This window comes from uncultured Microbacterium sp. (assembly GCF_913776565.1).
Lineage (GTDB): Bacteria > Actinomycetota > Actinomycetes > Actinomycetales > Microbacteriaceae > Microbacterium.
Map to the genome: position 1 here is coordinate 1 of NZ_CAJYPF010000060.1, position 41,548 is coordinate 41,548.

A 41,548-nucleotide genomic window follows, 5' to 3' on the forward strand; every position below is an offset into this window, starting at 1 on the left:
TCACCTGCATCATCATCAGCCACAAGCTCAAAGAGGTGCTGCGCATCTCGGACCGCATCACGATCATCCGCGACGGTCGCACGATCGAGACGATGCACCGCTCCGATCCCGAGACCGACGAGGGGCGAATCATCCGCGCCATGGTCGGTCGAGACCTGAACAGCCTCTTCCCGCCGCGCGAACCCGACATCGGCGACGAGCTGTTCCGCGTCGAGAACTGGACCGTCCACCACCCCGTCGACACGGAGCGCGTCGTCATCCAGGACGCGTCCTTCATGGTGCGCGCGGGTGAGATCGTCGGTTTCGCGGGCCTCATGGGCGCCGGGCGCACCGAGCTCGCGATGAGCATCTTCGGGCGCATGTACGGTACGGGCATCTCGGGCGAGGTCTACAAGAACGGTCGGCAGATCGATGTGCGCACCGTCGATTCCGCGATCAAGCACGGTATCGCCTACGCCACCGAGGACCGCAAGAAGTACGGCCTCAACCTCATCGGCGACATCCAGGTCAACGTCTCGGCCTCGGCTCTCGCGCGCCTGGCCCGCCTCGGCGTGGTCGACCGCTACCGCGAGTACAAGGTCGCGGACTCGTACCGCTACAAGATGAACATCAAGGCACCCAGCGTCGCCGCCGTCACCGGTCGCCTCTCGGGCGGGAACCAGCAGAAGGTGGTCCTGTCGAAGTGGATGTTCACCGGACCCGACGTGCTGATCCTCGACGAGCCGACGCGCGGCATCGACGTCGGGGCGAAGTACGAGATCTACGGCATCATCAACGAACTCGCGGCGCAGGGCAAAGCCGTGATCGTCATCTCGTCGGAGCTGCCCGAGGTCATCGGCCTCTCCGACCGCATCTACACCATCTCCGAGGGACGCATCACGGCCGAGGTCAGCCGGGACGACGCGACGCAGGAGACCCTCATGCGGCACATGACCGCCGGAAGGAACTGACAGAAATGGCCACCGCATCCACTCAGACGGTCGACGCGCCGACGCAACCCGGACCGCGACGCCGCGGCATCCTGTCGCGCATCAACTTCCGTCAGTTCGGCATCCTCGCCGCCCTCGTCATCATCATCGCCCTGTTCCAGGTGCTCACCGGCGGTCGCCTGCTGCTGCCGGGCAACGTCAACAACCTCATCCAGCAGAACGCCTACGTGCTGATCCTCGCGATCGGCATGGTCATGGTGATCATCGCCGGTCACATTGACCTGTCGGTCGGGTCGGTGGTGGCGATGGTCGGCGCGATCGCCGCGATCGCGATGAACCAATGGGGCCTGCCCTGGTACGTCGCGGTGGTGCTCTCGCTGATCGTCGGCGCCGTCGTCGGGGCCTGGCAGGGCTTCTGGGTGGCGTTCGTCGGCATCCCGGCCTTCATCGTGACCCTCGCGGGCATGCTGCTCTTCCGCGGTCTGACCCTCGTCCTGCTCACCGGGGGCACGATCAGCGGTCTCCCGGACGGCTTCACCGCGATCGGCGCCGGCTGGCTGCCGCCCGTGCTCGGCTATGTCGGCAACTGGGACAGCCTGACGCTGCTGCTCGGCGCGATCGCGTGCGTGCTGCTGGTCGTGCAGCAGCTGCGCACCCGCGCGACGCTGCGCCGCCTGGAGCTTCCGCGTGAGCTGGCATGGTCGTTCTGGCTCAAGAACGCCATCGCGGTCGTGGTCATCATGGCCGCCGCGTTCACGCTCGCCACCTACAACGGCACCCCGATCGTGCTGATCATCCTCGCGGTGCTCGTGCTGGCGTACACCTTCGTGCTCAACCGCACGACCTTCGGCCGGCACATCTACGCGATGGGCGGCAACCTGTTCGCCGCGGTCATGAGCGGCGTCAAGACGAAGTGGGTGAACTTCTTCATCTTCGTCAACATGGGCGTGCTCGCGGGCCTGGCCGCCGTGGTCAGCACCGCGCGCGCCGGAGGCGCCGTGGCCGCGGCGGGTCAGAACTACGAACTGGATGCCATCGCGGCGGTGTTCATCGGCGGTGCCGCCGTGCAGGGCGGCATCGGAACGGTCGTGGGCGCGGTCGTCGGCGGCCTGGTCATGGGCGTGCTCAACATGGGTCTGTCGATCCTCAGCGTCGACGCCGCGTGGCAGATGGCGATCAAGGGCATCGTGCTGCTGCTGGCCGTCGCGTTCGACATCTTCAACAAGCGACGCAACGGCGGTGTCTGACCGGATGGGGAGCGCGGCCCCGGGGCCCGCTCCCCATCCGCTCCCGCGGAGGTCCGCCCCCGCGCGCCGTGATGCGAAGATAGGGGAGGTGCCTCCCTCATGACCCCTGCCGTGTTCGAGCCCGCAACCCCGCTCGCGCCGCCGGCTGGCCGTACGACGAACGACCTGATCCGTCAGCAGAACCTCGCGTCCGTCCTGTCGCTCCTCCACTCCCGGGGAGCGCTCTCACGCGCGCAACTCGGCGCGACGACGGGGCTGAACCGTTCGACGGTCACCGGCCTGATCATGGAGCTCACCGAGCTCGGTCTCGTGCGCGAGGCCCCGGGCGGGGAGCGCACCGGCAAGGTCGGACGCCCCACCCTCGACCTCGAGCCCGAAGACCACGTCGCCGCCCTGAGTGTCCGCGCCGAGCCGCACGCGGTCACCGTCGCCCTCGTCGGCCTCGGCGGGGTCGTGCACGCGCGGCTGCGGCACGACACCGCTTCGGCGCCGTCGCCCCGACGCTTCGTGCAGATCGTGGCGTCGTCGGTCGAGGCGATGCGCGCCGACATCGATCGGCATTACCGCGTGGTCGGGGCGGGTCTGGCGGTTCCGGGGCTCGTCAACGCAAACGGCTCGGTGCTCGTGTCGCCGACCCTCGGCTGGAAGCGCGACCCGGTCTCCGCGCGCCTGAGCGACGAACTGGGGATGCCGGTGACCGCCGGCAACGACGCCAGCATCGGCGCCCTCGCCGAGTCCCGTTTCGGCGTCGGGGTGGGCGTGGGCAACCTGCTGTACCTCGGTGGCGCGATGCACAGCATCGGCGGCGGCCTGATCATCGACGGGACGCTGCTGCGCGGGACCTCGGGCTACGCCGGCGAGCTCGGTCACACCGTGGTGGACCCTCGGGGGCGCGCGTGCGTGTGCGGCCGCCGCGGCTGCCTCGAGGCCGAGGTGAGCCTCGACATCCTCGAGCCGCTGCTGGGGCGTCGCAAGCTCGACGAGGACGAGCTCGACGTCGAACTGGGGGTGGCCCGCAATCCGCGCGTCATGACCGAGGTCACCCGCCAGGTCGAGATGCTGTCCCTCGCGCTGACCAACTTCGTCAACGCGTTCGCGCCCGAGACGGTCGTGCTCTCGGGGTACCTCGGGGCGCTGCTGTCGGTGAGCCGCGAGCGCCTGGCCGACGCCGTGCGGGTGCACCCGCTCGGCGCCGAAGGGCGGACCATCCGCCTCGAACGCGCGCACCTGCGTTCGCGTCTCATGCTCATCGGGCCCGCGGAGCTGGCCTTCGCCGACCTGCTGTCGAACCCGGCGGGCTTCCGCGGCTGAGCGGCGCCCCTCGGCTCGGCGCGCGCGATCGTTTCCGGCCGGTTCCGGGGCGCGGGTCGCGGGGAGCGGGACGGATGCCGTATCCCGGCCGTTCACGCGGGTGTCGCCGCCGCCGTCTAGCGTGCCCGGGTGCGCTCGACCCGACGGGCGCGACGGGAGGGGACCGTGGACCTCGTCGACACGGCGCGCCGGCCGTTCTGGCCGTGGGTGATCGCCCTGATGGTCGTGCTCGCCTCCGTGGGCGGGCTGTTCGCGGTCGCGCAGACGGCGGCGCGCGAGGCCGAACGCACCGCGGCCGATCGGTCCGCCGCGCGCGCGGAAGCGTGGGAGGTGCCGTCCGTCGCCGCGGCGGCCGGTGACGCCGTCGCGGCGTCCGTTCAGACCCCCGTGCCGGATGCCGTTCCCGCCGCGGTACCGGGTGCCGCTGCGCCGGTGGACGTCGTCGCCGCCGACCCGACGTGGACCTCGACGGTCGCGGGGCGCACCGGCATCCCGGATCGTGCCCTGCGCGCGTACGCCACGGCCGCGCTCACCGTCCAGCGCGAGCAACCGGGGTGCGGGATCGGCTGGAACACGCTCGCCGGACTCGGCGCGATCGAGTCCGCCCACGGCACGCACTCCGGTGGGTCCCTGAGGGCCGACGGGTACCCCGACCCGCCGATCCGGGGCATCGCCCTCGACGGGTCCGCCAGTGCGGCCATCGCCGACACCGACGCGGGAGTCTTCGACGGGGATGCCGTGTGGGACCGCGCCGTTGGTCCGCTGCAGTTCATCCCGGCGACGTGGCAGCGGTGGGGTGCCGACGCGAACGGCGACGGCGTCGCCGACCCGAACCAGATCGACGACGCCGCCCTCGGCGCGGCGCGCTATCTGTGCGCGGCGGGCGAGATGACGAGTCCCGCGGGCTGGCGTCGCGCGGTGTTCTCGTACAACCACCTCGACAGCTACGTCGACGACGTTGCGGCGACGGCGAACGTGTACGCCGCACGCGCCGCAGGCTGAAGCCCCCCGCGCGGCTCAGCCGCCGATCACGACGTTGAGCGGTTCCTCGCCGGCGGCGAGACGCTCGATCTGCCGCCGCACCAGCCGCGCGATGCGCGGACGCATGGCATCCGTCGCCCCTCCGACGTGCGGGGCGATGAGCACGCCGTCGAGTGCCCACAGCGGGTGGTCGGCGGGCAGCGGCTCGGGGTCGGTCACATCCAGCGCCGCGCGGATCCGGCCGCGCCGCACGTGGTCGACCAGGGCGTCGGTGTCGACCAGCGGGCCGCGTCCCACGTTCACCACGAGGGCGCCGTCGGGAAGCGTCGACAGCGCGTGATCGTCGATGACGTGTCGCGTCGCGTCGCCGCCGGGGAGAGAGGCGATGAGCACGTCGGTGTCGGCCAGCACCTCGTCGAGCTTTCCGAGGGGGAACACCTCGACGTCGTCCTGCAGGCGGCCGTGCGAGGCGACCGCGCGCAGCGACACCTCGAAGGGCTTCAGGCGCGCCGCGATCGCCCGGCCCACACCGCCGAACCCCAGCAGGGTCACGCGCTGATCGGCCAGTCCCGTGGCCGTGCCGCCGAGCCACTCTCCGCGGTCCTGCGCGCGCACGAAGTCCGGCAGGCGACGCTGAGCGGCCAGCGCCAGGGCGACGGCCAGTTCGGCGGTGGCGGTCTCGTGGACGCTCGACGCGTTCGCGAACACCAGTCCCTCGGGCAGTCGTCCCTCGACGTTGTCGTAGCCGATCGACTGGCTCTGCACGAGGCCGACCTCGATCTCGGACAGGCGCTCGATCACGCCGTCCATGGACATGTACGGCGGCACCACCATGTCGAAGCGGTCGCGGGGAGCGGCATCCGTCATGTCCCACACCACCACCTCGACGCCGTCGGGAAGGGTTCCGAGGTCGTCGCGCAGTTCGGTCGAGGGGACGGAGACGGTGATCGAGGGGGACGTCATGACGCCGACGCTACCCCCGCGACATCGGAGGGCTGCGGTGCTTGCGGTCGGCGGCCGATGTGCACTCCCACCGGCACGTCGTAGGCCCGGTACTCGGCGAGCAGGCGGTCGGAGTCGGCGACGAAGAGCCGTCGCGAGAGCGCGGCGGCCAGCTTGGTCGCCCCGCCGACCAGGCCGGGGATCTGGTGGCTCAGCATGCCTTGGCTGATCCGCGCACCGTGGTTGAACAGGTGGATGCGCGACAGCGCCGAGCGTTCGGGGTCGTGGCGGCTGACGAGTCCGAAGTCGTCGTCGAGATACGGGAAACGGGCGAGTCCGGGGTTCTGCGCGGCCGCGGCCGGCGCCAGGCGGTCGCTCCACAGGGTGGCCTCGTCCGCGACGGCGGCGAGCTCGGGGCGTCGCGAGAGGTCGGCGACGATGCCCGTGGCGGCCAGCACCACGTCGTAGTGATGGATGCCGTGCGGCGTCGTCACGGCGATGTCGTGGCCCGTCCACTCTGCGCTCTGCCACGGCGACGAGGTCATGAAGCGGAACCCGTCGAAGGCGTGGGCGCGCCAGAGCGCGTTCTGCGTGGCGGGCTGATCGACCGCCGACAGGTGGACGTTGAAGGCCCACTTCTGCGCGTCGGTGAAGGAGCCGTAGTTCTCGATGAGTCCCGCGAACTCCATCCACCGATAGGGGCTCACCTGCGGCATGGCGGGGCGACGCATGTGCACGTCGACCGATGCCGCCCCGTGCTCGAGGGCGGTCGCGGCGTTGTCGAAGGCGCCGGTGCCCGCGCCCAGGATCCCGACGCGCAGCCCCGACAGGGCGTCGAAGTCGATGTCGTCGTGGGTGTGGTGCACGCGCTCCGCCGGAAGACCGGACAACAGCGCCGGCACGTGGCGTCCGCCCGCGCCCTCGATCCCCGTGGCGAGCACGACGTGCCGGGCGGGCAGCATCCACTCGCCGTCCGGTCCCTCGAGGTGCAACATGATCGGCTCATCGGCGCCCGCAGTCTCAAGGGCGCGCACGCGCGTCGACGACGCCACGACGATGCCCGACACGCTGCGGTACCACTGCAGAAAACCCTGCCAGGCGACGGTGGGGAAGAAGTGGATGCCGTCCCACGCCGCCGCGCCGTACACGGCCTCGAACCACGCACGCGGGCTGACCGCCGGGGTGCCCCAGGTCGGCCAGGCGATGTCCTTGGGGGTGCGCAACGTGTGCATGCGGGCGTACGTCGTCCACGGGCCCGCCGCGTGCGCGGGGGACGCGTCGACCACCACGACGTCGTCGATGCCGCGTCGGCGAAGGCCGCGCGCCAGGACGAGTCCCGCCTGCCCGGCCCCCACGATCACGACCGGTCGTACACCGTCGCGTGCGGCTACCCACGGTCGCTCCTCGCCCGCGCTGAGCGCGGCCTGGTGGGCGGCCTCGCGCTCGAGCGCGGCCAGGCGCGAGGCGGCGTCGGGGAGCGCCTCGAGCACGCTCATCCGCCCACGATGACGACGCGCACGCCGTGCGTGTCGTCGAGCCGGTGGTTGTGGTGGTCGGTGACGTTGGTGTCGTCGAGCTCGAGGTTGACGAAGTCCATGCCCGGCTCGGCGAAGAACGGTCCCGCGTGCCACGTGCCCTTGCGCATCGTGATCGCGGTGCGGGGCGGGATGACGAACGCGCGCAGGTCGTCCGGCGTGGGGGCGTCGATACCGGGAGGGGCCACGGCGATCGACCACGACCCGTCGCCGACCGCCATGAGCGTCTGGGTCGTCTCGAGGTGCCGGGTGACGCGGGTGAATTCCGGGGTCTTGTCGTCGAGGTGCATCAGATAGAACCGGGGGATGCCGCCCGACACGTCGAGCACGGCCTCTTCGGCCGTGAAGGGGGTGCCGTCCTCCATCGGGGTGAGCACGACGCCGAAGGGGGCGAAGTCCTCGGGTGTGACCGTCTGCGCGGACAGGCGGTGGAGGTCGAGGGTGTCGGTCATGGGGGCTCGCTCTCGTCGGGTGCGTGAGCGTGAGCCTACGCTTGTCCGACAAGTGAGGGGGCTACTTGTCTGACATGTTCACGCGCAGGTTACGCGACCGAAACGACAGCGGTCGGGGCCCGGCGGCCCCGGGCATCGCTCACCCCCGGTGCACGCGGCGGATGAGCGCGTTGCGCAAGCCCGCCGGCGCGGCCAGCTGGACCTCGCGCGACCAGTAGCCGACGCGGTCGTCGGCGCCGTAACCGCAATAGGTCATCTCGATGACGGGGATCGCCGTCGGGGCCCCCAGCGCCTCCGCCCGCTCCTCGTCGAGTGCGACGGCATCCACCCAGAGGGTCTCCCAGGCCACCTGGACGCCGTTGGCAGCCTCGGCCAGGTCGAAAACGGGGGAGCGGGGGTCCAGTGGGTCGTCGGACGTCACCGGAACGAGGTCTTCGGCGAGGGCATAGGCAGAGCCGTCGACGCTCCACACCTTGACGGTGCGCAGCACCGTCGTGCCGTCGGCCAGATCATCGAAGCGCGCGGCGGACGGGGACAGCACGACCCTCTCCGACGACACGAGCGCGAGGTGCGGGGTGTAGCCGGCGCCCCTGATCGACAGCGAGTGGTCGAACTGCTCGTCGATGCGGCGCCCCACCGCGGGAAGCCGGCGGTTCGGAGTGGTGCGGGCCCCCTGCGTGCGGTGCACGTACCCGCGCTCCTCGAGGCGGATCAGGGCCTCGCGCACGGACGCGCGACTCGCTCCGGTCAGCTCCGCCAGTCGCGGCTCCGACGGCAGCGTCCGGTCGCTCTCGCTCCACAGGGCGAGGAGACGATCGATGACGGGGTCCTGCTCGGGAACGCGCACACGCCCATCATCGTCGATCAGACGCGCCGACGCTCAGCCCGGGGATCTCTGCAGCAGGGCCACCGCGCCCTGGCGCGTCGAGACCCCCAACTTGGCGTAGATCGACCGCACCTGCGATTTGACGGTGCTCAACGTCACCGATCGCACGCGCGCGATCTGCGCCAGCGACAGGCCCGCGGTGAGCAGCTCCGTCAGCGCGAGCTCGGCGGGGGTGAGCGCCGCGATGCCGGCTCTCCCACCGGTCGCCGGGGTCGCCGGCGGAAGGACGGCGATGAGGGCGTCGATCTGCGGTCGCAGGTCGCACCGGCGCGTCGCGACCGACTGCAGCAACCGCACGGACTCGTCGCGCGGCACCGCGAGGAAGGGGACCACCGACCCACCGGTGCGTTCGATGAGCATCAGGGTCGCCTCCATGCTCGCGAGAGCGCGCTGGGGGGCGTCGAGGCGCGCGAAGGCGATCGCCCGGCGGACGAGGATCGCCGGGAGCGGGGCGAGGCAGTGGCCGTCGCCGAGGGCCACGCACACGTTCGTCTCGTCGATGAGCTCGCGATCGCGTCCCAGGTCGAGGAGGATCGACGCGCGGTACGCCGTGAAGCACACGGCGTGTCCCGGCTGGGTGGTGCACCCCTCGATGACCGCGAGCGCCTCGTCGAGATCCCCCTGCAGGGCCAGGATGCCGCTCTGCAGCCCCAGCACGCGCTCGCGCACCAGACGGTGGCTCCGGCGCGACCCGAGGAGCAGCGTCCGGCACCGCGCCAGACCGGCCGCGTGGTCGCGAGAGATGAAGCAGGCGGTGGCGCGCAGCATCTCGGCGGTGAAGAGCCACGACGGGTCGTCGGGTCGTGCGCGTTCGAGCTCGTCGGCGATCTCGTGCACGCGGGCGATGCGGGCATGACCGGCGGCGATCATCCCCTCGCCGAAGAGGAGCCAATGGTCGGTCTCGGCGGCATCCCACCCCTCTTCGCCGAACACCTCGCGGGCCTGATCGATCGCGACGGTCGCCGCCGCGTATTCGCCGTTCATCGCCAGGTTCTGGGCGAGGACGGACAGGGCCCGGAAGCGCCGCCCGGGCGTGTCGGCGAACAGCAGCGCGCCGGTGGCGAAGCCCACGCCGACCTGCGGCCAGCCGGCGGCGCCGCAGTACTCCGCGGCGCTGGAGAGCAGAACGCTGCGCGCGCCGTCGCCCAGTACGGCGGGTCGGATGAGTTGGCGGCCGACGAAGAACCGTTGGATCAGCTCGAGGCTCTCGTCGAGGGCGTCGGTGCGCGCGCGGGCCGAGAGGACGGCGGCGAGGGTCAACGCCTGTCGATCGGCCCATGCCGAGGGGGGTGGTCCCGCGTCGCTCTCGGCGAGGAGGATCAGATCGCGGCCGGCCGGCAGGCCGTTGCCCGGGTCGAGCCGGGCGGCGACGCGCAGGGCCGCGTTCGCGAACGCCGAGGACCCGTCGACGCGTGCGACGCTCACGACGCCGGACGGGAGCGAATCGGCGTGACGGGCGCGATCACGTGCTGCTCGGCGGTCAGACCGGTCAGCAGGGGCAGGGCGTCACTGCGACGCGAGACCCCGAGTTTGGCGTAGATCGACCGCACCTGGGTCTTCACGGTGTTGACCGACACCTGACGGCGCCGAGCGATCTCGGGCAGATCCAGGTCGGTGGCGAGCAGCCGGGCGAGCTCGCGTTCGGTGGGGGTGAAGGTCGTGACCGCGGTCGCCGGTGTCGCCGTCGAGGCCAGCAGAGGCAGGAACCGCCGCATCTCCTCGATCGCGCCGACGAACGCCGGGCGGGTACGCGAAACCAGATCGAGCAGACGTTCCGCCTCGGCGCGGGGGATCATCAGCAGCGGCATCACCGACCCCCCGGTGCGGTCGATCAGCAGCAGGGCCGATTCCATGCTGGTGACGGCGCGGTGCTCCTCGCCGATGCGCAGGAAGGCCACCGCCCGGCGGGTCAGGACGGGGGTGAGCGAGCCCAGGCAGTGCTCCTCGGGCAGGGCGACGCACGCGTCCGTCGAGGCGATCAGCTCTCGATCGCGTCCCTCCTGCAACAGCAGCGCCGCCCGGTACATCGCGAAGCACACGGTGTGACCCGGCTGGGTGACAGCCGCGTCGAGAACGCGATGCGCCTCGTCGGTCTCGTCCAGCAGGGTGAGCAGGCCGCTGTAGACGCCGGTCAGCAGGTCGCGGACAAGGCGACGGCTGCGCCCGCGCGCCGAGCCGGACAGCAGCTCCTGGCAGAGGGCCCGTCCGCGCGGGAGATCGCGCGAGATGAACGCCGCCGTCGCGCGGAGCATGCCGGCCGTGTACGAGGCCGAGGGATCGTGCTCTCCGAGCGCGTCGAGCTGTCCGGCGATGCGCTCCAGTGCGGCGCTGTCGGCCCCGGTCACCACCAAGAGCGCCTCGCCGAGCAGCAGGTCGTGCGAGAGCTCGGCGGGGTTCTTGTGCAGGTCCGCGACGATCCGGCGGGCTTCGGCGTGCGCGGCACGTGCCGCGGTGAATTCCGCGTTGAGAGCGAGCGACAGGGTCAGCGGTCCGAGGACCCGCAGCCGCTCCGCCGGCGTCTCGGCGAACAACAACGCCTCGGAGGCGTACTGCGCGCCGATACGGGGCCAGCCGACGGCGGTCGCGTACTCGGCGACGGATGCGAACAATCCCGCGCGTGCACCGGCGGAGAGCGTCGAACGACTCCGGAGGCGTCCGTCCACGAAGAACCGGCCCAGAGGAGCCATGCCCTCGTCGAGGGCGTCCTGTCGGGCACGGGCGGCGAGCACCGCGGACACCCGTGCGGCGTCGGCATCCGTCCAGATGGTGGGTGCCGGGCCGGTCTCGACTTCGGACAGCAGGGAGAGGTGGCGCGGCAGAGGATGGCCGTGACCGGGAGTCAGACGCGTCGCCACCTGGGCGATGACGGCGCGCAACGCGGAGTCCGCTGGTCCGTTCACGTCCATCCACGCTCCCTCGTCCGTCATCGGATCTCACGCGGGGCGCTTCGGGCGCGTCCTCGCGGAACCTCCCGAGAATACGACACCCGGTGAAGCGGCGGGTGAGGTCAGGCGGAGGCTCCGACGACCGCCGCGACGGCGGAGGTGAAGAACGCGAGGCCGTCGACACCCGAGCGCATCGCGGCAGGAGTGCCCGGGCCGAAGCCCGGCTCGACGGCGTGCTCGGGGTGGGGCATGAGTCCCACGACGTTGCCGCGAGGGTTGGTCAGACCCGCGATATCACCCAGTGAACCGTTCGGGTTCACCCCGATGTATCGGAAGGTCACCAGGCCTTCACCCTCGACGCGGGCCAGGGTCTCGGCATCCGCGATGTATCCGCCGTCGGCGTTCTTGAGGGGGATGATGATTTCATCGCCCTCGGAGAAGTCGGCGGTCCACGCGGTCGAGGCGTTCTCGACCCGCAGGCGCTGGTCGCGGCGGATGAACTGCTGGTGGGCGTTGCGGATCAGGCCACCGGGCAGGAGGTGCGCCTCGACGAGCATCTGGAAGCCGTTGCAGATGCCGAGGACCGGCATGCCCTTCGCGGCGGCGTCCTTGACCTCGGACATGATCGGCGCGAAGGCCGCGATCGCGCCCGCGCGCAGGTAATCGCCATAGCTGAAGCCGCCCGGGAGCACGAGCGCGTCGACACCGCGCAGATCGTGATCGCCGTGCCACAGGGCGACGGGCTCGCCGCCGGCGAGGCGGATGGCGCGCTGCGCGTCGCGGTCGTCGAGCGACCCGGGGAAGGTGATGACCCCGATGCGTGCGGTCACGCCACGACCTCGACGTTGACGACGTCCTCGATCACGGAGTTCGACAGCATCTCGTCCGCCAGCTCGCGAGCGCGGGCCAGGGTGGCCTCGTCGACCTCGCCCTCGACGGTGAGCTCGAAGCGCTTGCCGATCCGCACGTCCGAGAACCGGTGCTCACCGAGCCGGGACAGGGCACCGGCCACGGCCTTTCCCTGGGGGTCGAGAAGCTCGGCCTTGGGCATGACGTCGACGACGATGGTGGGCACTTCAGCTCCAGATGTCGGGTGGCGTAGTGCGCCCAGTCTACGCGAGCGGGCCGCGCGCCCCTCGTCGCCGCGGTGCGGTTGTCGGACCCTCCGGTCGGGCCCGCCGCCTCCCGCTCGCCGGGCTCGCCGCCTCCCGCCCGCCGCGCCGGCCGCCTCGCGCGCGTTGGGCCCGCCGCCTCCCGCCCGCCGCGCCCGTTGGGCCCGCCGCGCGCCGAGCCTCGCCCCCCGCGATAAACGCGATCCCTGTCGAGACACGCGGTACCGACGCGTTTATCGGCACAGGCGGCGTTTATCGCGCTGGTCGCAGCGTCGCCGAGATCGTGGGAGCGCTCCCTTGACGCCGTGGGAGCGATCCCATACAGTCGGTTCCGTTCGACTGAGAGCGCTCCCACGCAACGGATGCCGGGAAGCAGCGCCGTGCCGAACCGCACCCACCACAAAGGAGTGATCTGTGAAGAACCGTGCCCTGCGCCGGACCGCGCTCGTCGCCGCCGTCGCGTCCACCTCTGCCCTCGTGCTCGCCGGGTGCTCCGGCGCCGGGGGCTCCGCCTCGGGTGACGGCGAAGTCACCCTCACCATCGCCACCTTCAACGACTTCGGCTACACCGACGCGCTCCTGCAGGAGTACATGGACGCGCACCCGAACGTGAAGATCGTCCACAACAAGGCCGCGACCAGCAACGAGGCCCGCGAGAACTACTTCCAGAAGCTCGGCAAGACCGGCCTCGCCGACATCGAGGCCATCGAGGTCGACTGGCTGCCCGAGGTCATGGAGTACGCCGACCTGCTGGCCCCCGTGCCCGACGACCTCAAGAGCCGCTGGCTCGACTACAAGGTCGAGGCCGCGACCAGCCCCGAGGGGCAGCTCGTCGGCTACGGCACCGACATCGGCCCCGAGGGGGTCTGCTACCGCTCCGACCTGTTCGCCGCGGCCGGCCTTCCCACCGATCGCGAAGAGGTCGCGAAGCTCCTGCAGGGCGACTGGTCGACCTACTTCGGCGTCGGCGACCAGTACGTCGCCGCGACCGGCAAGGCGTTCTTCGACTCCGCCGGCGGCACCTACCAGGGCGCGATCAACCAGGTCGAGGCCGCGTACGAGAACCCCGATGACGGCTCGATCACCGCCACGAGCAACCCCGAGGTCAAGGACATCTACGACGAGGTGCTCAAGGCCAGCGCAACGCAGTCCGCGCACCTCGGCCAGTGGTCCGACGACTGGTTCGCCGGGCTGTCCAACGGCGCCTTCGCCACCATGCTCTGCCCCGGCTGGATGCTCGGCGTCATCGAGGGCAACGCCCCCGAGGTGAAGGGCTGGGACATCGCCAACGTCTTCCCCGGCGGGGCGGGCAACTGGGGCGGGTCGTACCTGACCGTCCCCGCGAACGGCAAGAACGTCGAAGCCGCGCAGGAACTGGCCGACTGGCTCACCGACCCCGAGACGCAGGTCAAGGCGTTCGAGAACGCCGGCACGTTCCCGAGCCAGACCGACGCCCTGAGCGCGGAGGCCCTGACCGGCAGCACGAACGCGTACTTCAACGACGCCCCCGTCGGCGAGATGCTCTCCGAGCGCGCGCAGGCCGTGAAGGTGTCGCCCTACAAGGGCCAGTTCTACTTCCAGATCAACGACGCCATGCAGAAGGCCCTCACCCGTGTCGAGGACGGCACGCAGAGCGCTGCCGACTCGTGGAAGCAGTGGGCGACCGAGGTCGACGCCCTGTCCTGAAGCAGCGAACGGATGCCAGGGGTCGCGGCCGCGCGCCCCTGGCATCCATCGCCCGTCCCCTTCGCGCGCGAGGGGTCGAGAACTGTCGCCTCTGCCCGGCACAGGCGACAGATTCTGACCCCTCACGCGTCAGAAACGGAGCACAGACCGTGACCAGCACACTCGAAAGACCCACGGGGGGAGCGGCGCCGGCGGCCCGCGCCCGTGAACCGCGCCGTCTCGGCGTCGGTCGGAGCCGCCGCAGCGCGTGGGATCTGAAGCTCTCGCCCTACCTCTACATCTCGCCGTTCTTCATCCTGTTCGCGATCACGGGGCTGTTCCCCATCGCGTACACGGCCGTCATCTCGTTCATGGACTGGGATCTCGTCCGCAATTCCGGCGAGTTCATCGGCTTCGACCAGTACGCGTGGGTGCTCTCGCAGCCCAAGTTCTGGATCGCCCTGCGCAACACCTTCAGCATCTTCCTGCTCTCCAGCGTCCCGCAGCTGATCATCGCGATCTTCATCGCCGCGATGCTCGACCAGAACATCCGAGCCAAGACGTTCTGGCGCATGAGCGTGCTGATCCCCTACGTCATGGCCCCCGTGGCCGTGGCCTTGATCTTCAGCAACATGTTCGGCGATCAGTACGGCGTCGTGAACACCACGCTGCAGAACCTGGGCCTGCCCGCCGTTCCGTGGCACTCCGACGCGTTCGCGAGCCACATCGCCATCGCCACGATGGTCAACTTCCGCTGGACCGGCTACAACACCCTCATCCTGCTCGCCGCCATGCAGGCCATCCCGCGCGAGTACTACGAGGCGGCCACCGTCGACGGCGCGGGCAAGATCCGCCAGTTCTTCTCGATCACCCTGCCGAGCCTGAAGCCGACGCTGATCTTCGTCATCATCACCGCCACCATCGGCGGCTTGCAGATCTTCGACGAGCCGCGCATGTACGACCAGTACGGCACCGGTGGCGCCGACAACCAGTGGCTGACGGTGACGCTCTGGCTCTACAACGTCGGCTGGGGCGAGTGGAACTTCGGCCGCGCCGCCGCCCTCGCGTGGATCCTCTTCCTGATCATCCTCGCCATCGGCGCGATCAACATGGTCGTCACGCGCTCGCTCGTGCGCGACGACGGCACCCGCGACCCCCGCACCCGCCGCGAGCGTCGTGCGCAGGCGCGCGCCGCGAAGGAACGAATGATGGCGGATGCCGCGCCTGCCGGCGTCCGCGGAGAGGAGACGGGTCGATGACCGCCGTCAACGCCGCCCCCGTCCCGATCGTGGAGCGCGCCGCCCCCTCGCCCGCGCGCCGCCGCCCCCGCCCCGTGCGCGGATCGCGCCCCGGCTGGATCGTGTACGCCAGCCTCGGCGCCGTGCTGCTGGCCAGCGTGTTCCCCTTCTACTGGTCGCTGCTGATCGGCTCGGGCGACTCCTCCACGATCCGCGACGCCAACCGCTCGTGGATCCCCGGCGGCAACTTCTTCGCCAACGCCGCCGCCGTGATCGGCGACCCGGCGGTCAACTTCTGGCCCGCGCTGCTCAACTCGATCATCAGCTCCGGCCTGATCGCGGCATCCGTCGTCTTCTTCTCCACCCTCGCGGGCTGGGCGTTCGCGAAGCTGCGGTTCCGCGGCGGTCCGTGGCTGCTGGTCTTCGTCGTGGGCACGATGGCCGTGCCGATGCAGCTGGGCGTCGTGCCGCTGTACATCCTGTTCAGCGAGCTGGGGTGGACCGGTCAACTCGGCGCGATCATCATCCCCGCGCTCACCAGCGCGTTCGGGGTGTTCTGGATGACGCAGTACCTGCGCCAGTCGGTTCCCGACGAACTGATCGAGGCGGCGCGCGTCGACGGTGCCAGCTCGTTCCGCACCTTCCTCACGGTGGCGGTGCCCGCCGCGCGACCCGCCGCGGCGATGCTGGGCCTGTTCACCTTCGTCAGCGCGTGGAACAACTTCTTCTGGCCGTTCATCGTGCTCGACCGTCAGAATCCGACGCTGCCGGTGGCACTATCGCTGCTGCAGTCCAACTACTTCGTCGACTACTCGATCGTCCTCGCGGGCGTGCTGCTGTCGACGATCCCGCTGCTGCTGCTGTTCGTCTTCGCGGGCAAGCAGTTGGTCAGTGGCATCATGCAAGGGGCGGTCAAGGGATGACCCTCGCGCCCACGGAAGGAACCCGATCCATGTCCACCACCCGTTCGTTCCCCGACGGCTTCCTCTTCGGTGCCGCGACCGCGGCTTATCAGATCGAGGGCGCCGCCTTCGAGGACGGTCGCACCGCCTCGATCTGGGACGCGTTCAGCCGCGTGCCCGACGCCGTCATCAACGCCGACAACGGCGACGTGGCCTGCGACCACTACCACCGCTACGCGGGCGACGTGCAGCTGATGAAGCAGCTCGGCTTGCAGACGTACCGCTTCTCGACGTCGTGGTCGCGCGTGCGCCCCGACGGCGGCGCGCTCAACGCGAAGGGCGTGGACTTCTACAAGCGTCTCGTCGACGAGCTGCTGGATGCCGGCATCCTGCCGTGGCTGACGCTGTACCACTGGGACCTGCCGCAGGCGCTGCAGGATCGCGGCGGGTGGACCGTGCGCGAGACGAGCGACCTCTTCACCGAGTACGCGCTCGACATGCACGACGCCCTCGGCGACCGCGTGAACGTCTGGACGACGCTCAACGAGCCGTGGTGCTCGTCGTTCCTCAGCTACACGGCGGGCGCCCACGCCCCGGGGCACTACTCGCAGGCCGAGGGCATGCTCGCGGCGCACCACCTGCTGCTCGGCCACGGTCAGGCCGTGCGCGAGCTGCGCGCACGCGACAGCTCGCTCACCCTGGGGCTGACGCTGAACCTGACGGTGGCGGATGCCGTCGACCCGGCCGAACCCGCCGACCTCGACGCCGCGCGCCGCATCGACGGCCAGTTCAACCGGTGGTTCCTCGACCCGGTGTTCCGCGGGTCGTACCCGGCCGACATCGTCGAGGACTTCCGCGCCGTCGACGCCGAGGCCGTGGACCGCTGGCACGAGGCCGTCCGCCCCGGCGACCTCGAGGTCATCTCGACGCCGATCGACTCGCTGGGCGTGAACTACTACCACGGCGAGCTCGTCGGCGGGACGGCTCCCGAGGTCGAACCGCCGGCCGGCGACGCGCCCACGACGCGTCCGATCGGCAAGCCGTTCCCCGCGCACGACAACCTCTACTGGCACGACCGCGGGCTCTCGCGCACCAACATGGGCTGGGAGGTGCAGCCCGAGGGGCTCACGCGCCTGCTCCGTCGGGTCAGCGAGGAGTACTCGGCCGAGGCGGGAGTGGCGCTGTACGTCACCGAGAACGGTGCCTCGTACGACGACGAGGTCGTCGTCGAGGACGGCGAGACCCGCGTCCACGACACGGACCGCGTGGAGTTCGTCGAAGCGCACCTGGGCGCGGTGCTGGATGCCGTCGACCACGGCGTCGACGTGCGCGGCTACTTCTACTGGTCGCTCATGGACAACTTCGAGTGGGCCTGGGGGTACGCCAAGCGCTTCGGCATCGTCTACGTCGACTACGCCACGCAGGAGCGGACCCTCAAGGACTCGGGCCGGCAGTACGCTCGCATCATCGCCGATCGCGCACTGGCCGTCGCACCCGCGGTCTGAGCCCCGGCGTCGGGCCGGAGGAGGCAGTGATGGAACTCGCACCCGCGCGCGGTACCGCCACCATCGAAGAGGTGGCGGCTCGCGCCGGTGTCTCGCGCTCGACGGTGTCGCGCGTGGTGAACGGGTCCACCGCCGTCTCCCCGTCCGCCCTCGAGGCCGTGCGCCGCGCGATCGACGAACTGCAGTACGTCCCCAACCGCGCGGCGCGCTCCCTCGCGAGTCGGCAGACGCGGGCGATCGCCCTGGTGATCCCCGAGCAGACCGACCGCTTCTTCGGCGACCCGTTCTTCGCCTCGATCGTGGCGGGCATCAGCGAGGTGGTCGGCGAGAGCGACTACATCATGAACATGCTGATCGCCAGCGACGACGCGAGCGCGAAGGCCCTCGGCTACCTGCGCGGCGGCAGCGTCGACGGGGCGATCGTGGCGTCGCACCACACCAGTGACACCTTCCTCGACCGCGTCGCCGACGTGGTGCCCGTCGTCTACGGCGGGCGCCCCAACCGCGTGCGCGCCGACGACTACTACGTCGACGTCGACAACGTCGAGGGCGGTCGTACCGCCACCGCCTACCTGCTCGCGCGCGGCCATCGCCGCATCGGCACGATCTCGGGCCCCTCGGACATGCCCGCCGGCATCGACCGCCTGCAGGGGTTCCGCAACGCGATGGCCGACGCGGGACTCGAGCCCGCGGTGGTCGAGAACGGCGACTTCACCGAGATGGGCGGGGCGCTGGCGATGAACCGCATCCTCTCGGCCGAGGTCGACCTCGACGCCGTGTTCGTCGCGAGCGACCTCATGGCGCGCGGGGCGTACGCGGCTCTGCGTGAGAAGGGCGTCGAGCCCGGCCGCGACATCGCCGTGATGGGCTTCGACGACTCCGCGGTCTCGACGGCATTGACCCCGGCGCTCACCACCGTGCGCCAGCCCTCGCTCATGCAGGGCCGGCACATGGCATCCGTTCTGCTCGACATCCTCGCCGGGCGGCCCGCGGCGCACGCGACGATCCTGCCCACCGAGGTCATCGAGCGCGGCTCGGCCTGAGCGTCACGCCCATGCGGCGGCGTCGGGATCGGTCATGGGAACAGGGGATGACACCGGAACAGGCTGTTTCGCGGGGAATCGTCCTGTTCTGAGCGCCGCGGCCTGTTCCGGTGACGCTCAGCGGGCGTCGGGAAGCGGACGCTGATACACGTCCGGAACGTCGTCGCCGTCGGCATCCACCTCTTCGTCGAGGGCGAGCTGCTTGTAGCGGCGGTTGCGCACCAGCAGCACGCACGCGGCGAGGACGGATGCCATCAGCGAGGCCGCCATGATCGCGATCTTGGCGTCGTCGGTGTGGGGTGAGCCCGCGGGGAAGCTCAGCTCGGCGATCAACAGCGAGACGGTGAAGCCGATGCCCGCGAGCAGGCCGACTCCGGCGAGGTCGATCCACTTCAGCGCCGGGTCGAGCCGCACCTTCGTAACGAGGGTGAGCACTCGGACTCCGAGCAGGATGCCGATGGGCTTTCCGAGCACGAGTCCGGCGACGACGCCGATGGTCACCGGGTCCATGAGCGCGCGCACGATGCCCTCGCCGCCGCCGACCGCGACTCCCGCCGCGAAGAACGCGAAGATCGGCACGGCGATCCCGCTCGAGAGCGGGCGGAAGCGGTGCTCGAACTGCTCGGCGAGGTCCATGCCGTGGTGCTCGGGCTGGCGCTTCGAGGCTGCGACGGGGATCGTGAAGGCGAGAGCGACACCGGCGATCGTGGCGTGCACGCCCGAGGCGTGCAGGAACGCCCACGCGGCGAAACCGATCGGCAGCAGCACGACCCACGCGCCCCACGCGTGGCGCGTGAACCAGGCGCGGGCGCGGTGGGCGATGACGCCGTAGACGACGACCAGCAGCGCGAAGACGGCGAGGGGGACGAGCGAGATGTCGCTGGTGTAGAAGATCGCGATGATCGCGATCGCGATGAGGTCGTCGACCACGGCGAGGGTCAGCAGGAAGATGCGCAGAGGCCCCGGCAGGTGCGAGCCGACGAGAGCGAGCACGGCGACGGCGAACGCGATGTCGGTCGCGGTCGGGATCGCCCATCCGGCGAGCAGGCTCGGCTGCGTGTGCACGATCGCGACGTAGATGAGGGCGGGGACGGCCACGCCGGCGAAGGCCGCGGTGACGGGCACGATCGCCGTCTCGAAACGTCGGAGGCTGCCGACGACGATCTCGCGCTTGAGCTCCAGGCCGACCATGAAGAAGAAGACGGCGAGCAGGCCGTCGGCCGCCCACGACCCGACGCTCAGCTCGAGATGCCACGGCTCGTACCCGAAGCGGAAGTCGCGCAGCGCGAAATAGGCGTCGGACGCGGGGGAGTTCGCCCAGATGATCGCGATGATCGCGGCGACCACGAGCAGCATGCCGCCGACGGATTCGCGACGCAGCAACGTCGTGACGCGGTGGACTTCGCGATAGCCGGGCCAGCTCGGCGCGCGGGTGGTGTCGTGGCTCATGAGGCCTCCTCAGGGGTCGATCGACAGAATGTCGACCAGACTTCCCGACGCACCAACCGCAATTCTATCGCGCCACGCTCTCGTGAACGCCGAACGCGCACGCCCCCCAACGAGCGTGCGCGTTCGATGGTCGGACGGATCAGGCCGACACAGTCGCGGGCTGCTTCACCACCAGACGGTCGCCGTCCCAGCCGACCGGCATCGGGTCGGTGATGCCGCCCACGAACGTGCCCTCGGGACCGACGTTGCGGAAGGCGAGCAGCTGCCACGCACCGGCGCGATCCTGGATCAGACGGCCGACGTACAGATCGTCGTCCGTGATCGGCGCGGCGGCGTCGATGTCGAACGGGCCGAGCACGTCGTCGGCGGGGACCGCCCACACCGCGCCGCGCGGGTGGCGCTCGCGCACGGCATCCGTCGCCTGAGCGGGCATGCACGAGAACAGCAGCACCGCGCGGCCCTCGACCTGCTCGACCTGGGTCACCTCGAGCTGTCCGAAGCCCTGCTCGCTGGGGGCGCTGACGGGAGCCTGCAGCTCCCACGTCTCGAGATCGGGCGAGGTCGCGTGCGCCACGACGCCGCGGCCGTTGAGCGGGCCGTGCGTGGCGCGGGCGGTGACGTACATGTGCCAGCCGTCGCCGGCGGGGTCGCGGAACACCCACGGGTCGCGGAAGGCCTCGTCGTGCCACTCGGTCGTCGCGAGACGTTCGTACGTCTCGCCGTCGGCCTCGAGCACGGGGTTCTTCGTGTTCTTGTGCCACGTGTACAGGTCGGAGCTGGTCGCGTAGCCGATGCGCTGCACGTTGCGCCCGTCGTCGGCGAGACGCGACCCCGTGTAGAAGAGGAACCACGTGCCGTCGGCGCGTCGCACGGTCGAACCCGTCCAGGTGGCGAGGGCGTCGAAGTCGTCGACGCCGCCGCGCACGAGGGCATCGGCGACACGTTCCCACGACACCAGATCGGTCGAGACGGCGTGGCCGACGGACGCCCGGTAGTGGCGGTCCTCGGGATCGTGCAGCGCGCGCGAGGCGTAGAGGAAGAACAGGTGGTAGCGGTCGCCGTCGTCGGCGAACCAGAAATCCCACACGTAGGAATCGGCGAGGTCGAACACGTCAGGCACTCTCTTTCACGGCAGCGTCGCGCTGCAGGTCGTCTCGGGTCGGGGGGTCCATCCCCTCGCGCCCGACCGTGACGGCGGCGGCCGCCGCGGCGCGGTCGAGCAGGGGGCGGAGGGTCTCGGCATCCGCCGAACGCACGCTCTCGCGCAGCGCGGCGGTGTCGCCGGAAAGATTCAGGATGCCGTCCAGCAGCGCACCCATGAAGGTGTCGCCCGCGCCGACGGTGTCGACCACGCGAGTGGGAACGGCCGGAATCTCGACGCTCGCGCGCGCGGTGACGGCGAGGGAGCCGGCATCCCCGTCGGTGATGACGGCGAGTCCGGCGCCCAGGGCGATCCATCCGCGGGCGACGTCGACCGGGGCGACACCGGGAGCGATCCATGCGACGTCCTCGGCGCTCGCCTTGACGACGTCGCTCACGGCGACGAGGGCCTCGACCCGGGCCCGGGCGTCCGCGACCCCGCCCGTCAGGGCCGGGCGGATGTTCGGGTCGTAGCTGATGAGGGTCGTCGGACGCGCTCGCTCAGCGGCGGCGCGCACCTCGTCGGCACCGGGGGCGAGGGTCGACGCGACCGACCCGGTGTGGAAGATGCGCGCGGACGGCACCTCGACGGGGGTCGGCAGGGTCCAGTCGATGTCGAAGACGTATGTGGCGTCGCCGCGCGCGTCGATGCTCGCCCGGGCCGTCGCGGTGCGATCGGGCCGCCCCGCGGAGTGCAGCACGACCCCGGATGCCGATAGCCAGTCCGCAAGGACGCGCCCGCGCTCGTCGTCGCCGACGCGCGCCACCAGGGCGGCCGTGCGTCCGAGTCGCCCCAGGGCGACGGCGACGTTGGCGGGGCTTCCGCCGGGGCGCTCGGCCGCCCCGGCGGAAGTGGTGACGATGTCGATCAGTGCTTCTCCGAGCACGACGACATCGAGCGGTGCGCTCACCCCTTGACTCCCGAGGCGGCGATGCTGCTGACGAACGCGCGCTGGAAGACCAGGAACACGATCAGCACGGGGAGGGTGATGAGCGAGGTGTAGGCCATGACCTCACCCCAGGCGGTGTTGAGCTGGAAGAAGTACTGCATGCCGACCATGACGGGACGCAGGTTCTCTTTCTGCACGACCATGAGGGGCCAGAGGTACTGGTTCCACGCCGGCAGGAAGGTGAGGATCGCCACGGTGGCGAACGCCGGCCCCGACAGGGGCACGATGATGCGCCGGTAGATGGTGAACCAGCTCGCCCCGTCGATGCGCGCGGCCTCGTCGAGGGACTGCGGGATCGTGGAGAAGTACTGCGCGAACAGGAAGATCGAGAACGCGTTCGCGATGAACGGGACGATCTGCACCTGGTAGGTGTTCAGCCAGCCGAAGTCGTACTTGAGCACCCCGCCCTCCATCACGAGGGTCGGCAGCTGATTGACCCAGTAGACCATCGGCACCGCGATCGTCTCGAACGGGACGATGAGCGTCGCGATGATCAGCGCGAGCACGACGACGCGGCCCTTCCACCGCAGGCGCGACAGGGCGAACCCGGCGAGCGAGTTGACGATCAACCCGAGCCCCACGGTGAGCACCGTCACCAGGATCGAGTTGAACAGGAACTGCCCGACGGGAACCCGATCGAATACGCCGAAGTAGTTGTCGAGGCTGATGTCGCCGGTGGGCAGGAACGCCGCGGGCGAGTTGATGTCGCGCAGGATCTGGGCGTCGGGCTTGAGGCTCGACACGAACATGAACACCAGCGGGAAGAGGAAGAACACCGCCAGGATCGACATCGCCACATAGGTGAGGATGCGGCCCCGTCGTCCCTCGGACGAGCGGGTGCGCTGCCGAGCGGGCGGGGTCTGACGCGCGGGGCGCGCGGCGCGCCGGGGGCGCTCGAGGATGCCGGTCATGTCAGTTCTTCTCTCGGGTCAACCAGCGCTGGATGAGCGCGATGATCAGTACGGCCACGAAGAACAGGAGCGAGATCGCAGCGGCGTAGCCGATCTCCTGCTGCTCGTAGCCCTTGCGCACCGCGTGGAACACGACGGTCGACGTCGAGTTGAGGGGACCGCCCTGCGTCATCACGTCGACCTGGACGAAGAGGCCGAGAGCGGCGATCGTGATCGTGACGAGGACGAACACCATGGTCGGACGCAGGCCCGGCCAGGTGACGTTGGTGAACTGACGCCAGCGGCTCGCGCCGTCCATCCGCGCCGCCTCGTAGAGCTCCTCGGGAATGGTCTGCAGCCCCGCGAGCCAGATGATCATGTGGAAGCCGACGGCCTGCCAGATCGACAGAACGATAATGGCCCCGAGCGCCGTGCTCGGGTCGTTCAGCCAGTCGGCGCCCTTGAGCGCCCCGAAGGTGACGGCGTCGATCATCGAGTTGATCAGCCCGTCGCTCTGGTACATGAAGCGCCAGAGGATCGACACCACGACGATCGAGGTGACCACGGGGATGAAGAAGACCACCCTGAAGAAGGTCGTGCCGCGCAGGCGCTGGTTGACCAGCACCGCGAGGAACAGGCCCAGGCCGGCCTGGACCGGCACGACGACCAGGGCGAAGAGGAAGGTGTTCACCGCCGACTGCAGGAAGACCGGGTCGGCCGTGAACGCGCGGAAGAAGTTGTCGAGACCGACGAAGCGCGGCGGGTTCGGCGAGATCAGGCGGGCGTTCGTGAACGACAGTGTGAACGCCAGCAGGACGGGGACGATGAGGAAGAGCAGGAGCAGGAGGGCGGCGGGAGCCATCATCGCCAGGCCCGCCCACGTCTCGCGTCCGCGCGAGGAGCGGAAGCGGCTGAGGGATCGGCGCGGCTGCTTCGCCGCGGCGACCGGAGGAGACACGGTCATCAGGTTCTTCTTTCGCGGGTCGCGGTGGGGGTCCGGGACGGACCCCCACCGCTGGGCGCGGCGTTACTTCGCGCCGTAGCCGTCGTTGGACTCGATGTTGGTGTCGATCTCGGTGACCGCGGCATCCAGGGCCGACTGCACGTCGGCGCCGTTCATGATGTCCTTGGCCGCCGTCTCGAACGTGGTCGAGATCACCGCGTAGGCGGGGGTCTCGGGGCGCAGCACGGCGTACTCCTTCGAGAACTCCGCGAACGGGCGCAGGGCGCCGTCGGTGGAGTTGAAGTACTTCGACGCCTCGGTGGCCGCCTCGGTGGCGGGGATCACGAGCTGCTCATCGGCGAACTGGGTGATGTACTTGTCGTCGAAGCTGAACTCGAGGTACTGGCGGGCGCCGTCGGCATCCGCGCAGGACGACGAGATGCCCCACTGCCACGAACCGCCACCGATCTTGGGGCCGTTGCCGAGGTTCGGCGGGGGCAGGATCAGCAGGTCGTCACCGACCGCATCCACCGCGGCCAGGCCGTTCCAGACGCCGGTGTAGCTCAGGGCCACCTTGCCGTCGACGAACTCCTGGTTGCCCACGGTGCCGCCGCTGTTGGCGTACCCCTTCTTGAACAGGTCCTGGAACCAGGTGCCCCACTTCACGGCATCCGGTCCGTTCAGGGTGCCGTCGGCCGACAGCATCGTCGAGCGGTCGATCAGGTCGCCGCCGAAGCTCTGCAGGAACGGCGAGTAGGCGTACGGCCACCACTCGCCCTTGTCCTCGGCGCCGATGTCGATGGGGGTGTCGTAGCCCGCGGCCTTGAGGGTCGCCAGCGCCTGGTCGAACTCCGACTCGCTCCACGGCTGGTCGATGCTCGGGATGCGGATGCCGTTGGCATCCAGCACCGACTTGCGCGCGAAGATGCCGAGGGCCGCGTCCCAGTACCCGGCGGAGTAGATCTCGCCGTTGTACTTCCCGACCGCGGTCGGGAGCAGCTTGTCGGTGATGTCGCTGGAGATGTTCAGCGGCTGCAGGTAGTTGGCCCACGCCCAGTTGGGCATGATGGGCCCGTCCAGGTCTAGCAGGCAGGGCAGGTCTCCGGATGCCGCTGCGGCGACGATCGCGTCGTTGTACGCGCCCTGCGGGAACGACTCGGTCTTGACCTCGTAGGTGTCCTGCGAGGCGTTGAAGTCGCTGATGATCTTCTCGTAGACGGCGAGCTCGGCGGGGTTTCCGGCCGAGTGGGTCCACATGGTCAGGACGGTGCGACCGTCTTCGGTCGTCGTGCTGCCCTGGCCGGCCTGACCGCAGCCGGTCATGACCAGCGCGGCAGCGACGCCCATCGCGGCGAGCGGGATGAAGGACTTCTTCATCGTGTTCCTTTCGGTGTACGACGACATCGCTGTCGCCATCGTGAGGGGACGCCGAGGTGGCGTCAGTCCGCGGCCCGGGGTTCCCGCGCGCTGCCGAGGTGCGCGGGAGGGCCGACGGAAGCCCGACGAACGATCGGGCAGTCCATGAGGTGGGGGGAGATCGTGTCCGCCTCGCGGAGGCCGAGGGCGACCTCCATGGCCCAGCGGCCCATGGCCGCGTGGGGGAGCGAGACGGTGGTCAGCGGGGGATCGAGCTCGGCCGCGACCAGCTGCTGGTCGTCGTAGCCGACGATCGACAGGTCTTCGGGAATGCGGATGCCGTGACGGTGCGCCCACATGACGACGCCGGCCGCGATGCGGTCGTTGAAGGCGAAGATGCCCGTGGGGCGCTGCTCGCCCGGCAGGGCGAACAGCTCGGTGACGGCGCGCTGGCCGCCGGCTGCCGACGTCGGGGCGTAGACGTGCAGAGCGGGATCGGGGGTGATGCCCGCCTCGCTCAGGACGTCGATGTACCCCTGCAGGCGCAGCTGGGCGGCGATGGGGCGGTCGTCGTCGCCGTCGTCGATGTAGGCGATGCGCCGGTGGCCGGCGTCGAGGAGTTCCTGCGCGGCGGCGCGGCCCCCGGCGTAGTCATCGGGCACGACAGCGGGGTAGCCGCCGCCGTCCGGGCGGCAGTCGAGGAAGACCGTTCCGGCCGGGAGCCCCGCGGGGGCGGGCAGCACCCGGTGGTACATCGAGGCGTAGACCATGCCGTCGACGCGGTGGTTGACGAGGGTCGAGATCGCGTCGGACTCGATCTCGGGGTGGCCGTCGGTGTCGACGAGGATGACGAGACGCTCGTGCTCGCGCGCCACCTCTTGAGCCCCGGCGAGCATCCGGCCGGCGAAGGGGGTCGTGGCGATGCGATCCGATACGAGGCCGATCGTGCCGGTCACACGGGTGCGCAGGCTCCGGGCGATCGGGTTGGGCGAGTAGCCGACCTCGTCGGCAACCCGGCGCACGCGCTCTTTGGTCTCGTCCGAGATGCGGGACTCGGCGCCGTTGAGGACGAGCGAGACGGTCGCGGGAGAGACGCCCGCCGCTTTCGCGACGTCGGCGAGACGCACTCGAGTCATCGCTCCACCCTCCGTTGGATAATCGATTTATCTTGCTGATAAACCGATTTATCAGCGACCGAGATCAGTGTGAGGTCTGGGATGCCGCGGTGTCAAGTAACGGTCGGATCACGACGCTCGCCGTCGAGGCGCGGCTGTCGCGCCGTGCGTGTCGACGCCATGCGCGTCCGCGTGGGGGCGGGTCGTTCGGGTGGGTCGCGGCAACCTGCGTCCGGACTCCCCCCGCCACGACATCGCGTGAGGTGGACGAACGCACGCGGCTTCGTGGCTGCTACTGCGTGGCGGTCAGGAAGCCCGCCACCAGGCGCGCTGCATCGGGGCGGTTGCGAAGGTCCGAGGCCTTTCGCACATCGAGTTCGTCGTCGAACTCGACGAGGGGCTGAGCCGCGTCGGGTCCGTCGTGGCTGACACGCTCGTGCACCCACGAGAAGAAGACGCGAAGCCGGAGTTGCCCGGCCAGGTACCCTTTGCAGGCAACGCGAAGCGCGAGGATCGACACCTCCTCGCCGTCGCGGTCCAGCGGCCGCCCGCCCGCCTCGACGAGCGCCCGAGAACTGAGGGAGAAAACGTCCGGAGCGGTGGCGTCCGGGTACAGCGAGGCAAGAGCCGCGAGCGACTCGGTGACCGTGCCGGCGGCTATGAGATCAGCCGCCAGCGCGATGACGTCGCGGGGAGCGACGACCCCCCACTGCATGGCCGCCGTCGCCTCGCGGAGGGTGGACGGTGCGGGGACACCCAGGCTCGCGACGGTGACGTGCACTCCACCATCGTCTTTCCTGCTCCTCGGCGGCATGGCAGCGGCCGCGTTCGCCCCGCGCAGCACATCGGCCGGGATGGGTCGGCGGCACGGTGGCTCTGTGCTGAACCCGTGATCGATCTCGTACATGCATTCCGAACAGGTGCGATCACTGGTGTCGTGATCCGCATCTGCACCGTGCTCGAGGAAGGGATGTCCGCAGTCACCGCACGTCGTCATGGGCAGGAACCGGAATCGCGCGCGTCTGGAACGCCGCGCATCCCGTCGTGAACGCCAGCGCGACAAGAGGGACACGACGCGAGCGTATCGGCCGAGTGAGGTCGCTCGGAGCCGAAACCGCATGTGCGCGACGAGACCGCACGCGTTCGTCGTCAACGACGTGCGGTCTCGGCGAACGGATGCGGGTTCGGCGCGCGGCACCGCGCGGCGCCGCGCGGCGCCGCCCGACGGCCGCCCGGCCGTCAGGCGGGATCGCCGCCGAGCGGACCCACCGCCGGGATGGGGCCGCCGTCGTCCGCACCGGTCCTGCGGGCGCGGGCGATCGCGTTGCCCAGGTGGTAGATCACCAGGGCGGCGACCGATCCGAGCACGATCGCGCCGAGCTGGAAGTCTCCCCACTGCATCGTGAACCCGGCGATCGCGAGGACCAGGGCCACGGCTCCCGTGTACTGGTTGACCGGGCGCGAGAAGTCGACGCGGTTGTCGACCCAGATCTTGATGCCGATGATGCCGATCAGACCGTACAGCGCGGTGGTGACACCGCCGAGCACCCCCGGCGGGATCGTGTTGAACACCGCGCCGACCTTGGGCGACAGGCTCAGCACGATCGCGGTCAGACCGGCGACCCAGTACACCGCCGTGGAGTACACGCGGGTCGCGGACATGACGCCGATGTTCTCGCCGTAGGTGGTCGTGCCCGAGCCGCCGAACGCTCCGGCGAGCGTCGTGGCGGCGCCGTCGGCGATGAGGGCGCGGCCGGTGGAGCGGTTGGCCGTGGCATCCGTCATCGCCGCCACACCGCGCACGTGCCCGACGTTCTCGGCCACGAGCACCAGGACGACGGGAAGGAACATCGCGATGACCGACCACGTGCCGGCCGACGCGAAGTCCGGGAAGCGGAACTCGGGCAGGCCGACCCACGGTGCCGCCTCGACGGCGGCGAAGTCGATCAGCGTCTCGCCCGTGGCGACCTGGATCAGCACCGTCGCGACGTACCCGACGATGACGCCGAGGAAGATCGAGATGCGCCCCAGGAAGCCGCGGAACAGGACGCTGAACAGGATGACGGCGACGAGCGTGATCGTTCCCGGCAGCGGCTGCACCTGGAAGTTCGACCACGCGACCGGTGCGAGGTTGAAGCCGATCAGTGCGACGATCGCGCCCGCGACCACGGGAGGCATGACTCGGTCGACCCAGCCGAGTCCGGCGAACTGCACGACGAAGCCGATCGCCATGAGCAGCACGCCCACGGCGACGATGCCCGCGAGGGCCGAGCCGCCGGTGGCGTCCATGGTCGTCGCAGCGGTGATCGGGGCGATGAACGCGAACGACGACCCGAGGTAGCTGGGCAGGCGGTTGCGCGTCACGAGCAGGAAGAGCAGCGTGCCCACGCCCGAGAACAGCAGCGTCGTCGACACCGGGAACCCGGTGAGCACCGGCACCAGGAACGTCGCGCCGAACATCGCGATCACGTGCTGCAGGCCGATCGCGATGGTGGCGCCCCAGTTGAGTCGTTCGCCCGGGGCGACGACCGCCCCCGGTGCGACGGTGCGCCCATCGCCGTGCAGCTTCCAGCGGAACATATGTCTCCTCGGGGTGATGGATGCCGAGACCGCACGCGTCTGCCGAGAGCGCAGGCCCTCGGCGTCAGAAACGTGCGTCTTCGGCGAGCGGGTGCGGTTTCGCGGCCTGACGGTCGAGCGACGGCGGGGTCAGGACGCCGTCAGCAGGCGCAGCAGGGTCGCGTAGCGCTCGCGCGTGCGCTCGACGATCTCGTCGGGCAGGGTGGGGGGCTCGCCCTGCTTGTCCCAGTTCGCCGCGAGCCAATCGCGGACGATCTGCTTGTCGAAGCTCGCCATGCGCTCGGCCGGGGTCGTGCCGGTGCGCCAGGACTCGGCATCCCAGTATCGGGACGAGTCCGAGGTGAGCACCTCGTCGGCCAGGGTCAGCACGCCCTCGGCGTCGAAGCCGAACTCGAACTTGGTGTCGGCGAGGATCAGGCCGTGCGCCTCGGCGGTGGCGGCGGCGCGGCGGTAGATCTCGAGCGAGAGGTCGCGCAGCGCGGTCGCCGTCCCGGCCCCGACCAACTCGACCGACCGTTCGAAGGTGATGTTCTCGTCGTGCTCGCCCATCGGCGCCTTGAACGCCGGGGTGTAGAGGGGTTCGGGGAGGCGGTCGCCGTCCGAGAGCCCCTCGGGGAGCGGGATGCCGCACACCGTGCCCGACGCGCGGTACTCGGCCCAGCCCGAACCGGTCAGGTAGCCGCGTACGACGCACTCGATCGGCTGCATGTCGAGCGAGCGCACGAGCATCGCCCGCCCCTGCACGGCATCCGGGATCACCGAGATCGCGTCGTCGGAGGCCAGCACGTGGTCGGGTGCGAGGTGGTGGGGGATGCCCGGACCGCCGTCGGCCCCCGCGAGCTGATCGAACCACCACAGGCTCAGCGTGGTCAGCAGTTCGCCTTTGTCCGGGATGCCGGGGCTCAGCACCTGATCGAAGGCGCTGACGCGGTCGCTGGCCACCACGAGCAGTCGCGCGGGGGCCGCGTCGTCGGCGGTGTCGGCGGGCACGTAGAGGTCGCGAACCTTGCCGGAATAGACGTGTCGCCAACCGGGGAGCTCGAGCGGGGGAGCGGAGGTCACCCGCTCATTATCGCGGGTCCCCGCGGGCGGTGCGGGCGCGGATTGTTCCATAGCCGCCTTCGCGGCGCCTGCCCCCGGGGCGTGCGCAGACCCCTGGCTAGCCTGAAAGGTATGACCGAGGCAGCCCCCGACACCGCGGCATCCATCGATCCCCACGCGGGGAGCCGCCATCAGACCATCCGCGGCTGGGTCTTCTGGCCCGCCGCCGCCATCGCGCTGGCGTTCATCGCGTTCGCGCTGTTCTTCCCCGCGGCGGCCGAGGCCGCGTTCGACGCGGTGCAGACGACGATCGTGTCGACCTTCAACTGGTACTACGTGCTGATCGCGGCGTTCTTCGTCGTGTTCGCCCTGGCGATGGGCTTCAGCCGTTTCGGCAATATCAAGCTCGGTCAGGACGACGACGAGCCGGAGTTCTCGACCATCTCGTGGTTCTCGCTGCTGTTCGCCGCGGGAATGGGTATCGGCCTGGTCTTCTACGGGGTGAGCGAACCGCTCAGCCACTTCGTCTCCCCGCGGCCCGGGGTGACCGGCACTCCCGCCGAGCTCGCGCAGCAGGCGATGTCGCAGACGTTCCTGCACTGGGGCGTGCACGCGTGGTCCATCTACGTCGTGCTGGGTCTCGCCCTCGCCTACGCCTTCCACCGTCGCAAGCGCCCGCGCACGATCCGCTGGGCGCTCGAGCCGATCCTCGGCGCCCGTCTCGTCCAGGGCGGCTGGGGCAACGCCGTCGACGTGGCGGCTCTCGTGGGCACGCTCTTCGGCGTGGCGACCTCGCTCGGGCTGGGTGTCATCCAGATCAGCGCCGGACTCGATTTCCTCGGCGTCGTGCCGCCGTCGATCATCAGCCAGGCGATCATCATCGGCATCATCACGGGCTTCGTCCTGTTCTCGCTGCTCTCGGGCGTGGGCAAGGGCATGAAGTGGCTGTCGAACATCAACCTGGTACTCGCGGCACTGCTCATGCTGTTCCTGCTCTTCGTCGGGCCCACCGAGTTCCTGCTGCGCGACGTCGTCCAATCGATCGGCAACTACATCCAGAGCTTCGTCGGACTGTCGTTCACGGTCAGCGCCTACGCGGGCGACGACGGTGTGGCCTGGCAGGGTGCCTGGACGGCGTTCTACTGGGGCTGGTGGATCTCGTGGGCGCCCTTCGTCGGCATCTTCATCGCCCGCATCTCGCGCGGTCGGACGGTGCGGGAGTTCGTCGTCGGCGTGATCCTGGTCCCCACGCTCGTCGGCATCCTGTGGTTCACCGTCCTCGGCGGCACCGCGATCTACGGGGAGTTGACCGGGACGGCATCGCTGGCCGGTCCCGATGGTTCGGTCGACGTGTCGACGGCGCTGTTCCAGATGCTCGAGGGGGTGCCCGGCTCAGCCGTGATGATCGTGGGCTTCCTCATCCTGATCGCGGTGTTCTTCATCACCTCCGCGGATTCCGGGGCTCTCGTGATGAGCATGATCGCGACCGGCGGCGAAGAGGAGCCGAAGAACTGGGTGCGTGTCTTCTTCGCCCTGGCCACCGCCATCATCGCTTTCGCTCTGCTCATCGCGGGTGGGCTCACGGCCCTGCAGACCGCGGCGATCAGCATCGCCCTGCCCTTCAGCGTGGTGCTGCTGGCGATCTGCTGGGCGACCGTCACCGCGTTCCGCCGCGAGATGAAGGCGTACGACAAGGCTGAGCGCGCGCAGCTGCGGGACTCGATCGGCGAGCACTACGGGCTCGAGGTCGAGGAGGCGAACCAGCGCGGCATCTTCGGCCTGCCGGCGCGGTGGCGCCAGCGGCGGTCGGTGCCGGCGGCACCGGAGGAGTCGACGGTCGCCTCCGCGCCCGAGAAGGGCTGAGGGGCGGGGTCAGACGGGGGCGGTCGCGCGCTTGAGGATCTCGTCGAGCGAGGCCGGTCGCAGGATCGCGTCGCTCGAGATGAGCGCCAGTCCGATGACCCCGGCCAGGGCGCCCAGGTCGGAACGCGCGATCACCAGGTCGCGCGTGACGAGCGGCGTCGCGCGCTGATAGACGCGTTCCCGGATGCCGGACATCAGCACCTCGTCGCACTCGGCGAGCTGGCCCGACAGGGCGATGGCGCGCGGGTTGAGGATGCTGACGAGGTCGGCGATCGCATCGCCGATCACGCGTCCGGCGCCGCGGACCCGGCGCACGGCGTCGATGTCGCCCCTCTGCACCAGCTCGACGATGTCGCGGACGCCGTGGACCGACAGCCCCGCCTGGTCGAGTTCGCGTTCGATCGCCCATCCGCCGGCGTAGGCCTCCACGCAGTCGAAGCTGCCGCAGCGGCACTCGCGCGCGGGTGACTCCACGATCACCGCGCGGGTGTGGCCGATGTCGCCGGCCGCGCCCTTGTCGCCGCGGATGATCTGGCCGTTGAAGACCAGCCCGGCGCCAATGCCTGTTCCGAGCTTGAGGGCGATGACGTTGTCGAGGCGATGATGCCGGGACTCGGCGACCGCGCGGGCGTTGGCGTCGTTCTCGACGATCACGGGCGCGGCGTAGGCCGGGGCGAACCACCCCGCAATGTCGAAGCGGTCCCACCCGGTCATGATCGGGGGGTTCACGACGCGGTGCGCGGCGAACTCGACCGGCCCGGGGACGCCGATGGCGATGGCCCAGACGTCGGCGTCGGGGCGGAGTGATCGGAAGGCCTCGAGGATGGCGCCGAGGACGGGCTCCGGGCCCTCCCAGACGTCGATGGCGACCTCGGTCTGCGCGAGGGGGGTTCCGCTCAGGTCGCAGGCCGCGGCGGTGAAGCCGGTCGCGCCGATGTCGGCGCACAGGATCACGGCGCGGTCGGCGCGGAAGGCGAACCGACTCGAGGGGCGTCCGCCGGTGGACTCTCCCCCCTCGAGGGGTTGCAGCAGCCCCGCGACCGTGAGCGCGGCGAGGCGGTGGTTGATGGTCGATCGCGACAGCCCGGACAGCGTGATGACGTCGGTGCGGCTGAGCGACCCGTGCTCGCGGAAGAGTCCGAGTACGTCGCTCTCGTGCGATCCCAGCTCCGTCATCGCGTCACCTCCTCGTCAGCGTGATCACATCGTAACCGAAACCTCAAAGATCACCATCTTTTGTGTTGTCAGTAACCGAAAGGGGCGCTACATTGACGTTACCGGCACGCAGTGGTGCCCCCAACTCGAAGGACAGAGATGTTCCGCACCAACGCTCAGAAGCGCCGCCTCATCTTGCTGGCCGCGCCCGCTGCGGCCCTCGCGATCTCGCTCGCGGGATGTTCGTCCCCCGCCGCCTCCACGGCCGGCGGCTCCGGCTCGTCGTCGATCGCCGCCGTGATCAAGGGACTCGACAACCCGTTCTTCCAGGCGATGCAGGACGGCATCACCGACACCGCCTCCACCGACGGCGTGGACGTCTCGGTGCAGGCGGCCGCCGACACCGCGGACACCACCGGCCAGGCCGACAAGCTGACGACCCTCGCCGGCCAGGACATGGGCTGCTTCATCATCAACCCCATCAGCGGCACGAACCTCGTCCAGGCGCTCGCGCCGATCGCCGCGAAGGGCACCCCGGTCGTCAACATCGACCAGCCCCTCGACGCCGACGCCGCCTCCGCCGCCGGCGTCACCCCCGCCACCTACATCGGCACCGACAACGAGGCGGCCGGCGGCAAGGCCGGCGAATTCGTCGCGGGCAAGGTCGCCGCGGGCGCCAAGGTCGCCATCATCGGCGGCGTCGCGGGCAACATCACGAGCGCGGCGCGCATCGACGGCTTCAAGGCCGCGGCGAGCGGCCTCCAGGTCGTCCAGGAGGAAGCCGCCGACTGGAAGCGCGAGCTCGCCCTGACCAAGGCCACCGACATCATCGCCGCCAACCCCGACATCGCGGCATTCTTCGCGGCCAACGACGACATGGGCCTCGGCATCGTCAAGGCCGTCGAGAACGCGGGCAAGACGGGCCAGATCGTCGTCGTCAGCGTCGACGGCAACAAGGATGCCCTCGAGTCGGTCGCCGCGGGCGGCCTGTCCGCGACCGTCGCGCAGTACCCCTTCGCAATCGGTCAGCTGGGCGTGCAGGCGTGCGAGGTCGCCGTCAAGGGCGGCACGCTCCCCTCCAACGTCGAGTCCCCGACCGCCCTCGTCACCGAGAAGAACGCCTCCGACGCCATCGCGAAGTTCCCGCAGCCGTTCGAGGAGTTCACCAACCCCCTCGCCGACCTGCTCGGCTGACACCGGCCGGCACGCCGGGGCGGAGTGCGCTCCGCCCCGGCTCCCCCTCCCCTTCTTCGAGAAAGTCCGCTCCGTCATGACAACTCCGTTGAGAACGACGACGCTCGACGTTCCCCCCTCCCGCTTCGCGGCACTGGGACGGGACGCGCGCAGTCTCAGCTTCTGGGCAGAGAACGCCGCCCCCGTCGGGCTCGTCCTCCTCATGATCGTCTTCGCGATCCTCAGCCCCTCCTTCCTCACCCTCGGCAACATCCAGGCGATGCTCATCGCCTCGGCGATCCTGGTGATCCTGGCGGTCGCGCAGGCCTTCGTCATCACCACGGGCGGAATCGACCTGTCGATCTCGGCCACCATGACGCTCGGCGCGGTCGGCTTCGGCCTCGCGTGGCAGGCCGGTCTGGGCTTCTGGCTCTCGGCCGTCCTCGCGATCGTCGTGTCGGGCCTGGTCGGCGTCGCCAACGGTCTGCTCATCGCGACCGGCAAAGTCACCGACTTCATCGCCACCCTCGGAACGCTCTCGGTCGCGACGGGCCTGGCGCTCATCCTCACCCAGGGCAAGCCGATCTCGTTCACCAGCCCCGAGCTGCTGCGCCTGACCGCCGGCTCGATCGGCATCTTCGGCTTCCCCTTCCTCATCGCGGTCGTGGTCGCCGTCGTCTTCGGCGTGGTGATGTTCCGCACCCGGTTCGGGCTGCACGTGCAGGCCATCGGCGGCAGCGAAGAGGCGGCCGTCGCCAACGGCATCAACGCGGCGCGCGTGCGCATCGCGGTGTACGTGCTCGCGGCGATGCTCGCGGGCCTGGCATCCATCCTCCTCGTCGCCCGCATCGGTGCCGCCGAACCCGCCATCAACACCCAGTACCTGCTCAACTCGATCGCCGCCGTCGTCCTGGGCGGCGTCGCCCTCACCGGCGGCCGCGGAAAGATCGTCGGCCCCGTGCTGGGTGCGCTGCTGCTCACCGCCCTCAGCAACGGACTGACGCTCGTCGGCGTCTCGCAGTTCTATCAGCCGCTCGCCGTCGGTCTCGTCGTCGTACTCGCCGCCCTTCTCACGAGGTTCCAGAAGAAATGACCACTGACATCCCGGGCGGAAACGACATCGTCCTCTCCGCCGAGAACATCACCAAGTCCTTCGGCGGCGTCCACGCCCTGCGCGGCGCCTCGATGACCATGCGCCGCGGCGAGGTCACGGCCCTCATCGGCGACAACGGCGCCGGCAAGTCCACGCTCGTGCGGTGCCTCTCCGGCATCCATCGTCCCGACTCGGGCACCATCACGCTCGACGGCCGCGACGTCCACCTCGACACCCCGCTCGCCGCCCGCGAGCACGGAATCGAGACCGTGCAGCAGAACCTGGCCCTGGTCGAGGACCTGACCGTCTGGCAGAACTTCTTCCTCGGGCGTGAGAAGACGACGGGTTTCGGCCCGTTCCGCTTCCTCGACCGCAAGGCGATGAGAGCCACCGCGCAGGAACTCGTCTCCGACCTGGCGGTCAACGTGCCCCCGGTCACCAGTCGGGTGCGACGCCTGTCGGGCGGACAGCGTCAGGCGGTGTCGATCGCCCGTGCGGCCGGCTGGGGAGGATCCATCGTCATCATGGACGAACCCACCGCCGCCCTGGGCGTGCAGGAGACCGCGCGCGTGGAGGGCATCATCCGCAAGCTCAAGGAACAGGGCGTCGCGGTGCTGCTCATCAGCCACAATTTCGACCAGGTACTGCGCCTGTCGGATCACGTGTGGGTCATGCGCGGCGGTCTCGCCGTCGCCGAACGCCGCGCCGCCCAGACCGACGGAGACGAGCTCGTCGCGCTCATCACCGGCGCGAAGGCCGCCTGAGACGATGGCGCAGCGCTTCGGCATCCATGCGGGTGTGTGGGGGTTCGACTGGAGCCCCGTCGCGGCCGACCGCGCCGTCGGGGCGGCGGCAGCCGCGGGGTACGACCTCATCGAGATCCCCGCGATCGACCGAGACGAGCTCGACGCGGGCGACACCGTGCGGGCCCTCTCGCGACACGGCATCGACGCCTCGGTCTCGCTCGCGCTGTCGTTCTCGGATGACATCTCGGATGCCGACCCCGCCCGGCGCGCCCGCGGAGAGCACCGTCTCACCGAGGCGATGCACTTCGCCGCCGACATCGGCGCGACGTTCGTCGGCGGGGTGGTGTTCTCGGCGATGGGCCGCTACGACCGTCTGCCCACCGCCGAGGCGCGCGAGCGCTCGCTCGACGTGCTGCGGCGGGTCGCCGCGGTCGGCGCGCGGGCCGGCGTGACCCTCGGGGTGGAGTACGTCAACCGCTACGAGTCGAACCTGCTCAACACCGCCGCCCAGACAGCGCGGTTCGTCGACGACCTGGGCGCGCCCAACACGGTGGTCCACCTCGACACGTTCCACGCGGCGATGGAGGAGCAGAGCCTGTCGGCGGCCGTCGAGGCGGCCGGACGGCGCCTCGGCTACCTGCACGCCAGCGAGAGCCACCGCGGCCGGCTCGGCACCGGAACCATCGACTGGACCGCGCTCCTCGCCGCCCTGGCGGCGGCGGAGTTCACCGGCCCGATCACGGTCGAGACCTTCTCGCCCGTCGTCATCGGCGAGTCCTCCGCCATCGACATCGGACTGTGGCATCCGCTGTGGTCCGACCCCGACGAACTCGCCGCCACGTCGCTCGCCTTCCTGAAGGCGCGACTGGCCGAGACCGTCGCCTCCTGATCCTCCCCGTTCGACCTTTCACGAAAGAACTCACCATGGTCACCAACTCCCTCGGCGTCCACGCCCTCGTCTTCGCGGGCGGTACGACGCCCGACGACATGAGCGTCATCATCGACCAGACCCACGCCGCCGGGTACGACATCCTCGAGCTCTCGCTGCACGACGCGACCAGCCTCGACGTCGCCGATGCGCGCACCAAGCTCGAGGCCGCGGGGCTGGGCATCGTGTGCTCGCGCGGCCTCGCGTTCGCCGCCGACGTCTCGAGCGACGACCCGCAGGTGGTCGAGCGCGGGGCGAAGCTGCTGCACGACTCGCTGCAGATCACCCACGACCTCGGTGGCACGCACTTCACGGGTGCCCTGTACAGCGCGCTCGGCAAGTACGGGCACCAGCTCAGCGCCGCAGGCCGGGCCAATGTCGTGGCGACCCTGAAGGACCTCGCCGTCGAGGCGCAGGGCAAGGGCATGACGCTCGGGCTCGAGATCTGCAACCGCTACGAGACGAACGTCATCAACACCGCCGCCGAGGCCCTGCGCCTGGCCGACGACATCGGTCACGACAACGTCTTGATCCACCTGGACACGTACCACATGAACATCGAGGAGGACGACCTGGTCCGCCCCGTCCACCTGGTGGGCGACCGTCTGGGGTACGTGCACATCGGCGAGAACCACCGCGGCTACCTCGGCTCGGGACACCTCGACTTCACCGCGTTCTTCCACGCCCTCGCCGACATCGACTACACGGGCCCGATCACCTTCGAGTCGTTCTCGTCGGCCGTCGTCTCGCCGACCCTGTCGAACGATCTCGCGATCTGGCGCAACCTGTGGAACGACGGCCCGGCCCTCGCGCGGCACGCCCTGTCGTTCATGTCGATGCAGATCGAAGCGGGTCATGGCGCCTGAGGGTCCGCCCTCCTCCGCCGTCGCCGACCTGGTCGACCGCATCGAACGGGCGGCCAGCGCCACGGACGGCCGCTATCTGCTGGGCATCGCGGGCAGTCCGGGCGGCGGTAAGACGACCCTCGCCGCCGCGATCGTGGCGGAACTGAACGAGCGCCGCGGCGGTGGGGCCGCGGCGCTTCCGATGGACGGGTTCCATCTCGCGAACGCGTCGCTCGACAGGCTCGGCCGGCGTGATCGCAAGGGGGCGCTCGACACCTTCGACGGGTGGGGCTTCCTCGCGCTGCTCGAGAGGGTGCGTCGCGAGACGGGGCACACGGTGTACGCGCCGAGCTTCCGGCGCGAGGTCGATGAGGGAGTCGCGGGCGAGATCGCGATCGAGCCGTCGGCACGCATCGTCGTCGTCGAGGGCAACTATCTGCTCGTCGGCGACGAGCCGTGGGCGGGCGTGCGCGAGGCGTTGGACGAGGTGTGGTTCTGCGACACCCCCGCCGACGAGCGAGAGACGCGACTCGTCGAGCGTCACGTGCGGGGAGGGCGATCCCCGCAGGCGGCACTCGCGTGGGCGCGCGAGGTCGACGGCGTCAACGCGGTCATGATCGAGGCCACCCGCGGGCGTGCCGATCTGATCGTGTCCGGCGCGAGCGGTCGGGTGCTCATCGCCGACTGATCGCCCACCACGAATGCCCCGTGCCGCTCGGCACGGGGCATTCGTCGTTCGCGCAGCGGGAATGCGCACGCACGCAAGTCCCCCCTGGTGGGCGCGGACTGGTCGTTGACTACTGCCGGGCGCTCGACCCGGTCGACGGGTTCGCGTAACGTCGAAAAGGCGCGTATAGTCCATGTGGACTATTCGACATGGACCATAAGGAGGGGTGGATGCCGGAGCCCAGCCGTCTCACCCCGGTCGCCGTCATGATCCTCGCGACGCTGCGCGAGGGCGACATGCACACCTACGAGCTCGTCCGCCTGCTGCGCGAGCGCAAGGACGACCGTCTCGTGCCCCTGCAGAAGGGGACGATGTACCACACGGTGGCGCGCCTCGAACGCGACGGGCTGCTCGCCGAGGTCGGCGTGGACCGCCACGGCAACCGCCCCGAACGCACCACCTACACCCTGCTCGACGCCGGCCGACAAGCGGTCGACGAGTGGGTGCGCACCGAACTGCCGCAGATCGAGCGGGCGGCGGACTTCCGCGTCGCACTCGCCGAGGCGCACAACCTCGAGCGCGACGAAGTGGTCGCCCTGCTCGATCGACGCCGTGCCCTGCTCGTCGCCTCGGCGCACGAGCACCGCACCGGTCTGGACGGGGCCGCCCACCGCGGCGTCCCCGATCAGTTCATGGTCGAGGTGCAGCGCCAAGCCGCACTCCTCGACGCCGAACTCGCGTGGCAGGACGCCCTGCGTGCGCGCCTCGTCGACGGCTCCCTCGCCTGGGGCCCCGACGAGATCCCCGAACACTTCACGAAGAAACGCGTCTCGAAGGAGACCACACCATGACCGATTCCCGCGCCGCGTCCGCGGCATCCCCCTCGACGGGGTCCTTCAAGACCCCCGCCAAGAGTCCCTGGCCGGCCCTGTGGGCCCTGGTCATCGGCTTCTTCATGATCCTGGTCGACACCACGATCGTCTCGGTCGCCAACCCCGCGATCAAGGCGGCCCTCGACCCGAACACGAACAACCTCGACAACGTCGTGTGGGTCACCAGCGCCTACCTGCTCACCTACGCGGTGCCGCTGCTGATCACCGGCCGCCTCGGCGACCGCTTCGGCCCGAAGAACATCTACCTCACGGGTCTCGCGATCTTCACGCTCGCCTCCCTCGCGTGCGGTCTCGCGCCCTCTCTCGAGGTGCTGATCGCCGCTCGTGCCGTGCAGGGCCTCGGCGCCGCGCTGATGACGCCGCAGACGATGGCCGTCATCACCCGCACCTTCCCGCCGCAGAACCGCGGCGCGGCCATGGGCCTGTGGGGAGCGACCGCCGGTGTCGCGACCCTCGTCGGCCCGCTCGCGGGCGGCCTGCTCGTCGACGGCCTCGGCTGGGAGTGGATCTTCTTCATCAACATCCCCGTCGGCATCATCGGCTTCGTCGCCGCGGTGATCCTCGTGCCCCAGCTGCCCCGGACGGCGCACAAGTTCGACATCCTGGGCGTCGTCCTCAGCGCGATCGGCCTGTTCCTCATCGTCTTCGGACTCCAGGAGGGCGAGCACTACTCGTGGGCCGCGTGGATCTGGGCGATGGTCATCGCCGGTGTCGTCGTGATGGGCGTCTTCATCTGGACGCAGGGTCGAAGCACGGGAGAACCCCTCGTGCCGCTCGACCTCTTCAAGGACCGCAACTTCTCGGTCGCCAACTTCGCGATCGCGGCGGTCGGCTTCACCGTGACGAGCATGGCGCTGCCGCAGATGTTCTACCTGCAGCTCGCCCGCGGCCTCACGCCGACCGAGTCGGCGTTGCTGCTGGTGCCGCTCGCGATCCTCTCGGGCGTCCTCGCCCCGTTCGCCGGCAAGCTGCTCGACCGCACGGATCCCCGCTTCCTGCTGGTCCCCGGTCTGCTGCTGGTGGGCGGCTCGCTCGGCATCTACGTCGCGCTGATCCTCAACGACGCGCCGATCTGGATGTTCCTCATCCCCTCCGCGCTGATGGGTGTCGGGAACGCGGGCATGTGGGGTCCTCTCGCCACCACCGCCACGCGCAACCTCCCCCCGCGTCAGGCGGGGGCCGGCGCCGGCATCTACAACACCACCCGCACCGTCGGATCGGTCATCGGTTCGGCATCCATCGCCGCGTTCATGCAGGCGCGTCTCGAGGCGAACCTGCCGGGGGCAGCGGATGCCGGGGCGAGCTTCGGCGGCGGTGCGTTGCCGCCGCAGGTGGTCGGCGGGTTCTCGCAGGCCATGGGGCAGTCGCTCGTGCTGCCGATCGTGGTGATCGGAGTCGGCCTGATCGTGGTGCTGTTCATGCGGCGTCCCTCGATGATCCGCCCGCACGGTGCGCCGCGCGACGCGGACGCGGCCCAGAAGGCCGCGCAGGCCGCCCCGGCTGCCGCGGGGGAGTAAGCAGGATCACGGATGCCGTCACCCCCGGGCGGGTGGCGGCATCCGGCGTTCGACGACGCAAGTGTTACACCAGGTGTCTAGTGATACACTCGGCGCATGCCGACCAGTCACCCTCGGACCAACATCACGCACACCCCACAGGTGCGTCACGCCCTCGAGGTCGCGCGGGCACACTGGCCGGACGAGGATCGCGACAGCGTGTTACTGCTGAAACTTCTCGACGCGGGGGTCAAGACGATCGAGGCGGGCCAAGACGCCGCTGCCGAGCGTCGCATCGCTCGTATCCGCCAGCTCGCCGGTGCGCACACGGAGCTGTACGGACCGGGTTATCTGGACGAGGTCCGAGACGGGTGGGGGGAGTGATCGTCCTGGACGCCGGGGTGCTGATCGGCTTCTTGGACGCGTCCGACGCGCAGCACGCGGCCGCCGTGAACCTCATGGAGCAGAACCCGTCCGGGTACCTCGTCCATCCGCTGACGGCCGCCGAAATCTTGGTCGGTCCCGCCAAGCGCGGTGTCGCCGAACGGGTCTGGCAAGACCTGCGCGGCGTCGGCGTCGACGTCGCCGTGCT

39 protein-coding genes are annotated in these 41,548 nt (G+C 70.2%); 20 read left to right on the plus strand and 19 right to left on the minus strand.

The window, feature by feature from the left end; translation table 11 throughout:
* The 4 genes from QZ433_RS03745 to QZ433_RS03760 all read left to right on the plus strand — a co-directional run.
* The coding region (locus QZ433_RS03745; RefSeq protein WP_295780078.1) for a sugar ABC transporter ATP-binding protein at nt 1-950 on the plus strand (950 nt) is incomplete at its 5' end.
* A 5-nt stretch (nt 951-955) separates the two neighbouring features.
* A complete protein-coding gene (gene mmsB / locus QZ433_RS03750; protein ID WP_295780079.1) occupies nt 956-2,176 on the plus strand; it encodes a multiple monosaccharide ABC transporter permease in 1,221 nt (406 codons plus the stop codon).
* Between the two features lie 99 nt (nt 2,177-2,275).
* Nucleotides 2,276-3,487, plus strand: coding sequence for an ROK family protein (locus QZ433_RS03755; RefSeq protein WP_295780080.1), 1,212 nt, complete (start codon nt 2,276-2,278; stop codon nt 3,485-3,487).
* Nucleotides 3,488-3,652: 165 nt separating this feature from the next.
* Nucleotides 3,653-4,489: a lytic murein transglycosylase gene (locus QZ433_RS03760; RefSeq protein ID WP_295780081.1), complete on the plus strand. Its 837-nt coding sequence runs from the start codon at nt 3,653-3,655 to the stop codon at nt 4,487-4,489.
* Between the two features lie 15 nt (nt 4,490-4,504).
* On the opposite strand, the gene QZ433_RS03765 is transcribed toward QZ433_RS03760, so the two are convergent.
* The 8 genes from QZ433_RS03765 to purS all read right to left on the minus strand — a co-directional run bounded on the left by QZ433_RS03765 (nt 4,505) and on the right by purS (nt 12,243).
* Complete coding sequence (locus QZ433_RS03765) at nt 4,505-5,431, minus strand: 2-hydroxyacid dehydrogenase (RefSeq protein WP_295780082.1); 927 nt, start codon at nt 5,429-5,431, stop codon at nt 4,505-4,507.
* Nucleotides 5,428-6,906: an FAD-dependent oxidoreductase gene (locus QZ433_RS03770; RefSeq protein ID WP_295780083.1), complete on the minus strand. Its 1,479-nt coding sequence runs from the start codon at nt 6,904-6,906 to the stop codon at nt 5,428-5,430. Before QZ433_RS03770 ends, QZ433_RS03765 begins: the two co-directional genes overlap by 4 nt.
* Nucleotides 6,903-7,397 (minus strand): ureidoglycolate lyase, encoded by a 495-nt coding sequence (locus tag QZ433_RS03775; RefSeq protein ID WP_295780084.1) that lies wholly within the window; start codon nt 7,395-7,397, stop codon nt 6,903-6,905. Before QZ433_RS03775 ends, QZ433_RS03770 begins: the two co-directional genes overlap by 4 nt.
* 139 nt (nt 7,398-7,536) lie before the next feature.
* The gene (locus QZ433_RS03780) at nt 7,537-8,244 is read right to left on the minus strand and encodes a GntR family transcriptional regulator (protein ID WP_295780085.1); all 708 of its coding nucleotides are present in this window, start codon (nt 8,242-8,244) and stop codon (nt 7,537-7,539) included.
* 33 nt (nt 8,245-8,277) lie between these two features.
* A complete protein-coding gene (locus QZ433_RS03785; RefSeq protein ID WP_295780086.1) occupies nt 8,278-9,708 on the minus strand; it encodes a LuxR C-terminal-related transcriptional regulator in 1,431 nt (476 codons plus the stop codon).
* The gene (locus QZ433_RS03790; protein WP_295780087.1) at nt 9,705-11,189 is read right to left on the minus strand and encodes a LuxR C-terminal-related transcriptional regulator; all 1,485 of its coding nucleotides are present in this window, start codon (nt 11,187-11,189) and stop codon (nt 9,705-9,707) included. Before QZ433_RS03790 ends, QZ433_RS03785 begins: the two co-directional genes overlap by 4 nt.
* Before the next feature lie 101 nt (nt 11,190-11,290).
* Nucleotides 11,291-11,998 (minus strand): phosphoribosylformylglycinamidine synthase subunit PurQ, encoded by a 708-nt coding sequence (gene purQ / locus QZ433_RS03795; protein ID WP_295780088.1) that lies wholly within the window; start codon nt 11,996-11,998, stop codon nt 11,291-11,293.
* The gene (gene purS / locus QZ433_RS03800) at nt 11,995-12,243 is read right to left on the minus strand and encodes a phosphoribosylformylglycinamidine synthase subunit PurS (RefSeq protein ID WP_108320545.1); all 249 of its coding nucleotides are present in this window, start codon (nt 12,241-12,243) and stop codon (nt 11,995-11,997) included. Before purS ends, purQ begins: the two co-directional genes overlap by 4 nt.
* A 451-nt stretch (nt 12,244-12,694) precedes the next feature.
* Here purS and QZ433_RS03805 point away from each other — a divergent pair, with 451 nt between their 5' ends.
* The 5 genes from QZ433_RS03805 to QZ433_RS03825 all read left to right on the plus strand — a co-directional run bounded on the left by QZ433_RS03805 (nt 12,695) and on the right by QZ433_RS03825 (nt 18,633).
* Nucleotides 12,695-13,966 (plus strand): extracellular solute-binding protein, encoded by a 1,272-nt coding sequence (locus tag QZ433_RS03805; protein ID WP_295780089.1) that lies wholly within the window; start codon nt 12,695-12,697, stop codon nt 13,964-13,966.
* Nucleotides 13,967-14,115: 149 nt separating this feature from the next.
* Nucleotides 14,116-15,204: a sugar ABC transporter permease gene (locus tag QZ433_RS03810; protein WP_295780090.1), complete on the plus strand. Its 1,089-nt coding sequence runs from the start codon at nt 14,116-14,118 to the stop codon at nt 15,202-15,204.
* On the plus strand, nt 15,201-16,106 hold the full coding sequence (locus QZ433_RS03815; protein WP_295780091.1) for a carbohydrate ABC transporter permease: 906 nt from the start codon (nt 15,201-15,203) through the stop codon (nt 16,104-16,106). The genes QZ433_RS03810 and QZ433_RS03815 overlap by 4 nt, the downstream gene beginning before the upstream one ends.
* 29 nt (nt 16,107-16,135) lie before the next feature.
* Complete coding sequence (locus QZ433_RS03820) at nt 16,136-17,590, plus strand: family 1 glycosylhydrolase (protein ID WP_295780092.1); 1,455 nt, start codon at nt 16,136-16,138, stop codon at nt 17,588-17,590.
* A 29-nt stretch (nt 17,591-17,619) separates the two neighbouring features.
* Nucleotides 17,620-18,633, plus strand: a complete 1,014-nt coding sequence (locus QZ433_RS03825) for a LacI family DNA-binding transcriptional regulator (RefSeq protein ID WP_295780093.1) — start codon at nt 17,620-17,622, stop codon at nt 18,631-18,633.
* Nucleotides 18,634-18,750: 117 nt separating this feature from the next.
* Here QZ433_RS03825 and nhaA read toward each other — a convergent pair whose 3' ends face one another.
* The 10 genes from nhaA to QZ433_RS03875 all read right to left on the minus strand — a co-directional run bounded on the left by nhaA (nt 18,751) and on the right by QZ433_RS03875 (nt 30,169).
* Nucleotides 18,751-20,082: a Na+/H+ antiporter NhaA gene (nhaA, locus tag QZ433_RS03830; RefSeq protein WP_295780094.1), complete on the minus strand. Its 1,332-nt coding sequence runs from the start codon at nt 20,080-20,082 to the stop codon at nt 18,751-18,753.
* Nucleotides 20,083-20,221: 139 nt separating this feature from the next.
* On the minus strand, nt 20,222-21,193 hold the full coding sequence (locus tag QZ433_RS03835) for a glycoside hydrolase family 68 protein (protein ID WP_295780095.1): 972 nt from the start codon (nt 21,191-21,193) through the stop codon (nt 20,222-20,224).
* 1 nt (nt 21,194) lies between these two features.
* Complete coding sequence (locus QZ433_RS03840) at nt 21,195-22,133, minus strand: carbohydrate kinase (protein WP_295780096.1); 939 nt, start codon at nt 22,131-22,133, stop codon at nt 21,195-21,197.
* A complete protein-coding gene (locus QZ433_RS03845; RefSeq protein WP_108319877.1) occupies nt 22,130-23,083 on the minus strand; it encodes a carbohydrate ABC transporter permease in 954 nt (317 codons plus the stop codon). Before QZ433_RS03845 ends, QZ433_RS03840 begins: the two co-directional genes overlap by 4 nt.
* 1 nt (nt 23,084) lies before the next feature.
* The gene (locus tag QZ433_RS03850) at nt 23,085-24,026 is read right to left on the minus strand and encodes a sugar ABC transporter permease (RefSeq protein WP_295780097.1); all 942 of its coding nucleotides are present in this window, start codon (nt 24,024-24,026) and stop codon (nt 23,085-23,087) included.
* A 63-nt stretch (nt 24,027-24,089) separates the two neighbouring features.
* Nucleotides 24,090-25,382 (minus strand): extracellular solute-binding protein, encoded by a 1,293-nt coding sequence (locus QZ433_RS03855; protein ID WP_295780098.1) that lies wholly within the window; start codon nt 25,380-25,382, stop codon nt 24,090-24,092.
* Between the two features lie 62 nt (nt 25,383-25,444).
* Nucleotides 25,445-26,497, minus strand: a complete 1,053-nt coding sequence (locus tag QZ433_RS03860) for a LacI family DNA-binding transcriptional regulator (RefSeq protein ID WP_295780099.1) — start codon at nt 26,495-26,497, stop codon at nt 25,445-25,447.
* Nucleotides 26,498-26,768: 271 nt separating this feature from the next.
* Nucleotides 26,769-27,548: a hypothetical protein gene (locus QZ433_RS03865; RefSeq protein WP_295780100.1), complete on the minus strand. Its 780-nt coding sequence runs from the start codon at nt 27,546-27,548 to the stop codon at nt 26,769-26,771.
* A 167-nt stretch (nt 27,549-27,715) separates the two neighbouring features.
* On the minus strand, nt 27,716-29,056 hold the full coding sequence (locus QZ433_RS03870) for a solute carrier family 23 protein (protein WP_295780101.1): 1,341 nt from the start codon (nt 29,054-29,056) through the stop codon (nt 27,716-27,718).
* A 129-nt stretch (nt 29,057-29,185) separates the two neighbouring features.
* Complete coding sequence (locus QZ433_RS03875) at nt 29,186-30,169, minus strand: phosphoribosylaminoimidazolesuccinocarboxamide synthase (protein ID WP_295780102.1); 984 nt, start codon at nt 30,167-30,169, stop codon at nt 29,186-29,188.
* 60 nt (nt 30,170-30,229) lie between these two features.
* On the opposite strand from QZ433_RS03875, the gene QZ433_RS03880 reads away from it, so the two are divergent.
* Nucleotides 30,230-31,960 carry a BCCT family transporter gene (locus QZ433_RS03880; RefSeq protein ID WP_295780103.1) on the plus strand — a complete coding sequence of 577 codons (1,731 nt, stop codon included), beginning with the start codon at nt 30,230-30,232 and terminating at the stop codon, nt 31,958-31,960.
* Nucleotides 31,961-31,969: 9 nt separating this feature from the next.
* Here QZ433_RS03880 and QZ433_RS03885 read toward each other — a convergent pair whose 3' ends face one another.
* A complete protein-coding gene (locus tag QZ433_RS03885) occupies nt 31,970-33,136 on the minus strand; it encodes an ROK family protein (protein ID WP_295780104.1) in 1,167 nt (388 codons plus the stop codon).
* A gap of 138 nt (nt 33,137-33,274) precedes the next feature.
* On the opposite strand from QZ433_RS03885, the gene QZ433_RS03890 reads away from it, so the two are divergent.
* The 10 genes from QZ433_RS03890 to QZ433_RS03935 form a co-directional block, all read left to right on the plus strand.
* Nucleotides 33,275-34,309, plus strand: a complete 1,035-nt coding sequence (locus QZ433_RS03890; RefSeq protein ID WP_295780105.1) for a substrate-binding domain-containing protein — start codon at nt 33,275-33,277, stop codon at nt 34,307-34,309.
* Between the two features lie 76 nt (nt 34,310-34,385).
* The gene (locus QZ433_RS03895; protein ID WP_295780106.1) at nt 34,386-35,381 is read left to right on the plus strand and encodes an ABC transporter permease; all 996 of its coding nucleotides are present in this window, start codon (nt 34,386-34,388) and stop codon (nt 35,379-35,381) included.
* On the plus strand, nt 35,378-36,145 hold the full coding sequence (locus QZ433_RS03900; RefSeq protein WP_295780107.1) for an ATP-binding cassette domain-containing protein: 768 nt from the start codon (nt 35,378-35,380) through the stop codon (nt 36,143-36,145). The genes QZ433_RS03895 and QZ433_RS03900 overlap by 4 nt, the downstream gene beginning before the upstream one ends.
* A gap of 4 nt (nt 36,146-36,149) precedes the next feature.
* The gene (locus QZ433_RS03905; RefSeq protein ID WP_295780108.1) at nt 36,150-37,016 is read left to right on the plus strand and encodes a sugar phosphate isomerase/epimerase; all 867 of its coding nucleotides are present in this window, start codon (nt 36,150-36,152) and stop codon (nt 37,014-37,016) included.
* A gap of 35 nt (nt 37,017-37,051) precedes the next feature.
* Nucleotides 37,052-37,921, plus strand: a complete 870-nt coding sequence (locus QZ433_RS03910) for a sugar phosphate isomerase/epimerase family protein (protein WP_295780109.1) — start codon at nt 37,052-37,054, stop codon at nt 37,919-37,921.
* Entirely contained in the window at nt 37,911-38,588 is a 678-nt protein-coding gene (locus tag QZ433_RS03915) for a nucleoside/nucleotide kinase family protein (protein ID WP_295780110.1), read from the plus strand. The genes QZ433_RS03910 and QZ433_RS03915 overlap by 11 nt, the downstream gene beginning before the upstream one ends.
* 209 nt (nt 38,589-38,797) lie before the next feature.
* A complete protein-coding gene (locus tag QZ433_RS03920; protein ID WP_295780111.1) occupies nt 38,798-39,418 on the plus strand; it encodes a helix-turn-helix transcriptional regulator in 621 nt (206 codons plus the stop codon).
* Nucleotides 39,415-40,977, plus strand: a complete 1,563-nt coding sequence (locus QZ433_RS03925) for a DHA2 family efflux MFS transporter permease subunit (protein WP_295780112.1) — start codon at nt 39,415-39,417, stop codon at nt 40,975-40,977. The genes QZ433_RS03920 and QZ433_RS03925 overlap by 4 nt, the downstream gene beginning before the upstream one ends.
* Before the next feature lie 96 nt (nt 40,978-41,073).
* Nucleotides 41,074-41,340, plus strand: a complete 267-nt coding sequence (locus tag QZ433_RS03930) for a hypothetical protein (RefSeq protein WP_295780113.1) — start codon at nt 41,074-41,076, stop codon at nt 41,338-41,340.
* A partial coding sequence (locus tag QZ433_RS03935) for a hypothetical protein (RefSeq protein WP_295780114.1) occupies nt 41,337-41,548 on the plus strand: 212 nt, incomplete at its 3' end. The genes QZ433_RS03930 and QZ433_RS03935, both read left to right, overlap by 4 nt.

Excerpts from the sequence above, each read along its gene's own strand:
- mmsB (WP_295780079.1), top strand. The coding sequence starts at position 956 with ATGGCCACCGCATCCACTCAGACGGTCGACGCGCCGACGCAACCCGGA.
- QZ433_RS03755 (WP_295780080.1), top strand. The coding sequence starts at position 2,276 with ATGACCCCTGCCGTGTTCGAGCCCGCAACCCCGCTCGCGCCGCCGGCT.
- QZ433_RS03765 (WP_295780082.1), bottom strand. The coding sequence starts at position 5,431 with ATGACGTCCCCCTCGATCACCGTCTCCGTCCCCTCGACCGAACTGCGC.
- QZ433_RS03770 (WP_295780083.1), bottom strand. The coding sequence starts at position 6,906 with ATGAGCGTGCTCGAGGCGCTCCCCGACGCCGCCTCGCGCCTGGCCGCG.
- QZ433_RS03775 (WP_295780084.1), bottom strand. The coding sequence starts at position 7,397 with ATGACCGACACCCTCGACCTCCACCGCCTGTCCGCGCAGACGGTCACA.
- QZ433_RS03790 (WP_295780087.1), bottom strand. The coding sequence starts at position 11,189 with ATGGACGTGAACGGACCAGCGGACTCCGCGTTGCGCGCCGTCATCGCC.
- QZ433_RS03815 (WP_295780091.1), top strand. The coding sequence starts at position 15,201 with ATGACCGCCGTCAACGCCGCCCCCGTCCCGATCGTGGAGCGCGCCGCC.
- QZ433_RS03820 (WP_295780092.1), top strand. The coding sequence starts at position 16,136 with ATGTCCACCACCCGTTCGTTCCCCGACGGCTTCCTCTTCGGTGCCGCG.
- QZ433_RS03825 (WP_295780093.1), top strand. The coding sequence starts at position 17,620 with ATGGAACTCGCACCCGCGCGCGGTACCGCCACCATCGAAGAGGTGGCG.
- nhaA (WP_295780094.1), bottom strand. The coding sequence starts at position 20,082 with ATGAGCCACGACACCACCCGCGCGCCGAGCTGGCCCGGCTATCGCGAA.
- QZ433_RS03845 (WP_108319877.1), bottom strand. The coding sequence starts at position 23,083 with ATGACCGGCATCCTCGAGCGCCCCCGGCGCGCCGCGCGCCCCGCGCGT.
- QZ433_RS03850 (WP_295780097.1), bottom strand. The coding sequence starts at position 24,026 with ATGACCGTGTCTCCTCCGGTCGCCGCGGCGAAGCAGCCGCGCCGATCC.
- QZ433_RS03855 (WP_295780098.1), bottom strand. The coding sequence starts at position 25,382 with ATGAAGAAGTCCTTCATCCCGCTCGCCGCGATGGGCGTCGCTGCCGCG.
- QZ433_RS03860 (WP_295780099.1), bottom strand. The coding sequence starts at position 26,497 with ATGACTCGAGTGCGTCTCGCCGACGTCGCGAAAGCGGCGGGCGTCTCT.
- QZ433_RS03870 (WP_295780101.1), bottom strand. The coding sequence starts at position 29,056 with ATGTTCCGCTGGAAGCTGCACGGCGATGGGCGCACCGTCGCACCGGGG.
- QZ433_RS03875 (WP_295780102.1), bottom strand. The coding sequence starts at position 30,169 with ATGGAACAATCCGCGCCCGCACCGCCCGCGGGGACCCGCGATAATGAG.
- QZ433_RS03880 (WP_295780103.1), top strand. The coding sequence starts at position 30,230 with ATGACCGAGGCAGCCCCCGACACCGCGGCATCCATCGATCCCCACGCG.
- QZ433_RS03885 (WP_295780104.1), bottom strand. The coding sequence starts at position 33,136 with ATGACGGAGCTGGGATCGCACGAGAGCGACGTACTCGGACTCTTCCGC.
- QZ433_RS03890 (WP_295780105.1), top strand. The coding sequence starts at position 33,275 with ATGTTCCGCACCAACGCTCAGAAGCGCCGCCTCATCTTGCTGGCCGCG.
- QZ433_RS03895 (WP_295780106.1), top strand. The coding sequence starts at position 34,386 with ATGACAACTCCGTTGAGAACGACGACGCTCGACGTTCCCCCCTCCCGC.
- QZ433_RS03900 (WP_295780107.1), top strand. The coding sequence starts at position 35,378 with ATGACCACTGACATCCCGGGCGGAAACGACATCGTCCTCTCCGCCGAG.
- QZ433_RS03905 (WP_295780108.1), top strand. The coding sequence starts at position 36,150 with ATGGCGCAGCGCTTCGGCATCCATGCGGGTGTGTGGGGGTTCGACTGG.
- QZ433_RS03910 (WP_295780109.1), top strand. The coding sequence starts at position 37,052 with ATGGTCACCAACTCCCTCGGCGTCCACGCCCTCGTCTTCGCGGGCGGT.
- QZ433_RS03915 (WP_295780110.1), top strand. The coding sequence starts at position 37,911 with ATGGCGCCTGAGGGTCCGCCCTCCTCCGCCGTCGCCGACCTGGTCGAC.
- QZ433_RS03920 (WP_295780111.1), top strand. The coding sequence starts at position 38,798 with ATGCCGGAGCCCAGCCGTCTCACCCCGGTCGCCGTCATGATCCTCGCG.
- QZ433_RS03925 (WP_295780112.1), top strand. The coding sequence starts at position 39,415 with ATGACCGATTCCCGCGCCGCGTCCGCGGCATCCCCCTCGACGGGGTCC.
- QZ433_RS03930 (WP_295780113.1), top strand. The coding sequence starts at position 41,074 with ATGCCGACCAGTCACCCTCGGACCAACATCACGCACACCCCACAGGTG.